This is a genomic window from Parasphingomonas frigoris (genome assembly GCF_036663815.1).
GTDB lineage: Bacteria > Pseudomonadota > Alphaproteobacteria > Sphingomonadales > Sphingomonadaceae > Sphingomonas.
In genome coordinates this window covers 1-57671 of the sequence record NZ_JAXOJQ010000004.1, presented here as the reverse complement: position 1 = coordinate 57671, position 57671 = coordinate 1, and the positions used below count along the sequence as shown (strand labels likewise).

At 67.1% G+C, this 57671-nt stretch carries 49 protein-coding genes and 1 tRNA gene (1 of these 50 running past the window's edge); 28 read left to right on the top strand and 22 right to left on the bottom strand.

Annotated features, from left to right (window positions below; translation table 11 throughout):
- Together U1872_RS14840 and U1872_RS14835 are read left to right on the top strand one after the other, a co-directional pair.
- Positions 1-1502, top strand: the 3' portion of a protein-coding gene (locus U1872_RS14840; protein WP_332793693.1) for a M2 family metallopeptidase. It extends 337 nt beyond the left edge of the window; only the last 1502 of its 1839 coding nucleotides appear in the window; its start codon lies beyond the left edge, outside the window; the stop codon is at positions 1500-1502.
- Positions 1496-2245, top strand: a complete 750-nt coding sequence (locus U1872_RS14835) for an SIMPL domain-containing protein (protein ID WP_332793692.1) — start codon at positions 1496-1498, stop codon at positions 2243-2245. Before U1872_RS14840 ends, U1872_RS14835 begins: the two co-directional genes overlap by 7 nt.
- Before the next feature lie 43 nt (positions 2246-2288).
- On the opposite strand, the gene U1872_RS14830 is transcribed toward U1872_RS14835, so the two are convergent.
- The 4 genes from U1872_RS14830 to U1872_RS14815 all read right to left on the bottom strand — a co-directional run bounded on the left by U1872_RS14830 (position 2289) and on the right by U1872_RS14815 (position 5273).
- Positions 2289-2795, bottom strand: a complete 507-nt coding sequence (locus U1872_RS14830) for a hypothetical protein (RefSeq protein ID WP_332793691.1) — start codon at positions 2793-2795, stop codon at positions 2289-2291.
- Positions 2796-2867: 72 nt separating this feature from the next.
- Positions 2868-4322 (bottom strand): AMP nucleosidase, encoded by a 1455-nt coding sequence (locus U1872_RS14825; protein ID WP_332793690.1) that lies wholly within the window; start codon positions 4320-4322, stop codon positions 2868-2870.
- Between the two features lie 95 nt (positions 4323-4417).
- The gene (locus U1872_RS14820; RefSeq protein ID WP_332793689.1) at positions 4418-4678 is read right to left on the bottom strand and encodes a hypothetical protein; all 261 of its coding nucleotides are present in this window, start codon (positions 4676-4678) and stop codon (positions 4418-4420) included.
- A gap of 115 nt (positions 4679-4793) precedes the next feature.
- Positions 4794-5273 carry a peroxiredoxin gene (locus U1872_RS14815; protein WP_332793688.1) on the bottom strand — a complete coding sequence of 160 codons (480 nt, stop codon included), beginning with the start codon at positions 5271-5273 and terminating at the stop codon, positions 4794-4796.
- A 115-nt stretch (positions 5274-5388) separates the two neighbouring features.
- Between U1872_RS14815 and U1872_RS14810 the strand changes: the two genes are divergently transcribed.
- Together U1872_RS14810 and ahcY are read left to right on the top strand one after the other, a co-directional pair.
- The gene (locus U1872_RS14810) at positions 5389-5961 is read left to right on the top strand and encodes a YqgE/AlgH family protein (protein ID WP_332793879.1); all 573 of its coding nucleotides are present in this window, start codon (positions 5389-5391) and stop codon (positions 5959-5961) included.
- 109 nt (positions 5962-6070) lie between these two features.
- On the top strand, positions 6071-7504 hold the full coding sequence (gene ahcY / locus U1872_RS14805; RefSeq protein ID WP_332793687.1) for an adenosylhomocysteinase: 1434 nt from the start codon (positions 6071-6073) through the stop codon (positions 7502-7504).
- A 21-nt stretch (positions 7505-7525) separates the two neighbouring features.
- Here the strand turns inward: ahcY and U1872_RS14800 are convergent, their stop codons facing one another.
- Complete coding sequence (locus U1872_RS14800) at positions 7526-9076, bottom strand: tetratricopeptide repeat-containing sulfotransferase family protein (RefSeq protein WP_332793686.1); 1551 nt, start codon at positions 9074-9076, stop codon at positions 7526-7528.
- A 140-nt stretch (positions 9077-9216) separates the two neighbouring features.
- Entirely contained in the window at positions 9217-12477 is a 3261-nt protein-coding gene (locus U1872_RS14795) for a TonB-dependent receptor domain-containing protein (protein WP_332793685.1), read from the bottom strand.
- A 79-nt stretch (positions 12478-12556) separates the two neighbouring features.
- Here U1872_RS14795 and U1872_RS14790 point away from each other — a divergent pair, with 79 nt between their 5' ends.
- From U1872_RS14790 to U1872_RS14755, 8 genes are all read left to right on the top strand, one after another.
- Positions 12557-14869, top strand: coding sequence for a sensor histidine kinase (locus tag U1872_RS14790; RefSeq protein ID WP_332793684.1), 2313 nt, complete (start codon positions 12557-12559; stop codon positions 14867-14869).
- Between the two features lie 52 nt (positions 14870-14921).
- A complete protein-coding gene (gene tsaE, locus U1872_RS14785; protein ID WP_332793683.1) occupies positions 14922-15362 on the top strand; it encodes a tRNA (adenosine(37)-N6)-threonylcarbamoyltransferase complex ATPase subunit type 1 TsaE in 441 nt (146 codons plus the stop codon).
- Entirely contained in the window at positions 15359-16333 is a 975-nt protein-coding gene (locus U1872_RS14780) for an aminoglycoside phosphotransferase family protein (RefSeq protein WP_332793878.1), read from the top strand. The genes tsaE and U1872_RS14780 overlap by 4 nt, the downstream gene beginning before the upstream one ends.
- Positions 16330-17094, top strand: a complete 765-nt coding sequence (locus U1872_RS14775; RefSeq protein WP_332793682.1) for a nucleotidyltransferase family protein — start codon at positions 16330-16332, stop codon at positions 17092-17094. The genes U1872_RS14780 and U1872_RS14775 overlap by 4 nt, the downstream gene beginning before the upstream one ends.
- A complete protein-coding gene (gene addB / locus U1872_RS14770; RefSeq protein WP_332793681.1) occupies positions 17087-20029 on the top strand; it encodes a double-strand break repair protein AddB in 2943 nt (980 codons plus the stop codon). The genes U1872_RS14775 and addB overlap by 8 nt, the downstream gene beginning before the upstream one ends.
- Positions 20030-20176: 147 nt before the next feature.
- Positions 20177-23623 carry a double-strand break repair helicase AddA gene (gene addA, locus U1872_RS14765; RefSeq protein ID WP_332793680.1) on the top strand — a complete coding sequence of 1149 codons (3447 nt, stop codon included), beginning with the start codon at positions 20177-20179 and terminating at the stop codon, positions 23621-23623.
- A gap of 67 nt (positions 23624-23690) precedes the next feature.
- The gene (trxA, locus tag U1872_RS14760) at positions 23691-24014 is read left to right on the top strand and encodes a thioredoxin TrxA (RefSeq protein WP_332793679.1); all 324 of its coding nucleotides are present in this window, start codon (positions 23691-23693) and stop codon (positions 24012-24014) included.
- A 96-nt stretch (positions 24015-24110) separates the two neighbouring features.
- Complete coding sequence (locus U1872_RS14755; protein ID WP_332793678.1) at positions 24111-24560, top strand: hypothetical protein; 450 nt, start codon at positions 24111-24113, stop codon at positions 24558-24560.
- A gap of 38 nt (positions 24561-24598) precedes the next feature.
- Here the strand turns inward: U1872_RS14755 and U1872_RS14750 are convergent, their stop codons facing one another.
- On the bottom strand, positions 24599-25504 hold the full coding sequence (locus tag U1872_RS14750) for a glutathione S-transferase family protein (protein ID WP_332793677.1): 906 nt from the start codon (positions 25502-25504) through the stop codon (positions 24599-24601).
- 65 nt (positions 25505-25569) lie between these two features.
- Positions 25570-26796 carry a bifunctional glutamate N-acetyltransferase/amino-acid acetyltransferase ArgJ gene (gene argJ, locus U1872_RS14745; protein WP_332793676.1) on the bottom strand — a complete coding sequence of 409 codons (1227 nt, stop codon included), beginning with the start codon at positions 26794-26796 and terminating at the stop codon, positions 25570-25572.
- A 144-nt stretch (positions 26797-26940) separates the two neighbouring features.
- On the opposite strand from argJ, the gene U1872_RS14740 reads away from it, so the two are divergent.
- Positions 26941-27204 (top strand): hypothetical protein, encoded by a 264-nt coding sequence (locus U1872_RS14740; protein WP_332793675.1) that lies wholly within the window; start codon positions 26941-26943, stop codon positions 27202-27204.
- 85 nt (positions 27205-27289) lie between these two features.
- Positions 27290-30022, top strand: a complete 2733-nt coding sequence (secA, locus tag U1872_RS14735; RefSeq protein ID WP_332793674.1) for a preprotein translocase subunit SecA — start codon at positions 27290-27292, stop codon at positions 30020-30022.
- Positions 30023-30129: 107 nt separating this feature from the next.
- On the opposite strand, the gene U1872_RS14730 is transcribed toward secA, so the two are convergent.
- Positions 30130-30729, bottom strand: a complete 600-nt coding sequence (locus U1872_RS14730) for a CC0125/CC1285 family lipoprotein (protein ID WP_332793673.1) — start codon at positions 30727-30729, stop codon at positions 30130-30132.
- Between the two features lie 294 nt (positions 30730-31023).
- On the opposite strand from U1872_RS14730, the gene U1872_RS14725 reads away from it, so the two are divergent.
- From U1872_RS14725 to U1872_RS14715, 3 genes are all read left to right on the top strand, one after another.
- Positions 31024-31608, top strand: coding sequence for a hypothetical protein (locus U1872_RS14725; protein WP_332793672.1), 585 nt, complete (start codon positions 31024-31026; stop codon positions 31606-31608).
- Between the two features lie 30 nt (positions 31609-31638).
- Positions 31639-32175: a DUF2141 domain-containing protein gene (locus tag U1872_RS14720; RefSeq protein WP_332793671.1), complete on the top strand. Its 537-nt coding sequence runs from the start codon at positions 31639-31641 to the stop codon at positions 32173-32175.
- A gap of 62 nt (positions 32176-32237) precedes the next feature.
- A tRNA-Asn gene (locus tag U1872_RS14715) sits at positions 32238-32312 on the top strand.
- Positions 32313-32401: 89 nt separating this feature from the next.
- On the opposite strand, the gene U1872_RS14710 is transcribed toward U1872_RS14715, so the two are convergent.
- Both U1872_RS14710 and moaA read right to left on the bottom strand, forming a co-directional pair.
- Complete coding sequence (locus tag U1872_RS14710; RefSeq protein ID WP_332793670.1) at positions 32402-33196, bottom strand: NAD kinase; 795 nt, start codon at positions 33194-33196, stop codon at positions 32402-32404.
- Positions 33193-34203, bottom strand: coding sequence for a GTP 3',8-cyclase MoaA (gene moaA / locus U1872_RS14705; RefSeq protein ID WP_332793669.1), 1011 nt, complete (start codon positions 34201-34203; stop codon positions 33193-33195). Before moaA ends, U1872_RS14710 begins: the two co-directional genes overlap by 4 nt.
- A gap of 98 nt (positions 34204-34301) precedes the next feature.
- Between moaA and U1872_RS14700 the strand changes: the two genes are divergently transcribed.
- The gene (locus U1872_RS14700; RefSeq protein ID WP_332793668.1) at positions 34302-36290 is read left to right on the top strand and encodes an EAL domain-containing protein; all 1989 of its coding nucleotides are present in this window, start codon (positions 34302-34304) and stop codon (positions 36288-36290) included.
- Between the two features lie 15 nt (positions 36291-36305).
- On the top strand, positions 36306-36761 hold the full coding sequence (locus tag U1872_RS14695; protein ID WP_332793667.1) for an SgcJ/EcaC family oxidoreductase: 456 nt from the start codon (positions 36306-36308) through the stop codon (positions 36759-36761).
- A 40-nt stretch (positions 36762-36801) separates the two neighbouring features.
- Here U1872_RS14695 and mfd read toward each other — a convergent pair whose 3' ends face one another.
- Both mfd and U1872_RS14685 read right to left on the bottom strand, forming a co-directional pair.
- On the bottom strand, positions 36802-40365 hold the full coding sequence (mfd, locus tag U1872_RS14690; RefSeq protein WP_332793666.1) for a transcription-repair coupling factor: 3564 nt from the start codon (positions 40363-40365) through the stop codon (positions 36802-36804).
- Between the two features lie 147 nt (positions 40366-40512).
- Positions 40513-40779 carry an FAD assembly factor SdhE gene (locus U1872_RS14685; protein WP_332793665.1) on the bottom strand — a complete coding sequence of 89 codons (267 nt, stop codon included), beginning with the start codon at positions 40777-40779 and terminating at the stop codon, positions 40513-40515.
- An 85-nt stretch (positions 40780-40864) separates the two neighbouring features.
- On the opposite strand from U1872_RS14685, the gene recG reads away from it, so the two are divergent.
- Positions 40865-42925: an ATP-dependent DNA helicase RecG gene (gene recG, locus U1872_RS14680; RefSeq protein ID WP_332793664.1), complete on the top strand. Its 2061-nt coding sequence runs from the start codon at positions 40865-40867 to the stop codon at positions 42923-42925.
- Between the two features lie 5 nt (positions 42926-42930).
- Here recG and U1872_RS14675 read toward each other — a convergent pair whose 3' ends face one another.
- The 5 genes from U1872_RS14675 to serS form a co-directional block, all read right to left on the bottom strand.
- The gene (locus tag U1872_RS14675; protein WP_332793663.1) at positions 42931-43224 is read right to left on the bottom strand and encodes a PilZ domain-containing protein; all 294 of its coding nucleotides are present in this window, start codon (positions 43222-43224) and stop codon (positions 42931-42933) included.
- A 134-nt stretch (positions 43225-43358) separates the two neighbouring features.
- Positions 43359-44585 carry a tyrosine--tRNA ligase gene (tyrS, locus tag U1872_RS14670; protein ID WP_332793662.1) on the bottom strand — a complete coding sequence of 409 codons (1227 nt, stop codon included), beginning with the start codon at positions 44583-44585 and terminating at the stop codon, positions 43359-43361.
- Between the two features lie 69 nt (positions 44586-44654).
- Positions 44655-45773 carry a peptidoglycan DD-metalloendopeptidase family protein gene (locus U1872_RS14665; RefSeq protein WP_332793661.1) on the bottom strand — a complete coding sequence of 373 codons (1119 nt, stop codon included), beginning with the start codon at positions 45771-45773 and terminating at the stop codon, positions 44655-44657.
- A 25-nt stretch (positions 45774-45798) separates the two neighbouring features.
- Positions 45799-46563, bottom strand: coding sequence for a 5'/3'-nucleotidase SurE (gene surE, locus U1872_RS14660; protein ID WP_332793660.1), 765 nt, complete (start codon positions 46561-46563; stop codon positions 45799-45801).
- Between the two features lie 134 nt (positions 46564-46697).
- A complete protein-coding gene (gene serS / locus U1872_RS14655) occupies positions 46698-48134 on the bottom strand; it encodes a serine--tRNA ligase (RefSeq protein ID WP_332793659.1) in 1437 nt (478 codons plus the stop codon).
- A gap of 93 nt (positions 48135-48227) precedes the next feature.
- Between serS and U1872_RS14650 the strand changes: the two genes are divergently transcribed.
- Positions 48228-48668: a host attachment family protein gene (locus U1872_RS14650; protein ID WP_332793658.1), complete on the top strand. Its 441-nt coding sequence runs from the start codon at positions 48228-48230 to the stop codon at positions 48666-48668.
- Positions 48669-48731: 63 nt separating this feature from the next.
- On the opposite strand, the gene U1872_RS14645 is transcribed toward U1872_RS14650, so the two are convergent.
- On the bottom strand, positions 48732-49061 hold the full coding sequence (locus U1872_RS14645; RefSeq protein WP_332793657.1) for a hypothetical protein: 330 nt from the start codon (positions 49059-49061) through the stop codon (positions 48732-48734).
- Here U1872_RS14645 and U1872_RS14640 point away from each other — a divergent pair.
- From U1872_RS14640 to U1872_RS14630, 3 genes are all read left to right on the top strand, one after another.
- On the top strand, positions 49039-49881 hold the full coding sequence (locus tag U1872_RS14640) for a hypothetical protein (RefSeq protein ID WP_332793656.1): 843 nt from the start codon (positions 49039-49041) through the stop codon (positions 49879-49881). The two genes, U1872_RS14645 and U1872_RS14640, sit on opposite strands and share 23 nt — an antisense overlap.
- Positions 49882-50195: 314 nt before the next feature.
- The gene (gene dksA / locus U1872_RS14635) at positions 50196-50660 is read left to right on the top strand and encodes an RNA polymerase-binding protein DksA (RefSeq protein WP_332793655.1); all 465 of its coding nucleotides are present in this window, start codon (positions 50196-50198) and stop codon (positions 50658-50660) included.
- A gap of 82 nt (positions 50661-50742) precedes the next feature.
- On the top strand, positions 50743-51123 hold the full coding sequence (locus U1872_RS14630) for a PilZ domain-containing protein (protein ID WP_332793654.1): 381 nt from the start codon (positions 50743-50745) through the stop codon (positions 51121-51123).
- 96 nt (positions 51124-51219) lie between these two features.
- Here the strand turns inward: U1872_RS14630 and U1872_RS14625 are convergent, their stop codons facing one another.
- Positions 51220-51375 (bottom strand): YdcH family protein, encoded by a 156-nt coding sequence (locus U1872_RS14625; protein ID WP_332793653.1) that lies wholly within the window; start codon positions 51373-51375, stop codon positions 51220-51222.
- A 175-nt stretch (positions 51376-51550) separates the two neighbouring features.
- Between U1872_RS14625 and U1872_RS14620 the strand changes: the two genes are divergently transcribed.
- Positions 51551-51748, top strand: a complete 198-nt coding sequence (locus U1872_RS14620) for a YdcH family protein (RefSeq protein ID WP_332793652.1) — start codon at positions 51551-51553, stop codon at positions 51746-51748.
- Positions 51749-51863: 115 nt separating this feature from the next.
- The gene (locus U1872_RS14615) at positions 51864-52301 is read left to right on the top strand and encodes a DUF1465 family protein (RefSeq protein ID WP_332793651.1); all 438 of its coding nucleotides are present in this window, start codon (positions 51864-51866) and stop codon (positions 52299-52301) included.
- Position 52302: 1 nt separating this feature from the next.
- On the opposite strand, the gene U1872_RS14610 is transcribed toward U1872_RS14615, so the two are convergent.
- Complete coding sequence (locus tag U1872_RS14610) at positions 52303-53262, bottom strand: NAD(P)H-dependent flavin oxidoreductase (RefSeq protein ID WP_332793650.1); 960 nt, start codon at positions 53260-53262, stop codon at positions 52303-52305.
- Between the two features lie 105 nt (positions 53263-53367).
- Here U1872_RS14610 and U1872_RS14605 point away from each other — a divergent pair, with 105 nt between their 5' ends.
- Positions 53368-55959 carry a M1 family metallopeptidase gene (locus U1872_RS14605; RefSeq protein ID WP_332793649.1) on the top strand — a complete coding sequence of 864 codons (2592 nt, stop codon included), beginning with the start codon at positions 53368-53370 and terminating at the stop codon, positions 55957-55959.
- A gap of 39 nt (positions 55960-55998) precedes the next feature.
- Here the strand turns inward: U1872_RS14605 and U1872_RS14600 are convergent, their stop codons facing one another.
- Positions 55999-56523: a gamma carbonic anhydrase family protein gene (locus U1872_RS14600; protein ID WP_332793648.1), complete on the bottom strand. Its 525-nt coding sequence runs from the start codon at positions 56521-56523 to the stop codon at positions 55999-56001.
- A gap of 186 nt (positions 56524-56709) precedes the next feature.
- Between U1872_RS14600 and U1872_RS14595 the strand changes: the two genes are divergently transcribed.
- Complete coding sequence (locus tag U1872_RS14595; RefSeq protein ID WP_332793647.1) at positions 56710-57090, top strand: hypothetical protein; 381 nt, start codon at positions 56710-56712, stop codon at positions 57088-57090.
- Positions 57091-57671: the final 581 nt, after the last annotated feature.

Sequence of the window (57671 nt, the reverse complement as noted above, 5' to 3'; positions counted from 1 at the left end):
ACCTGCTCCGCAACGGCCTGACGCTGCCCGCGCCGACCACGCCGGGTGCCGCTTCCGAGCTGTCGACGATCGTGACCAAGCTCGGCTCGGACTATGGCAAGGGCAAGGGCACGCTCGACGGCAAGCCGATCAACGGCAGCGACATCGAGGCGGCGATGGGCGATGTGCGCGATCCCGCCAAGTCGAAGGAGATGTGGGTCAGCTGGCACGACAACGTCGGTGCCCCGATGCGCAAGGATTTCGCGCGCGAGGTCGTTATCGCCAACCAGGGCGCGAAGGGGCTCGGCTATGCCGATGTCGGCGCGCTGTGGCGCTCGGGCTACGACATGACGCCGGCGCAGTTCGAGGCGACCACCGACACGCTGTGGAAGCAGGTCGAGCCGCTCTACAAGGCGCTCCACACCTATGTCCGCTGGAAGCTCAACGCGAAATATGGCGACGCGGTGCAGCCCAAGACCGGCGCGATCCGTGCCGATCTGCTCGGCAACATGTGGGCGCAGGAATGGGGCAACATCTATGACGTCGTCGCCCCGGCGGGCGCGGGCGATGTCGGCTATGACGTCGGCGATCTGCTCAAGGCGAAGGGATATGACCCGATCAAGATGTTCAAAGCCGGCGAGGGCTTCTATTCCTCGCTCGGCTTCAAGCCGCTGCCCGACACCTTCTGGGCGCGCTCGCAGATCGTCAAGCCGGCCGACCGCGAGGTCGTCTGCCACGCCTCGGCGTGGGACGTCGACAGCAAGAACGACGTGCGCATCAAGATGTGCACCAAGGTCAATGGCGACGACTTCGTCACGATCCATCACGAGATGGGCCACAATTATTATCAGCGCGCCTACAACATGCAGCCCTTCCTCTACGAGAATGGCGCGAATGACGGCTTCCACGAGGCGATCGGCGATTTCGTCGCGTTGTCGATCACGCCCGATTATCTCGTCAAGATCGGCCTGCTCGATCCTGCCAAGGTGCCGAGCCCCGACAAGGATATCGGCCTGCTGCTCAAGCAGGCGATGGACAAGGTCGCCTTCCTGCCGTTCGGCCTGCTGATCGACAAATGGCGCTGGGGCGTGTTCTCGGGCGCGACGCCGGAGGGCCAGTATGAGAAGAGCTGGAACGACCTGCGGCTGAAGTATCAGGGGGTCGTCCCGCCGGTCGCGCGCGACGAGACGCGCTTCGATCCGGGCGCGAAATACCATGTCGCGGCGAGCGTGCCCTACGCGCGCTACTTCCTCGCGCGGCTCTACCAGTTCCAATTCTACCAGGCGGCGTGCAAGCAATCGGGCTGGACCGGGCCGCTGCATCGCTGCTCCTTCTACGGCAACAAGGAAGTCGGCGCGAAGCTCAACGCGATGCTGGAGATGGGGCAGTCGAAGCCGTGGCCCGAGGCGCTGCAGGCGTTCACCGGCAGCCGTGAGCTGTCGGGGCAGGCGATGGTCGACTATTTCGCGCCGCTCAAGGCGTGGCTGGACAAGCAGAACCAAGGGAAGCCCAGCGGATGGTAACGCCGCTTCTGATCGCCGCCTTGCTTACGGGCGAAGCCGTCGCAGCGGGCGTCACGCCAGTGACGGTCGAGATCGTCGCGTCTGGCCATGTCGAGACACCGGCGGATCGCTTCCGCGTTTCCGGCAATGTGCTCGCCTGTGCGACGACGCAGCCCGACGCGGACGCGCTGCTCGCGCGGAAGGTCGCCGCGATCGAGGCGAGCATGCGCGGGCTCGGCGTGACCAAGGCGCAGCCGCTGGAACGTCCGTCGCTCTCCGGGATGATGGGGGCCATGATGGCGACGCGCGGCACACGCGACTGCAACAGCGTCGATCTGTCCAATCTCCTCGCCAAGCCAGACGCGGCGACGACGAAGGAGAAAACGGCCGAGCGAAGTGCCAGCGCACCGGTTTCGTTTGACGCGCCGAGCCGGTCCGTCGCGGTGCGCGTAATTGCGGCGTTGACTGCGGCCGATGCGAAACCGTCGGACAAGCCGATCGCAATGCTGGTCGACGACACCGCCGCGCGTCGCGCCGCCAAACAGCAGGCGTTGACCAAGGCGCGAGCCGAGGCCGCTGCCTATGCCGCGTCCCTCGGAACGGGTCCCGCAACGCTGAGCAAAATCAGCGAGAAGCAGGACTGGAACTCGACCGATTTCGCGGGCCAGATGGTTCGGCTGATCGGTTTGGCCGGATCCACCCCAGGCGACACCGTCGCCACCGACATCACGCTGACGGTCGAGTTCCGGCTCGGCGATCGGTGACGAGGGGCGATCGGTCGCGCAGGCGACCGATCGCTGTCCGGCGTTATTCCGGAACCGTGCCTTCGTCGGCAATGCCGGCTTCGAACGATGCGCTCGAATCGGTGCCGTCGGCCTGATGGGCGTGTCCGGCGGAATTGAGCTTTGCGCCCGCAGGCGTGCTGCCGCGGAGCGCGAAGAGCGCGGCAGCGGCGGTTGCGCCGATCGCTGCGATGCCGCCGACGACGGTCGCGGTGCCCCAGCGTCCGGCGGATTTTGCGCTGTCGGTTTTCGACGCGGTCTTGGTCGCGGCTGGTTTGCGGGCGGCGGGTTTATTCGTGGTCGCAGCGCGGGTCTGTGTCGTCGCGCGCGGCTTGGCGGGTTTGCGGGGCGCTGGCGCCTTGGCCGCAGGCTTGACTGGCGCCTCGACGGGCTTCGCCGCCGCAGTGGCAGGCTTGCGCGCGGTGGTCGTCTTGGGCTTGGACGGAGTCGCAGCCTTGGATGTAGCCGCTGGCGATTTTGCCGCCGGACGCTTGGTTTCGGTATCGGTCGGCTTTTTCGGCGGCGTGGCCATCGGATGCTCCCATTTCGTTGAGCACCCGTAACGCACCAAGTCGCCGGTGTTTCCCGACCCCGTTTCGTGCCCTTAGCGGAAGGGCGGCTCGTTGAACGCGCGCAGCTTGCGGCTGTGCAATTTCTTCCCCTCGCGGCGCAGTTCCTCGCACGCCTCGATCCCGATCCGCATGTGCTCGCTGATGGCGCGCTCGTAGAAGCGATTGGCCTGGCCCGGCAGCTTCAACTCGCCGTGGAGCGGCTTGTCCGATACGCACAACAGGGTCCCATAGGGCACGCGGAAGCGATAGCCCTGCGCCGCGATCGTCGCCGATTCCATGTCGATGCCGACCGCGCGGCTGAGCGAGAAGCGCAGCGCCGAGCGCGAATATTGCAGCTCCCAGTTGCGATCGTCGGTGGTGACGATCGTTCCGGTGCGCAGCCGCCGCTTGAGTTCGTCGCCGCTCTGCCCCGAGATCGTCTCTGCGGCGCGGGCAAGCGCTAGCTGCACCTCGGCGATTGCGGGCACCGGAATGGCCGGCGGCAGCACGTCGTCGAGGACGTGATCGTCGCGCAGATAGGCGTGCGCGAGGACATAGTCGCCGATCCGCTGGCTGGGACGCAGGCCGCCGCAATGGCCGATCATCAGCCACGCCTCGGGCCGCAGCACCGCCAGATGGTCGCAGATCGTCTTCGCGTTTGCAGGGCCGACGCCGATGTTGACGAGCGTGATGCCGGTGCCGTCCGCCGCCATCAGATGATAGGCCGGCATCTGGTGGCGCCGCCATGCGCTGGTATCGGCGAGCGCCGCCTCGACATCGTCGCCCGCGCGCAGCAGCACGCCGCCGGCACCCGACACGCCGGTGTAGCGTGAGGGGGTGCCATCGGATCCCGGCGCGAGCTGGCTGAACGCCCAGCGGACGAACTCGTCGACATAGCGGTGATAGTTGGTGAACAGCACGTAGCGCTGGACATGCTCGGGCGGCGTCCCGGTGTAATGGCGCAACCGCGCGAGCGAGAAATCGGTGCGCAGCCCGTCGAACAGAGCGAGCGGTCGCGCGCCGTCGCTGACCTCGTAGAGCCCGTCGGCAATCTCGTCGCCGATATGCGCGAGCTCGGTCGCCGGGAAATGTCGCGCCAGTTCGAGCGCGGAGACCTGGTCGAGGCTCAGCGCGTGGCCGGGATCGATGACGTAGGGGAAGGGGATTTCCTGCCGGCCCTGCACTGCTTCGACGGTGACGTCGTAATCTTCGATCAGCAGGGTCAGCTGTTCGATCAGATAATCGGCAAAGATAGCGGGCTTGGTTACGCTAATCGCATAGTCGCCCTCGGTGACGAGCCGACCGAACGAGCGCATCGGCGTCGGGCGGGCGCTACCGCCGCGATAGTGCAAATGAATCTCGGGATAGGCGAAGCTGCCGTCGTGGCGACGTTCCGCGGCGGGCGGCGTGCCGGTGGCAAGATAGTCGGTGAGGGCTTGCTGTAGCCGCGCCACCGAGGCGCGATAGAGGCGGTCGAGTTCGGCGACGATGTCGGATGCTTGCGTCATCCGAGAGGGCTAATGCGGGAACGTTACGCTGGCAAGACTCGCCGTGGTTGGAGAGATCGCCGCCGCCCCGGCCGGAGCCGAGGCGGCGCGCGGGCTCAGGATTTCTTGGAGTCCGTGGCGGGCGTCTCGTCCTTGGCGAGCAGCTTGCTCGCGCCGAACGCTGCGCCGGCAATAGCAGCCGCCGCACCCGCGGCGATCCCGGCTGCCGCGACCGGATTGGCCTTCACTGCGTCGACGGTCGCGGTAAACGCCTCGGACACGGCGTCCTTGGCCTGCTCGAACAGCCCTTCGGCCTGCTCGATGATCGTCTCGGTCGTGGTATTGGTCTGGGTCGAGTCCGTTTTCGTGTCGGTCATGGCGGTGCCCTTTCCTATGAAGATACTCTTGCAACCCGCGCTACCCGACCGAGTTCCCGCGATGGCGTCGGTGCGCCGTCGAAATCGCTCGGTCGTGCTGAAAACGCGCCTACTGTCAAATTTCGCTCAACAAATGCTCAGCCGAGGACACTTCGAATGCGCCCGGCGCCTCGATGTTGAGCTGCTCGACGACGCCGTCATTTACGAGCATCGAATAGCGCTGGCTGCGCTCGCCCATGCCGAACTTCGAGCCGTCGAAGCTCAAGCCGACCGCCTTGGCGAATTCGGCATTGCCATCGGCGAGCATCACGATGTCGCCGGCGTCGCTCGCCTTGCCCCATGCGCCCATCACGAACGCGTCGTTGACCGAGGTGAAGGCGATCTCGTCGACGCCCTTCGCCTTGAGTTCGGCGGCCTTGTCGACGAAGCCCGGCAGGTGGCGCGCCGAGCAAGTCGGGGTGAAGGCGCCGGGCACGGCGACCAGCGCGACCTTGCGGCCCTTGAAGAACTCATCCGAGCTGATCTGATCGGGACCATTGGCGGTTGCCTTGGTGAGGGTGACGCTGGGAATACGGTCGCCGACGTTGATCGTCATGGGAATCTCTCCTGATGGCCGCCCGCAGGGGAAAGGGCGTCGCGCCGTAGGTCGTGCAAATGCGCGCGAATTTCAAGCGTGGCGAGCGAGCGGCGCGGTCGCTATGTTCGCTCCTATGGAATTTCCCCGCTACCTCACCGGCCAGTTCCTGCTCGCGATGCCGGGGATCGGCGATCCGCGCTTCGATCACGCGGTGATCGCGATGTGCGCGCATGATGCCGACGGTGCGCTCGGCATCGGCATTGGCACGACGATCGAAGGGCTGGGGCTGCATGCGGTGCTCGAGCAGCTCGGGATCGATCCGGGCAGCGCGCCCGATGCTCCGGTCCATCTCGGCGGGCCCGTCGAGCCGCGGCGGGGCTTCGTCCTTCATTCGCTCGACTGGGCCGGGCAGGACACGATCGATGTCGCCGGTGAGGGCGAGGTGTTGTGGGGGCTGTCGGGCACGATCGACGTGCTCAAGGCGATCGCCGAGGGGCGCGGACCGGCGCAGTGGATCGTCGCGCTCGGCTATGCCGGGTGGGGCGCCGGGCAGCTCGACAGCGAGATGACGCGCCACGGCTGGTTCAACGTCCCGGCGGACGCGCGACTGCTCTATGACGTGGCGGCAGGCATGCGCTGGGAGGCCGGCTTTGGCGAGGCGGGGATCGACCCACGATTGTTGGTGAGCGAGGCTGGCCGGGCCTGATCGCCGATGGTGCTGCCATTCCGGGTAAACATATAAAGACATCTTTATATTTGATCTGGGGGACGGTTCGCGCTACGGCGCGCAGCATCACACAATCGGAGAATCTCCAGTGGCCACCGTTCTCGACCGCCCAGCGAACGACTATGTCGTCGCCGACATCACGCTTGCCGATTTCGGTCGCAAGGAAATCAACATCGCCGAGACCGAGATGCCCGGCCTGATGGCACTGCGCGAGGAATTCGCCGCATCGCAGCCCTTGAAGGGCGCGCGCATCACCGGTTCGCTCCACATGACGATCCAGACCGCGGTGCTGATCGAGACGCTGACCGCGCTCGGCGCCGACGTCCGCTGGGCGACGTGCAACATCTTCTCGACGCAGGACCATGCCGCTGCCGCGATCGCTGCGACGGGCGTTCCCGTGTTCGCGATCAAGGGCGAGAGCCTGGCCGACTATTGGAACTATGTCGGCGACATCTTCAACTGGGGCGCAGACGCCGACAAGGGTGGCAACGGCCAGACCGCCAACATCATCCTCGACGATGGCGGCGACGCGACGATGTTCGCGCTGTGGGGCGCCAAGCTCGAAGCCGGCCACACGATGGGCGAGCCCGAGAATGACGAGGAAGTCGAATTCCAGCGCGCGCTGAAGGCGTTCGTGGCGAAGTATCCGGGCTATCTGACCGAGACCGTCAAGAACCTGAAGGGCGTCTCGGAAGAGACCACCACCGGCGTCCACCGCCTTTACGAGATCGCCAAGAAGGGCGAGCTGCCGTTCCCGGCGATCAACGTCAACGACTCCGTCACCAAGTCGAAGTTCGACAACCTCTACGGCTGCAAGGAATCGCTGGTCGACGCGATCCGTCGCGCGACCGACGTGATGCTCGCCGGCAAGGTCGCCTGCGTCGCCGGCTTCGGTGACGTCGGCAAGGGGTCGGCCCAGTCGCTCCGCAACGGCGGCGCGCGCGTGATGGTTACCGAAGTCGATCCGATCTGCGCGCTGCAGGCGGCGATGGAGGGCTTCGAAGTCGTGACGATGGAAGAGGCCGTGACCCGCGCCGACATCTTCTGCACCGCGACCGGCAATGCCGACGTGATCACCGCCGATCACATGAAGGCGATGAAGCCGATGTCGATCGTCTGCAACATCGGCCACTTTGACTCGGAGATCCAGATCGCCGCTTTGTCCAACTATGAGTGGGACGAAGTGAAGCCGGGCACCGACCTGGTGAAGTTCCCAGATGGCAAGCAGATCATCATCCTCGCCAAGGGCCGCCTGGTGAACCTCGGCTGCGCAACGGGGCATCCCTCGTTCGTGATGTCGGCGTCGTTCACCAACCAGACGCTCGCGCAGATCGAGCTGTGGACCAAGGGCGAGAACTACAAGAACGAAGTGTACGTGCTGCCGAAGCATCTCGACGAGAAGGTCGCAGCGCTCCACCTCGAAAAGCTCGGCGTGAAGCTCTCGCAGCTGACCCCGAAGCAGGCTGGCTACATCGGCGTTCCGGTCGAGGGGCCGTTCAAGCCGGATCATTACCGCTACTAAGCAGGCGATCGGGCGGCGCTGCTACGCAGCGTCGCCCAATGCCAGGCGAAGTTCGTTCAGCCATGGCTCAAAATGGCGCCACCGATCGACCGCATCGCGGTTGATCGGTCTCCGAACCTGTTCCGAGCTGGCGGTGCGCACCGGTCGCGTGTTCTCGTGCGGACGCAGGCACGCCGGCTCGAATGGCAACCCCAGATAGTTCAGAAGTGCTCGGATCTCGGTCTCCGGATCCTCGAGCAGGTGTTCGTGTTCGACGCGATGGATGGCCCCGGGCAGCACGTCGTCGAAATGCGCCATCGCACGCCGATAGTCGCGGTAATAGCTGCCGATATCGCCGAGCGCATAGCTGAAATCTTGTCCGCGCGCGAACCATTGCCGGAAATTCGACCAGCCGCACGCCATAGGCTCGCGTCGCGCATCGATGATCTTTGCGTTCGGCAGGATGAGGCGGATGAAACCGACATAGCTCCAATTGTTCGGAAGCTTGTCGATGAAGAACGGGCGATCGTCGTGGCGATATACGGCAGCAGCGTCGATATAGGCGCGGCCTAACTCGCGTAGCCGCTCGCCAGGAAGGGCGTCGAGTACTTCCGGATAGGTCAGGTCCCGCTCCAACCAGCGCTCCGCCAGAAGCCGATGCACCAGCATCGGGACATAGGGCAGTTCTGCCGTTCCCTGGATTTGGGAATGGCTAGCCAGGATTTGCTCGATCAACGTGGAGCCCGACCGCGGCAGACCCACGATGAAGATGGGATCCCGGGCGCCGTGACCATGGTTGGCAGAAGCGGCGAACCGCTGTTTGCCGAAGAAGGCGATCGCGCGATCGACCTCTTTCGCTATGGCCGATGAATCGTAGTGCGCCAGCCCGCGTCGCGCATGATTGCCAGCAACATAATGCTCGAACGAGGCTGCATACTCTTCAACGTCTTCCAGACCTTTAGCGAGCGCAAAATGCAGTTGCGCGCGTGCCGGGGGCGTCGCGTCGGGACTCGAAATCAACGCCGTCAGCTGCGCAATTTCAGCAGAACTGAAGTGATAGGTCTTGAGATTGGCGAGGCCCCACCAGGCCTCGCTCTGACCCGGATCGATCGCAAGGGCACGCCGATAACATTCGATGCTCGATCCCGCGTCTCCGAGTGTCTTTTGAAGATGGCCGTAAGCAAGCCAAGCCGCCGCGCTGCCGGGATGGCGCAAGACCAGCCCTTCGCATCCTTCGCGCGCTGAGGCGTAAGCGCCGATCTGGCCTAGAAATGTTATCCGGGTGAGGGCAACATCGGCCCGATCGGGCGCGATTTCGATGACCCGCTCTAGGATTGCGATAGCTTCGGGAATGGCATCGCGAAGCGCCAGGATCCTGGCCAAGTTGAGTTGGGCTTCGTCAAACAGCGGCGCATGTGACAGTGCCAGTCGAAAGAGGCGCTCCGCCTCGCCGTGAATTCCGCTGCGTGCCGCTAGATCGCCGAGGAGACAGAGCGCTGAGACATCGCTCGGGCTGGTCGCCAAGTGTCGGCGGACCACGGCCTCGGCGTGCCCATAGTCACCGCGGATCAGATGGTTGATCGCTTGGCGCATCGGCGCACTTTGCGACAAGGTTAGCACTGAAGCACTCGTCGCGCGGCAGGCCGCGCGACGGCGCTGGAGGTCAGGCGTATCCATAGGTCAGCTGTCCGTCCTCATCAGCAACGCGCCGATGAGAACGGAGCGCTATAGCCTCAGAACTTCGCTACGACGCCGGCGTAGAAGAAGCGACCGACGTTGGGATAAATCCCGCTGCCAGCGCCCGCGCCGGTTAGCCCGAACGGCGGAAGCTGGTCGGTTACGTTGTCCACCCCGATGTAGAGGTTGGATTTGTCGTTGACCGAGAGCTGCGCCCGCAGGTTGTGATAGGTGATTACCGGGTAAGACCGATATTCGACTGCGTAAGCATTTGGATTCTGCGGAGCACGTCCCTGCAGGCTGTTATAGTTTTCGTATGCGCCGTTGGTCATCTTGTCGAGATACCGCAACGTGTATCCCAACGTCAGCCGCCCGCGCTTCAGCGCCAGGTCGAGATTGAAGGCGTTCTGCGGATCGCCCAGTTCCGAAAGCGTCCGATCCTCGAAGCTCGGATTCGTCGGATCGAGATAATTGCTCGCCTGAAGCGCCAGCGTATAGACGCCGCGGATCGAGAACTCGCCGATACCCGCGAACTTGTGCTGATAGGATACGTCGAAGTCGATCCCGCTTACCTTGAGCTTCGCATAGTTGAGCGGTGTCACAGCAAGGCTGTTGTCGACATATTCGGAGGCGTTAAGGCCGACCGTCGTGTCGCGCTTGAAGAGACCGCAGAACTGGTTGCTCAGCGTCGGCAGGTCGTAGCAGGCGTCGATAATCCCCTGCGCAGACGGTGAGCTGATCACATTGTTGACGGTGATGTTGTAATAATCGGCGGTGAACGAGAAGCCGGGCAGGATGGTCGGCGCGAACACGCCACCGATCGTATAGGAATCGGAGACTTCCGCCTTCAGATCGGCGTTGCCGCCCGAGAGATACCCTGGGGTCGCGCGCGCGATGAAGTCATATCCTGCCGGCACACCAGCTGCTGCGCAGTTCGTCGCGCGATATTGCGACCCCGACGTGAGGTTCCGGGCCGCGCAGGGATCGCTGAAGGTGAAGTAGTTCTGACCGAGCGGTGTATAGAGATCGGCCAAATTCGGTGCGCGGACGGCACGCGAATAATTCCCGCGGAACATCAGGCCCTTGACCGGCGCGTATTGGAAGCCGGCATTGTAAGAATATACCGTGCCGGTCGATCCCTTATAGTCCGACACGCGTCCGGCGCCGGTGACGGTAAGCTCGTAGGCAAACGGAATCTGCTTGAGAACCGGAAGGCGCAACTCGCCAAACGCCTCCTTGACCTCGAATGAGGTGGGATTGAATTCCGGAATCGAATTGTAGAAGGTGATGCCCGATGCGGTGGCATCATCCTGCTTGTAGAAATTCGTTTCCCGCCGATACTCGCCGCCCACCACAAAACCGATCGGACCGCCGGGCAGGTTGAAGAAGCCGCTCGTATCGCCGTTCACGAAGCCCGTAATGTCGAGCTGCGTGATCTTGCCGGATGCCGTCGAGTTCTGCGTCAGATAATTGCGCGCAGCGTCGGTGGCGTTGCCGCTGCCGAACAGGTTGACCGGAACGCACTGGGCAATGTCGTTGGCGAGCTGTGCCTGTGCATAGGCTGCGTTCGCGCCGCTATAGACCGAAGCGGAAGCGGGGTCGAGCTTAGCCCGGCAGACTACGTTGCCATTTGCCCTGCCGGTCGTGAACTGGCCTTGGTCTACAGCGTCGATCGACAGCAGATAGCGCTGCAAATTAACGTTTCCGGTGATGCGTGTGTTTTCCTTGAACTCACCGTAGTTGGCTGAGACTTCGTAATTCCAGTCGGTGTTGAATTTGCCGCGCACGCCAACAACCGCACGATAGGTCTCGCGCCGCGCCGCCTCGGTCCGGTTGCCGAGATCGACGGCGTTCTTATACATCGTGAAGTTGAAATCGTCTCCGGGAGCCGCCCCGTAATAGTCGCGAATAATCCCGCGCGCTTGCTCCGCCAAGTACGGATTGTTGATGTTGAAGGTGTCGCCGACTGCGCCCGTGAAGAACGGCCCCGAGGCGCTGCCGAAGGTATCGGTGCGGGAATAGCTAGCCTCGACAAAAGGCACGAACGCCGGGCTCACTTCGAAATGGCCGACCAAGTTTGCGCTGTACCGATCGAGCCGCGGCTGGAAAGCGAACTGGGTGCCGTCGCGGAAATTGTCGCCATTGCCACCGGTATAAGAAGGGACAGGCGCCAGACCAACCGGCGTCCCGGTTTGCTGGATCAGCGACCCCGACGGCGTAAAGATATAGGGCGTGTAGCTATCGCCGCCGAGATACGAGAGGAAGGTGCCGGCATTGGAGTAGTTGCCGCTCCGAATATCATTAACAAAGATGTTTTGCGGGTTGGTTGCCGTTCCGACAGGATTGACCTGAACGAAGCCGTTTTGCTGCCGATATTCCTTCCGGTCGCTTGCGTAATAATCTTCCTGATGTGCATATTCGAGGTTGATCGCAACATTGCCGCGCCCGTCGGCAAAGTTCTTGCCGCCAAGAATACTCACGAAGTCGTTTCCGGCGTCACCGTGCTGGCTGATGCCGCCTTGCCCACGCACCTGTAAGCCGTCGAAGTGGTCCTTGAGCACGAAGTTCACCACGCCGGCAATGGCGTCCGACCCATAAACGGCAGACTCGCCGCCGGTGATGATATCGGTCCGTTCAATCATGTCCGTCGGAATGGTATTGACGTCGACCGAGGAGCCGGAACTCAAGATGTCGCCTGCGACATGGCGGCGACCATTGACGAGCACGAGCGTGCGCTGCGTTCCGAGGCCACGCAAATCGAGCAGATTGAGGCCGGAGGTGCCAAGGAAGCGTGTCGAGTTGGACTGGCTGAAAGTGCTGCGCAGCGCCGGCAACTGGTTGAGGACGTCGCCGATCGAGGTTTGGCCGGTCTTGAAGAAATCCTCGCCATTGATGCTCGTTACCGGGATGGCCGACGTCAGATTAGGAGTACGAATGCGTGAGCCGGTGACAACAATCTCTTTGTCTGCGCCGCTCTCGTCGGTCTGCGCTGCATTAGCGCTGAGGCCCGACGCGGCGGCAGGGTCGGCGGCAGCCGGGGCTGACTGAGCAATCGCCTGACCTCCCGACATGATAAGCGCCACGAAGGCGACCGACGTAAGTGCGCTCGATTGGCGCAGGCGGCTAACACGCATAATTGACCCCTTTTTTGTAATTGTGACAAATGTGGCTAAAAGAAATTGGTTCAGCAAGCGTTCAAACGACGGCTTAAAAAAGAGGAGCAGGCTGTAACCTGCACGCAACAGAGCGTCCGAAACGGGCCCAAGTGCCGCTGACGGGCTGGCTTTGAATTTGCTGCCGCATTCGCTAACCGTCACTCTGTGATCGGTTAGCGATCCATCCATAAGGGGCGTCGGCACGGTGGTTTTCCAGACCGGCGATATTATTGCAGGTGTAATGCTAGCCGTCGGGCTGATCGCCGCGGTGGTGACGCTGGCGGCTGGCCTGCGCGCGCGGCGCGAGGCGGCCGATGCGTTCGTGCGCAATGCGCGGCTCGAGGCGATGCTCGCCTCGGCGCCGGCGCTGGCGTTGATCGTGCGCGCAGACGGGCGGGTCGATTGCCCCGCCCGCCTCGCCGACTGGCTCGGGCTGACCCAGCCGCCGCGCTATCTCGACGATCTCGTGCGACCGAACACCGGCCTGAGCGCCGAGGATGTCGCCGCGCTCGCCGCCGATGTCGCCGCGGTGCAGAAATCGGGGCGCAGCTTCACGCGCGCGGTGCAGGCGGTCGGATCGGCGCGCGCGCTGATGATCAACGGCAATCGCGCGGCGCGGGCGGTGCAGGCGCCGGGCGGGGTGATCCTGTGGGTGTTCGACGCGACCGAGAGCGAGGCCGAGATCGACCGGCTCGGCGAAGCGGTCGACCATGCCACGACGCTGTACGAGGAATTGAGCGGCGTCATCCAGGCCGCGCCGATGCCGATGTGGTATCGCGGCGCCGACCTGCGGCTCGCGATGGTCAATTCGCATTATGTCGACGCGGTCGACGGCGCCTCCGCGGCCGACGTGATCGCCCGCGGGGTCGAACTGGTCGAGGGTTCGGGCGTCGGCGGGCCGCTCGCCAGCGCGGTGCTCGCGCGCGATGCCAAGACCGTGCAGAGCCAGGCGATGCCCGCGACGATCCGCGGCGAGCGGCGGATGCTGCGCGTGTTCGACGCGCCGCTGTCGACCGGCGGCGTCGCGGGCTTCGCGATCGACATCGAGGACCTCGAACAGGCGCGCGCACGCCTCAAGCGCTTCGACGATGCGCAGCGCGCGATGCTCGACCGGCTGTCGGCAGGCGTGGTGCAGTTCGCGCCGGACCGCTCGCTGTCCTTCTGCAACCAGCCGTTCCGGCGGCTGTTCGCGATGAAGGCCGAATGGCTCGCCGACCGGCCCGAATTCGACCGCGTGCTCGAGCGGATGCGCGAAACCAAGCGCCTGCCCGAGGTGCGCGACTTTCCCGGCTGGAAGGCCGAGCGACGCGACTGGTTCCTGGCAGCGGCCGGCGGGCAGGAGGAGGAATGGCATCTCCCCGGCGGCGTGCACCTGCGCGTCGTGGCGCAGCCGCTCCCCGATGGCGGGCTGCTGCTGATCTTCGAGGATCGCACCGAGCAGGTGCAGCTGGCGAGCGCGCGCGACACGCTGCTGCGCGTCCGCACCGCGACGTTCGAAAATCTGCACGAGGCGCTCGGCGTGTTCGCGGCCGACGGGCGGCTGCAATTGTGGAACAACAAGTTCCGGATGGTGTGGGCGGTCGACGAAGCCTTCCTGGCGACGCACCCGCGAGTCGACGCCCTGGCCGAGCGGGCGGCGCGGCAATTGTCCAATCCCGAGCGCGCGTCGCTGATCAGCGACCTGGTGCGCGCCGCGACGGTCGAGCGGCAACAGCGCGGCGGGCGCGTCGCGTTTGCCGACGGACGGCACTTCGAATTCGCCGCAGTGCCGTTGCCCGATGGCAACGGGCTGTTCACGATGCTCGACATCTCCGACAGCCGCCGGATCGAGCGCGCGCTGCGCGATCGCAACGAGGCGCTCGAGGCGGCCGACCGGATCAAGACCTCGTTCGTCGCGACGATGAGCTACGAATTGCGCACGCCGCTCACCTCGATCAGCGGGTTCGCCGAGATGCTGGCGGAGGGCTATGCCGGGACGCTCAGCAAGGCGGCGGTCGGCTATGTCGACGCGATCCTCGAATCGGTCGAACGGCTCGGCATGCTGGTCGACGAAGTGCTCGATCTCACCCAGGCCGAAGGCCGCACCCCGAAACTGGAAATGCTCGAGGTCGAACTCGACGCCGTCGCCAGTGCGGCCGCCGCCGTCGTCGCGCCACTGGCAACGAAGCGCAAGATCGATTTCGCCGTCGAGATCCTGCCGTCGGGTGGCGCGATCAAGGGCGATGCGCGACGCCTGAAACAGGTGATCGAGCATTTGCTGCGCCACGCCTTCGGCGGCACCGCCGCGGGCGGGCGGGTGCTGCTGCACCTCGACGGGACCGCGGCCGGCGCGCGCATCGTGGTGTCGGACGACGGCGCGGGCATGAGCGCGCAGGCGGTGGCGCGCGCGTTCGACCGGTTCGGCCAGGCCGGTATTCCGCACGACGGCGAACGCGCGCTCGGGCTGGGACTGCCGCTCGCCAAGCAGTTCGTCGAAGCGCATGGCGGGACGATCGACCTGGTGTCCGAGCCGGGGCAGGGGACCCTGATCACCGTGACGTTGCCGCGACGGTAGCGGTGCGGGTGATGAAGGATGGGCTTAGCACCGACGTGAACGGGGTTTCGAGATGATCCTTGCCGACCCGCAGGCGAGTGAAGCGCTGGGCGCGCGGCTGGCGGCGTGCATCGCGCCGGGGGATGTCGTGACTCTGTCGGGGCCGCTCGGCGCCGGCAAGACGAGCATCGCGCGCGGGCTGCTGGCGGCGCTCGGGCTGGCGGGGGAGGCGCCGTCGCCGAGCTTCGCGATCGTCCAGCCTTACGCCCCGCCCGAAGTGGCGATGCCGGTGCTGCATGTCGATCTCTACCGGATCGACGATCCCGACGAGATTGCCGAGCTCGGCCTCGACGAGGCGGCCGCCGACTCGGTGCTGCTGGTCGAATGGCCCGAGCGCGCGCCCGGCTGGTGGCCCGATGCGCTCGCGCTGGCGCTCGAGATGCTCCCCGACGGCAGCCGCCGCTTGACAGCCCGCGTGCCCGCTGGCTGGAAGGCGCGATGGCAGCAGATATGATTCCCCCCGCCGGCGCGGCCGCTTTCCTGGCTGCGCACGGGTGGGGCGGTGCAGAGATTCTCCCGGTGGCGGGCGATGCGTCGTTCCGGCGCTATTTCCGCGCCGTCGCGGGCGATCGCAGCGCGATTCTGATGGACGCCCCCCCGCCGCAGGAAGATCCCCGCCCGTTTATCGCGATCGCGCGCTGGCTCAGCGAGCGGGGGTTTGCGGCACCTGCAATCCATGGGGTCGACCTCGCGCAGGGGCTCGTGCTGCTCGAGGATTTCGGCGACGTGCGGATGCGCGAGACGGTCGATGCCGATCGCGCGCGCGAGCCCGGACTCTACGGCGCGGCGATCGATGCGCTGGTCCGGCTCCATGCCGAGCCGGCGGCCCCGTTCGCGCCGTATGACCGCGCGGTGCTCCACCGCGAGGCCGATTTGTTGACGCAGTGGTATTGCCCGGCGATCGGCGTCGTCCCCGACCAGGTCGCCTACACTGCGGCGTGGGACGCGGTGTTCGACCATGCGCTGGCGGGCCCGGTGGTCACCGTGCTGCGCGATTATCATGCCGAGAATCTGATGCTGATCGGCGCGGCGGGCGAGGATGCGCTCGGGCTGCTCGACTTCCAGGACGCGCTTGCCGGCCACCCGGCCTACGATCTCGTCTCGCTACTGCAGGATGCGCGGCGCGACGTCGACGCGTCGGTCGAGGCGACGATGCTCGCGCGCTACAAGGCGGCGACCGGGGCGGGGGATGCGTTCGACATCGCCTATCATGTGCTCGGCGCACAGCGGAACGCCAAGATCGTCGGCATCTTCACGCGGCTGTGGCAGCGCGATGGCAAGACGCGCTACGCCGCCTTGTGCCCGCGCGTCTGGCGTTATCTCGATCGCGACCTCGCGCATCCCGCGCTCGCGCCCGTCAAGGCGTGGTTCGACGCAACCCTGCCGCCCGCGCTGCGCGGCGATCCGATGGGAATCCACGCATGAGCCTTCCCAAGCGCACGCTGCATATCCGTCCCGACCCGGGCGGGACGGTGCCCAAAACCGCGATGGTGATGGCCGCCGGGCTCGGCAAGCGGATGCGCCCGCTCACCGCGACGCGCCCCAAGCCGCTGGTCGAAGTGGCTGGCGAGGCGCTGATCGACCATGTCTTCGACCGGCTGCGCGCAAGCGGAGTCGAGCGCGCGGTGGTCAACGTCCATTATCTCGCCGACGCGCTGCAGGCGCATCTCGACCACCGCGTCTCGGGGATCGACGTGGTCGTCTCGGACGAGCGCGCGCGGTTGATGGAGACCGGCGGCGGGATCGTGCAGGCGCGTGAGTTGATCGGCGATGCGCCGTTCCTCGTCGTCAACAGCGACAATCTGTGGGTCGACGGTCCGTCGGACGCGATCAAGCTGCTCGCCGCGCGGTGGGACGATGCGACGATGGACGCGCTGCTGCTGCTCGTGCCGCTCGCGCGCGCCAACCAGCATAACGGGCAGGGCGATTTCCGGCTGGCCCCCGACGGCAAGATCGTCGGTCGCCGCCAGCCGGGCAAGCTCGCGCCGTTCGTCTATACCGGCGTCCAGATCCTCTCGCCGCGCGTGATCAAGGATTGGCCCGAGGGGCCGTTCTCGACGATGCTGTTCTGGGAACGCGCGATCGCGGCGGGGCGGGCATACGGCATCGTGCATCAGGGCTTGTGGTTTGACGTCGGTACGCCGGCGGCGATCCCCAAGACCGAAGCGATGCTGGCGGATGGCTGACGGGCCCAAGCTCTACACGATCCCCGCGCACCGCGCGTTCGCCGATGCGCTGGCGGCGGGGCTGATCCGACGCTTTGCCGGCGACGATCTCGGGCTCGCCAAGGGGCTGGTGCTGCTCCCCAACAACCGCGCCAAGCGCGCGCTGACCGACGCGTTCGTGCGCGCGAGCGACGGCGGGTTGCTGCTGCCGCGGCTGGTCGCGATCGGCGATCCCGCGATCGACGAGGCGGTCGGCGCCGCACTCGATCCGGCCGACGATCTCGCGCCGCTGCCGCCCGCGGTGGCGCCGTTGCAGCGGCGGATGGTGCTGGCGCGGCTCGTCTCCGAGGAACGCCGGCGCGCCGGGCAGCCGGTCGACGCGGCCGAGGCGGTGCGACTGACCGGTGATCTGGCACGCACGCTCGACCAGTTGCTGGTCGAGGAAATCGCGCCGCGGCGCCTGCGCGAGATCGATCTCAGCGAGGCGATGTCGGCGCATTGGCAACGCGCGCTGGCGCTGTTCGATATCGTGCTCGATCGCTGGCCCGAGGAATTGCGGCGGCTCGGGCGGATCGACGCGGCCGAGCGGCGCGGGCTGTTGCTGCGGCGGCTGGCGGACCGGTGGGACGCGGCGCCGCCGCCGGGCTTCGTCTGTGCGGCGGGGATCACCGACAGCGCCCCCGCGGTGGCGCGGCTGCTGCGCTGCGTCGCCGATTCGCCGCGCGGGATGGTCGTGCTCGCTGATCTCGCGACGGGGATGGACGAGGAAGAGTGGCAGGCGCTCGGGCCACACCCGGCCGATCCGGTGACGGGCTTCGCGCGCCGCTCGATCGAGACGCACCCGCAATTTCATTTGAAGCTGCTGCTCGAGCGGATGAGCGTCAATCGCGGCGAATTCCGCACCTGGCGCGACGGCAGCGACCATGACGCGACGGTGGCGCGCGGCAAGGCGGTCGCCAACGCGCTCGCCTCGGCCGACTATACCGCGAAATGGACGACGCTCGGCGCGGAGCAACGGCGCCTGGGCGGGATCACCGCGGCCGAACTGGCGACACCGGGCGAAGAGGCGCAGGCGATCGCGCTCGCGCTGCGCGAGGTTGCCGAGACGCCGGGGCGCACCGGCGCGCTGGTGACGCCCGATCGCGGGCTGGCGCGGCGGGTCGCGGCGCATTGCGCGCGGTGGGGCATCGATATCGACGATTCGGCGGGGCGGCCGCTGTCGATCCTGCCGTCGGGGACGCTGCTGACCGCGCTGGCCGAGGCGGCGACGCAGCGTTTCGCGCCGCTGGCGTTGCTGACCTTGCTCAAGCATCCGCTGGTACGCTTCGGGCCCGAGCGCACCGTGTGGCTCGACGGCGTTCGCGCGCTCGATCGCGTGCTGCGCGGGCCACGGCCGGCGGCGGGACTGAGCGGGATCGGCGCGCATCTGCGCGAGGCGCGGCGCGGGCGCGATGCGATCGCCTGGTGGCTCGAGGCGCGCGCCTTGCTCGAGCCGATCGAACGCGTGTTCGACGCGCGCGAGCGGCCGCTGGTCGTGCTGCTCGAAGCTGTGCGCGAAGCGGCGCAGGCGCTGTGCGGCGACGCGCTGTGGTCGGGGCCGGCCGGTCGCGCCGCGGCGGAATTGTTGCGCGAGGCCGAGGAGCATGCCGCGCTCGGTCCGCCCTTGGTCGATCCGGCGAGCCTTGCCCCGTTGCTCAAAACGCTGATGGACGAGGTCGCGGTCCGCCCGCCGCAGGGTGGGCACCCGCGGCTTGCGATCTACGGCCTGATCGAGGCGCGCTTGCAGACCGCCGACGTGATGATCCTCGGCGGGCTCAACGAGGGTACCTGGCCCGGCGTGCCCGCGCCTGATCCGTGGCTTGCGCCGCGCATTCGCGTCGAGCTTGGTTTGCCGGGATTGGATCGCGGCGTCGGCATGGCGGCGCATGATCTCGCGCAGGCGCTCGGCGCGCCGACCGCGCTGCTGACGCGCGCGCGGCGGGGCGGCACGCAACCCGCGATCGCCTCGCGCTTCTGGCTGCGCTTGCAGGCGTTGGCGGGCGAGCGCTTCGATCGCGCGACTGAACTGGAGGGCTGGGCGCGCGGTCTCGACGATCCCGGCGTCCACCAGCCCGAGCCGCAGCCCGCGCCGGTGCCGCCGCCAGAGAGGCGCCCGACCAAGATCGCGGTGACCGATGTCGACCGGCTCAAGGCCGACCCCTATGCCTTCTACGCCAAGCGCATTCTTGGCCTAGCGCAGCTCGATCCGGTCGATGCCGATCCGAGTGCGGCGTGGCGCGGCACCGCGGTGCACGAGATCCTCGAGCGCTGGGCGCGCGAGGATGCGTGCGCGCTCGACACGCTGCACGACCGCGCGCGCGCGATGTTCGACCAGGCGCATCCGATGCAGCGCGCGTTGTGGAAGCCGCGGCTGATGGAGGCGATCGACTGGATCGTCGCGCAGATGGGGCGCAACCAGGATGAAGGCCGCACGGTGCTCGCGGTCGAGCAGTCGGGCGAGGCGGCGCTGGCGGGCGTGACGCTGACCGGCAAGTTCGACCGGATCGACCGGCTCGCCGACGGCACCCTGGCGGTGATCGATTACAAGACCGGCAAGCCGCCGTCGCCCGCGGCTGTGCGCGAGGGGTTCAGCCTGCAGCTTGGGCTGCTCGGGCTGATTGCCGAGCGCGGCGGGTTCGACGGGATTGCGGGCAAGGCGCGCGGCTTCGAATATTGGTCGCTGTCGAAGAAGGGCGATGCGTTCGGCTATGTGACCTCGCCGGTCGATGCTGCGGGGAAGGGCGACAAGGTGGTGCCTGAGGATTTCACCACGCTCGCGGCGCGGCACTTCACCGACGCGGCCGCCGACTGGTTGACGGGGACGCGCGCGTTCGAGGCGAAGCTGCATCCGGACTATGCGCCGTATGCGGAGTATGACCAGCTGATGCGGCGGGACGAATGGTATGGCCGTGAGTGATTCCCTTCTTCCTCGCCTGCCACTGTTTCTTCCTCCCCTCCCTGGAAGGGAGGGGATCGAGGGGTGGGTTGCTCTCAACGGGACCGTCACGCCAGCCACGGGCCGACCCACCCCCAGCCCCTCCCTTTCAGGGAGGGGAGGAAGCGCATGACCGACACGCACACCCGTCGCCCGCTCCCGATCCTCAAGGACGCGCAGGCGCGTGCCAGCGATCCCGGCGGCCACGTCTGGCTGTCGGCGTCGGCCGGGACCGGCAAGACGCAAGTGCTCACCGCGCGCGTCTTCCGGCTGCTGCTGACCGGGGTCGATCCCGGCGCGATCCTGTGCCTGACCTTCACCAAAGCGGGCGCGGCCGAGATGGCGGGGCGGATCGGCGACCGGCTGGCGGCGTGGGTGCGGATGGCGGAGCCCGATCTCGTCTCCGACCTGCAGGCGCTCGGCGAGGATCCCACGCCGGCATTGCGCGCGCGGGCGCGGACGCTGTTTGCGCGGGTGCTCGATGCGCCGGGCGGCGGGATCCGTATCCAGACGATCCACGGCTTCTGCCAGAGCCTGCTCGCCGCCTTCCCGGTCGAGGCCGGGCTCGTCCCCGGCTTCCGCCCGATCGAGGCGCGCGAGGAAGCGGTGATGGCGCGCGAGGCGCTCGCCGAGATGCTGCTCGCCGCCGAGGCCGAGGGGCGCGAGCAGCCGATCACGACGGTCGGCACGCTCAGCCTGCGGCTGGGCGAGGGCGAGGCGGAGAAATTCCTGCTCGCCTGCGCCCGCGCGCCCGCGGCGATGGCCGAATTGCCGATGGGCGAGGGCGTCCGCCCGTTCGTCCGCCGCGCGCTCGATCTGCCGGCGGGCGACATCGAGAGCGAGATCGCCGAGGCGTGCGGCGACGGTACGCTCGATGTCGACGCGGTCGCGCGGCTGGCGGCGGCGAACCGCGCTTGGGGCACCGCGACCGGCGGGAACATGGCCGACATCGCCGAATGCTGGGTCGAGGCAGCGCCGGAGATGCGCGCGAAGATGTTGCGCGATCTTATCGGCGTACCCTTCACTGCGAAACGCGAGCCAAAGAAGTATCAAGCGAAGCTGCTCGCTGCCGACCCGGACTATGCCGAGCTCGCGATCGAGGTCGGCGAGACCTGCGCCCATCTGCTCGGCCTGCGCGAGCGCGCCGCCTATGCCGACCTGCTCGCCGATGCGCTGTCGGTCGGCCGCGATTATGCGGCGGCTTATGATCGCGCGAAGCGGCGGCTCGGTGCGGTCGATTTCGACGATCTGATCCGCGCGACGATCGGGCTGCTCGGGCAGCCCGGCATGGGCGAATGGGTCCGCTTCAAGCTCGACCAGACGACCGAGCACGTGCTGATCGACGAAGCGCAGGACACCAACCCCGAGCAATGGGCGATCATCCTCGCGATCGTCGAGGAGTTCTTCGCCGGCGAAGGCACGCAGGGCGAGCGCGTGCGGACGCTGTTCACCGTCGGCGATTTCAAGCAGGCGATCTTCGGCTTCCAGGGCACCGACCCCAAATTCTTCGCCGCCGCCGAACAGCGCATCGGCACGCTCGCGCGCGATGCCTGGGCGGCCGACGACGAGCAGCGGGCTGCCACCGGCACGATGCGCGCGCGGCCGTGGCACCGGCTGTCGCTGACCCAGTCGTTCCGCTCGACCCGGCCGGTGCTCGAATTCGTCGATGCCGCGATCGAGGCGCTGCCCGATCCCGGCCTCGGCGCGATCGCCGACCGCGAGGTCCATGCCAGCGAAGTGCCGGGCCCCGGCACCGTTACGCTGTGGCCGCTCGTCGTCGCCGGCGGCAGCGAGGAGGATGAGGAGGGCTGGATCTCGGATCCGACGCGTGAACTCGCGCGCCAGATCGCGCGGACGATCAAGGGGTGGATCGGCACGCTGATGCTCGAGAGCAAGGGCCGTACGCTGCGGCCCGAGGACATCATGATACTCGTCAAGCGGCGCGGCGAGCTCGCCTCGCTGATCGTCGCGCGGCTCTATGCCGAGGGCGTGCCCGTCGCCGGAGTCGACCGGCTGCGGCTCAACGCGCCGCTGTCGGTGCAGGATCTGCTCGCCGCGATCCGCTTCGTGCTCCAGCCGGAGGACGATCTGTCGCTCGCGTCGCTGCTGGTCTCGCCGCTGATCGGGTGGAGCCAGGAGCGGCTGATGCACGCCGCGCCGAAACGCTCGGTCAGCCTGTGGCGGCATCTGTCGACGACGCAGGATCGCAGCGCGATCGCGCCGTTGTTCACGATGCTGGCGCGCGCCGACATCGCGACGCCCTACCAGTTCCTCGAGGAACTGCTGTCGGGCCCACTCGGCGGGCGGCGCAATCTCGTGCGGCGGTTGGGCCAGGAGGCGCGCGATCCGATCGAGGAACTGCTCAGCGCCGCGCTCGATTTCGAGTCGCTCGGCACGCCGTCGCTGCAGCGCTTCCTCGACTGGTTCGATCGCGGCGAGGTCGAGATCAAGCGCGACCCGTCGGCGCCGCTCGACGCGGTGCGCGTGATGACCGCGCATGGCGCCAAGGGGCTGCAGGCGCCGCTGGTGATCCTCGCCGATGCCGCGGTCGACCCGACGCGCTCGCCGCGCTCGACGCTGAAGTGGCGCGCGGGCGAGATGGCGGCCGAGCTCCCCGTAATTCGTCCGCGCAAGGGCGAGGCGACCGGGCCGCTGGCAGACCTGGTCGAGGAAACCGCGGCGCGCGATCTCGAAGAGCATTGGCGGCTGTTCTACGTGGCGGCGACCCGCGCCGAGGAGCGGCTGGTGATCGCGGGGTCGCTTGGTCCCCTCGCCAAGGGTGAGCCGCCCGAGCAGAGCTGGTACGCCGCGTCGCGCCGCGCGATGGCCGCGCTCGGCATCGAGACCGAGGGCGCGCGCGAGTTCGTCGGGCGCACGCCGCAACGCCCGGTCGCGCCCGACCGGCGCGGCGCGCGTGCGGTCGTGCCGCATGATCCCGTCCCGGACTGGGCTTCGCGCCCGGCGCCGCAGGAAGCGCGTCCGCCGCGTCCGCTCGCACCGTCGTCGCTCGGCGAGGATGCCGTTGCCGATGCGCCGCCGACGCCGGCGATGCGCGCGGCGGCGGAGCGTGGTCGGTTGATTCATGCGCTGTTCGAGCGCTTGCCGTCGGTCGCGCCCGAGGCGCGAGCCGCGGCGGCGGACCGCTGGCTTGCGCGGACCGGCGCGATCGAGGATCCGGCTGAGCGCGCCGCGATCGTCGCGCCGGTGCTCGCGGTTCTCGACGATCCCGCGCTCGCCGACCTGTTCGGTGCGCAGGCGCTGGCCGAGGCGCCGATCGCGGCGGTGCTGCCCGACGGGTTCGTCGTGTCGGGCACGGTCGATCGCCTGCTGGTCGAGCCGAACCGCGTTCGGCTGGTCGACTTCAAGACCGGGCGCAGCGTGCCCGACAGTCTCGCCGCGATCCCGTCTTATCATGTCCGCCAGATGGCGGCCTATGTCGCGGCGCTCGGGGTGATCTTCCCCGGTCGCACGATCGAGGCGGCGTTGCTCTACACCAGCGGGCCTTTGCTCCACACACTTCCGCCCGCGTTGATCGCGGCGCACAAGCCCGGCTTTGGGCCGGCGGAGCAAAGCTAGGCTTCAAGCGCTTGAGTGTGGCGCCAACGCGTCTTACCTTTGCGGTAACATCAAGGAGTTTTTCATCATGGCCACCAAGACGATCACCGACGCAAGCTGGGATGCCGACGTCACCAACGCGACCGGCCCGGTGCTGGTCGATTTCTGGGCGGAATGGTGCGGCCCGTGCAAGATGATCGGGCCGAGCCTCGAGGAAATCTCCGAGGAACTCGGCGAGCAGGTGACGATCGCCAAGCTCAACATCGACGACAATCCCGATGCGCCGGGCAAGTTCGGCGTGCGCGGCATTCCGACGATGATCCTGTTCAAGAACGGCGCGCCTGCCGCGACCAAGGTCGGCGCCGAGCCCAAGGGGCGGTTGAAGGCGTGGCTCGAGGGCGAGCTCGCCTAAGCCGCTCTAACGCAAGTTATTTGAACTAAAGCCAAAATAGCGAATACTCCTCCCGGTGCGGGCGCACCTACGCGTCCGTCCGGGGGGGATTTCATCATGATCTACAGGCGTGTTGGCGCAGCGTTCGTCGCTGTGTCGCTGATGACGGGGTGCGCGACGGTTACCCGAGGCACCAAGCAGAAATTCGAGATCGTGTCGCAGCCGCCGGGCGCGGACGTCAGCATGACCACCGGTCAGAGTTGCGTTACGCCGTGCAAGCTGAAGCTGAAGCGCAAGGCCGGCTTCACCGCGACGATCAGCAAGGCCGGCTTCACCCCGGCGCAGGTCGTCGTCGAGAGCAAGATGCATGGCGGGGGAACCGCAGGGCTTGCCGGCAACATGCTGGCGGGCGGGGTTATCGGCATCGTCGTCGATGCCGGCAACGGCTCGCTCAACGACCTGTCGCCCAATCCGATCATCGTGACGCTTGTTGCGGATGGTGGTGCAGCCCCGATCGCCGCTGCCGCGCCGTCGGAGCCACCAGCTACTGTCGCGCCAAAACCGTAAGCGTATCGCCGGGGCCGTTTGCGCGGCCCCGGTTTCGATCAGGCCGGCAGCAGGATCTGCCCGATCCGCGGGAAATGCACCGCGACGCGCCCGACCTGCGGATCGTCGCGCAGCAGCACGACGTCGTGCGCGGTGAGCCGCGCGAGCGTGCCGGCGACGGGGTTCGCACCCGGGTCCTCGGTGCGGATCGTGACGCTTTGCCCCGCGGTGAAGCCCGAGGCGGGATCAACCGATTCGGCGATGTCGGGCTCGGCCTCGCGCGCGATCGTCAGCGCGTCGGCGGCGCTTAGCTCCTGCGGCGTACCGTGGCCGATCTCGCCGACTCGCGCGAACCAGGCCGCGAGGTGCGGAAAGGGAGCGGTCCGCGCCGCTAGCAGTCCGAAACCGCCCTGGAACCACACGTTCATCCCCGCCGCGCAATCGGCATAGCCCGGCGCGTCGCCGCCCAGGAACGCCCGTCCGTCCGCCAGTGCATCGTCGATCCGCGCCAGCCAGCCGGTGAATTGCGCGAGCAGATGCGGCGCGCCCTTGGCGACGCGGTCGCGATCGAAGCCGAACAGTGCCTTGCGATCCTCGAAGAAGGAATCGGGAATGCGATCGAGAAACGGCGCCATCGCCGATCCGACTGCCTGGCTGAAGGTCGTGCCGCCGGCCTGGAGCGCGAGCAGCGCATGCAGGCGGCCGAGCGGGGCGGGGAACAGCGTCGGGTCGGGAAGCGCGGCCTCGATCGCCTCGATCGCCACGGCCGTGTCGCAATAGATGTCGGCGCCGATCTGGAGCACCGGCGTCTTGCGATAGCCGCCCGTCAGCGGGGTCAGCTCGGGCTTCGGCGCGACGTCGGGGATGATGACCGAGCGCCACGCCGCGCCCTTGATGCCGAGCGCGATGCGCAGCAGCTCGCTATAGGGCGAGCGTGGATAGTGGTGGAGGATGATCTCGGGCATCGTGGCTCTCCTGTTTTTTTGTTTTTTTGTTTTTATCCTCCCCGGCGAGGGGGGGACACAACGCCTCAGCTGCGATAATCCGCGTTGATCGAGATGTAGCCGTGCGTCAGGTCGCACGTCCACACCGTCGCCTTGCCGTCGCCGAGGCCGATGGCGACGCCGATCTCGATATCCTGGCCCTTCAGGTGCGCGGCGACCGGTGCCTCGTCATAGCCGACGACGGCGAGCCCGCCCTGCGCCACCTGCGTGTCGCCGAAGCGGATCGCGAGGCTGTCGCGCTCGGCGGGCTCGCCTGCCTTGCCGACCGCCATCACGACGCGGCCCCAATTGGCGTCCTCGCCGGCGATCGCGGTCTTGACCAGTGGCGAGTTGGCGATGCTCAGCGCGATCGTGCGTGCGCTCGCGTCGCTGTCGGCGCCGGTGACGGCGATCTCGATGAACTTGGTCGCGCCTTCGCCGTCGCGCACGACGAGATGCGCGAGTTGCAGGCACAGGTCGGACAGCGCCGCGCGGAAGGCGTCGGCACCGGCATCGGCGGCGTCGGCGAGCGGCGTGTTGCCCGCCTTGCCGGTGGCGAAGGCGAGCACGCTGTCGCTGGTCGAGGTGTCGCTGTCGACGGTGATGCACGAGAAGCTCGCACAGTTCGCCTCGCTCAGCGCGGCCTGGAGGAAGGCGGGCTCGACCGCGGCGTCGGTGAAGATGAAGCCGAGCATCGTCGCCATGTCGGGCGCGATCATCCCCGAGCCCTTGATGATCCCGACCAGCGTGACGGTGCGCCCGTCGACCACTGCGGTCGTCATCGCCGCCTTGGCGAAGGTGTCGGTCGTGCCGATCGTGTTGGTCGCCTCTTCCCACGAGCAGGGCGCGGCGGCGAAGGCGGCGTCGAGCCCGGCCTCGGCCTTGTCGATCGGCAGCGGCACGCCGATCACGCCGGTAGAGGCCACGAAGATATCGGACGGCCGGCAACCGAGTTGCCCCGCCGCGCGTGCCGCGATCGCTTCGACCGCAGCGCGGCCGCGCGCGCCGGTGAAGGCGTTGGCGTTGCCGGCGTTGACGACCATCGCGCGCGCCTGGCCGAGCACCAGCGCGGCACGGCACCATTCGACCTCGGGCGAGGGGCATTTGCTCTGCGTCAGGACGCCTGCGACGCTGGTGCCGGGATCGAGCGTGATGAAGGTCAGGTCGGTGCGCTCCCACGCCTTGTAGCCGGCACGCGCGACATGCGGCGTGACCCCGGCGATCTGCGGCAGGGCGGGGAAGGGGCGGGCGAGCGGGGAGCGCGGGCTGGTCATGCCTGCCGTCATAGAAGCCGCGCGGCGAGAGACAATATCGCAGTTACGGGGCAGGCCGTGCGGGCGTCTCGTTCTATCCCGCAGGCGCATCTGCGCGCGAGATGCTGGACGTGCGCGCGGATAGTCCCTAGATCGCGCGTAGCCATGCCATTTCTGCTGCTTCTCTCTGCTCTCCTGACTGCGCTCACCGGCGCGGTGACGGGCGTGCGGTCGGTCGAGATCAGCACGCAATGCCCGGCCGCTGCGGTCGATGCGCACCGCATCGTCGCCGCCGCCGGGCCGATCCTGGCGGGGCATCTGCATCTGCTCGGCACGTTCGGCGTGACGGCGTCGTTCGCGCTCGATGCGGCCGCGCCGATCGTCCGCATCGCGGCGCCGCGTTTCTATCTGGATCGCCCGCGGGCTTGATCCGGCGGCGCTGATCGCGCCCGCCAACCGTTCTTCACATCTGCGCCGCCTTTGCGCGCGTCCCTTCATCGTACAGGAATTCTGCATGTTCGGCGGCATTGCCAAAACGCTTTTCGGTTCGTCCAACGACCGCTACGTCAAATCGCTCGGTGCGATCGTCACCAAGATCAACGACTTCGAGCCCGTCATCTCGGCAATGTCCGACGAGGATCTGTCGGCGCAGACGATGCGCTTCCGCGAGCGGCTCGCCGCCGAAGAGAAGCTCGACGACCTCCTGCCCGAAGCCTTCGCCACGGTGCGCGAAGCCGCCAAGCGGGCGCTCGGCCAGCGGCATTATGACGTGCAGATGATCGGCGGCATCGTGCTCCATCGCGGCGAGATCGCCGAGATGCGCACCGGCGAGGGCAAGACGCTCGTCGCCACGCTCGCCACCTATCTTAACGCGCTGCCGGGCAAGGGCGTCCACGTCATCACCGTCAACGACTATCTGGCGGCGCGCGATGCCGGCTGGATGGCACAGGTCTACAATTTCCTCGGCATGACGGTCGGCGTGATCGTGCCGAACCTGTCGGACCAGCAGCGGCTCGACGCCTATGCCGCCGACATCACTTACGGCACGAACAACGAGTTCGGCTTCGATTATCTGCGCGACAACATGAAGTATGACCGCGAATCGATGGTCCAGCGGCCGTTCGCGATGGCGATCGTCGACGAAGTCGATTCGGTGCTGATCGACGAGGCGCGCACGCCGCTGATCATTTCGGGCCCGACCGACGACAAGTCCGACCTGTATCGCTCGGTCGATCTCGTCGTGAAGCAGCTCGCCGCCGAGGATTACGAGAAGGACGAGAAGCAGAAGTCGATCATCCTGACCGAGGACGGCACCGAGAAGGTCGAGCGGATGCTCGAGGCGGCCGGGCTGCTCGAGGGCGCGAACCTCTACGATTTCGAGAACACGCAGGTGGTCCACCACCTCAACCAGGCGCTGCGCGCCAACATGATGTTCAAGGCCGACACCGATTACATCGTCAAGGACGGCAAGGTCATCATCATCGACGAGTTCACTGGCCGCATGATGGACGGGCGCCGCTGGTCGGACGGTCTGCACCAGGCGGTCGAGGCCAAGGAAGGCGTCGACATCGAGCCCGAGAACCAGACGATGGCCTCGATCACCTTTCAGAACTATTTCCGCATGTACCCCAAGCTCGCCGGCATGACCGGCACCGCAGCGACCGAGGCGGCCGAATTCTACGACATCTACAAGATGAACGTGGTGACGATCCCGACCAATGTCGGCGTCAAGCGCGTCGACGAGGAAGACGAATTCTACAAGGACACCGCCGACAAGTTCGCGGCGATCGCCAAGAAGATCAAGCATCACGCCGATCTCGGTCAGCCGGTGCTGGTCGGCACCGTCTCGATCGAGAAGTCCGAGCTGCTCAGCGACTTCCTCGTCAAGGAAGGCGTCGAGCACGCAGTCCTCAACGCGCGCCAGCATGAGCGCGAGGCGCACATCGTCGCACAGGCTGGCCGCGCCGGTGCGGTGACGATCGCCACCAACATGGCGGGCCGCGGCACCGACATTCAGCTCGGCGGCAATCTCGAATTCCTCGTCAATGACGAGCTCGCTGACATGCCCGAGGGGCCGGAGCGCGAGGCGGCGATTGCCAAGATCAAGGAACAGATCGCAGCCGAGAAGGCGGCGGTGCTCGCCGCCGGCGGGCTGTTCGTGCTCGGCACCGAGCGCCATGAAAGCCGCCGCATCGACAACCAGCTGCGTGGCCGTTCGGGGCGCCAGGGCGATCCCGGCCTCAGCCGCTTCTATCTCAGCCTCGACGACGATCTGCTGCGCATCTTCGGGCCGGACACGCTGTTCGCCAAGATGATGCGCAACAATATCGGCGATGGCGAGGCGATCGGCAGCAAGTGGCTGTCGAAGGCGATCGAGACCGCGCAGAAGAAGGTCGAGGCACGCAACTACGACATCCGCAAACAGGTCGTCGAATATGACGACGTGATGAACGACCAGCGCAAGGTGATCTACGAGCAGCGCGCCGACATCATGGATGCCGACACCGTCGGCGACGTGGTCGAGGACATGCGCGCCGAGACGGTCAACACGATCGTCGGTGGCGCCTGCCCTCCGGGTACGTATCCCGAGCAGTGGAACATCGAGGGGATGAAGGCGCAGCTCGCCGAGACGCTCAACCTCGAGCCGCAGATCGAGGCGTGGCTCGAGGAAGAGGCGATCGACCCCGAGATCATCGAGCAACGCGTCCAGACGATGGCCGACGAGCTGATCGCCGAGAAGGCCGCCTCGCTCGACCCGGAGACCTGGGTGCGCGTCGAGAAGTCGATCCTGCTGCAGAATCTCGACCATCACTGGAAGGAGCATCTGGCCACGCTCGATGCGCTCCGCCAGGTCGTCCACCTGCGCGCCTATGCGCAGAAGACGCCGATCAACGAGTATAAGCAGGAAGCCTTCTCGCTGTTCGAGCGGATGCTCGCCAACATCCGCGAGGATGTGACGCGGACGATCGCCTTCGCGCAGTTCCAGCTCGAGGAAGCGCCGGCGCTGCCGACGCTGCCCGACTTCATCACGACGCATTTCGACCCGTTCATGGGCGAGGATGATTCGATGGACAATGATGGCGGGGCGGGGCTGATCACGACGCGGATCGCGCCGATGTCGATCCCGCAGCCCGACGGCAGCGAGATCGGGCAGGATCCGGCGCAGTGGGACGGCAACGTCAGCCGCAACGCGCCGTGCCCGTGCGGGTCGGGGCGCAAGTACAAGCATTGCCACGGCGCTGTCTGAGGGGCGGTGTAAGCCGCCTGCTACGGCGCGCCTACCGCGCCGCACGCGCATGAAAAAGGCCCCGTGCTCGCGCACGGGGCCTTTTCTCGTTTCTTGGCCGGTCGCGCTTACTTCGGCGTGACGATGCTCGGCCCGAGGTTGGCGACCACCTCATGCGCATCGAACGCGCGGATGTTGTCCTTCGGCTTGGGGCCCTTGCCGATCACGATCTCGGCATTCGCCTCATATTTGTCGATCGTGTCGATATCGATCCCGCGATCGAAGAAGGGATCGCCGAAATAGGGATCCCACGAGCGCCAGCCGAAACCGCGGCCACGGTAGCGCCAGCTCGGGCCCCAGTAACCGCCACCGAAGCCACCACCAAAGCCGAAGCCGCCACCCAGGCTCGGCGTCGAATAGGTGCGCGAGCGGCGATCGACGTCACGGTCGGCGAAGACGAAATAATCGCCGCCATTCTGCAGGGTCAATTCGGCCGCGCGGAACAGGAGGTACTTCTCGACGGTGTCGCGCGACGTGTAGCTGTTGCCCGAGAAGCTGACCATGAAGCGGTTCGCCTCGATCTGGCGGTCGCTGTAGCCCGAACGTTCGAACCCGCGGCCAACCGCCGGGCGATAGGTCGATTCGGTCGCACAGGCCGACGTGAGCAAGGTAACGGCACCGAGCGCGCCGATGATGGAAGTTCGCAAAAGGGAGGAAGGTATCGGCATGTCGATCTCCAGAGGCGGTCCTGTGCGGCGAACCGTGCCGTTCGGGCCATGAAGCGCAGAACGATCAACGCGGCGCAAGGCTCCGAGCAATCGACTGGTCGCGATTTCCGTAGGCGCTTGAAGATGAACACAGACTGACATCCGTCACGCTGCGCCAGCAAACGTTTCGTCGCTATCCAAGGCCGCTTCGCCGCAGCGCAGATCGGGCGATGGCGGTTCGGCGGATGCAGCGCCGTCTGTGAGGCAGGACGGCAATGCGGCGGGGGCCAAATTGACGATCCGGGGGGTACGCAGATGCGGATGGCGCTCGGGGTTTCGGTGGTGATGGCGGTGCTGGTGCCGGCCGTGGCGTTCGCCGGCCCGGTCGACCTTGTCGCCCCGAGCATCGTCCAGACCGTCGGAAGCATCATCCCGGTCGAGACAAAGCTTTCGCCCGATTTTCGCGTCCGTGCCGATCTGCTCACCGCCTCGGCAACGATCAACCCGTTGAGCGACCCGGCCGGGGCGATGCAGCACCGCTTCGCCAGTTCGATGATCGATTATTATCCGCTGGGGGGCGGTTTGCGGCTCTCTGCGGGGGTGCGCTTCTTCGCGGTGACCAATTTCCTCAAGGACGCCGAGAAGGCCACGGGCGGGCTGCTCTACAACCCACGGCTGCCCGGCAGCGGTTCCGCGGTGCGCACCGGGTTCAGCCGCCATACGCCGGCCGCGACGATCGGCTATACCGGGACCGTCCGCAACGTGCTGGTCGGAGTGGAGGCGGGAAGCCTGTTCGGCAATGCCAATGCCAATCTGCCACGCTCTATGGAGCGACTGAGCAATCGCGCGCGCGGCGGGGTCAATCCGATCGCCAATCTGGTGTTCGGATGGCGCTTCTAGATCCGGCCGAGCGCCACACAGGGAACTGACATGACGACGATCGCTTCTTTGGCCCTCTCTCTGGCGCTGGGTGCAGCGCTCACGACCCTATCGCCCGGCTCGGCGAGCGCCGGCGGCGTGATGGGCGTCGATGCGGCGCATTGCACCTCGGGCCACGGCCCGGCGATCCAGGTCAACGTGCTCGATCTCAAGGACCGGCGCGGACAGCTCAAGCTCGAACTCTATCCCGCCAATCCCACCGATTTCATGCGGTCGGACACCGAATTGCTGTCCGAGGGCAAGGTGTTCCGCCGTGTCACGGTCGAGGCGCCGGTTACCGGGGAAGTGGCGATGTGCATCCGCGTGCCGCATCCGGGGCGCTACGCCTTGCTGTTTCTTCATTCGCGCCGCGCGCAGGACAAGTTCGACTTCTGGCAGGACGGCGTCGGGCTGCGCGCCAACACGCGGATCGGGCGCGCGCGGCCGTCGGTGGCGAATGCGGCGGTCGAGGTGGGGGGCGGCGTCGCGGTGCTCGATATCAAGACGCAATATCTGCGCGGATTGGGCGGATTCAGCCCCTCGCGATAAAAGCGCAATACGGGCCTTGCGCGTTTGCGAAAGCCGCTGCTATAGGCACGCCACTGCAGTGTTCCCCGATAGCTCAGCGGTAGAGTAGGTGACTGTTAATCACTTGGTCGTTGGTTCGAATCCAACTCGGGGAGCCATTTTTCGCAGGGTCGAAGTCGAGCAGCGCCAGCGCCGACCAGCCGCCACGCAGAGCAACTAGCCTTCAAGCAAGTCGGCTAGCCGCCCGTCAGACCGCAAACTGTTCCATCGTGATGCGATCGTCGAGCGCATGTTCGGGATCAAACAACAGCGTCAGCTCGCGCGCCCGGTCGATCACCACCTCCACACAGGCAACGTCGCGAATCTCGCGCTGGTCGGCGACCGCGCTGACCGGGCGCTTGCCCGGATCGAGCACGCGCAGCGTGATCCGCGCCTTGTCGGGCAGGATCGCGCCACGCCAGCGTCGCGGCCGGAACGGGCTGATCGGCGTCAGCGCGAGCATGTTCGAGCCGAGCGGCAGGATCGGCCCCTGCGCCGACAGATTATAGGCGGTCGAGCCCGCCGGGGTCGCGACGAGGATGCCGTCGCAGGCGAGTTCCGGCAGCACGACGCGGTCGTTGACGGTGACCTCGAGCTTGGCGGTCTGGCGCGTCTCGCGCAGCAACGAGACTTCGTTGATCGCGGGCAGCGCGATGCTCTCGCCGCTGACGGTGGTCGCGGTCATCGCCAGCGGCACGACCTTGAACGGCTTGACCCGCTCGAGCCGCGTATCGAGCCCGTGCGGCCGCCATTCGTTCATCAGGAAGCCGACGGTGCCAAGGTTCATGCCGAACACCGGCACGACCGGCTTGCGGCGCTCGAGCATGGCATGGAGCGTCTGGAGCATGAAGCCGTCGCCGCCGAGCGCGACGATCAGCTCGGCCTCCTCGACCGGCACCCATTCGTGGCTGTCGGCCAGCAGCGCCGCCGCTGCCTGCGCCTGGGCGGTCGGCGAGGCGACCAGCGCGCGGCGCAGCGTGGCGACATTGGGGAGGGCGGTCATCCGCCGGTGACGCTCATGTGCCGGGCGACCGCGGGGGCCGGGGCGTCGATGTCGAAATCGTGTCGGGCAGGCTTGGTCAGCATCGCGGCGTCGAGCGCGGCATCGAGGCCGCCGACGCCCTCGCCGCGCAGGATCGCCTTGAGATCGACCTGATCGTCATGCCCGAGGCAGGTGTAGAGGACGCCCTCGGTGGTCAGCCGCACGCGGTTGCATGTATCGCAGAAATTGGCGGTCAGCGGCGAGATCAGCCCGAGCTTCGTATCGGTGCCCGCCACCCGCCAGTAGCGCGCCGGGCCACCGCTGCGATGCGCGTCGCGCGCCAGCGGGAAGCGCGCCGCCAGCGCGTCGAACACCTCGGGCAGCGGCAGGAAGCGGTTGGTGCGATCCTCCTCGATCTGGCCGAGCGGCATCGTCTCGATCAGCGTCAGGTCGAGCCGTTCGTCGATGCACCATTGCAGCATCGGCGCGATCTCATGCTCGTTGAGGCCTTTCAGCGCGACCATGTTGATCTTGACCGCAATCCCGGCATCGCGCGCGGCGAGGATGCCGGCGATCACCCGGTCGACGTCGCCGTGGCGGGTGATGTAGCGGAAGGTCTCGGCATCGAGGCTGTCGAGGCTGACGTTGATCCGCCGCATCCCCGCCGCGACCATCGCCTCGGCATGTTGCGCCAGCGCGTTGCCGTTGGTCGTCATCGTCAGTTCTTCGAGCCCGCCACGCGGCCCGGTGACCCCGACGTGGCGCCCGAGCCGCTCGACCAGCTGGATCACGTCGCGCCGCACCAGCGGCTCGCCGCCGCTCAGCCGGATCTTGGTGATGCCGCGCGCGATGAAGCGCTCGGCGATGACCGCGATTTCCTCGAGGCTGAGCAGAGCCGCCTTGGGCAGGAAGGTCATCTGCTCGGCCATGCAGTAGCGGCAGCGCAGGTCGCAGCGATCCGTGACGGAAATCCGCAGATAGCTGATCGTGCGGCCGTGGCGATCGACGAGTTGGGGTGCGCTGGACATTGTTTTCCGAGCTAAGGGTTCGTGTCCATACGAACAAGGGCGATTGCGGTTGCGATCACCCTCTTCTTTAACCCGGATTGGCGCACTAGGGTCGGCCTATGATCGCCGCGCAACCCGCACCCCTCTTCATCCTGTCCTTTCGCCAGCGCGACGAACTCGCCTCCTTGGCCGCAGGGGCCGGCTGGCAGGTCGTCGCGGCGCGGCGCGAAGGCGGGGCGGAGCGACGCTTCCTGTCGAGCGGTGCGTCGGTCGCGGTGATCGACGCCCGCGGTGCGCCGGGCGACGGGGTGCGCGCGGCGCGGACGATGAGCGGCGCAATCGAGGCCAATGGCGGGGCGATGCTCGCCTTGGTGTCGCGCGGCGAGATCGCGACCATCGCGGCGTTGTTCGATGCCGGCGCGACGCATTTCCTGGCGAGCCCGTTCAGCGAGGCCGAGTTCCTGCAGGCGCTGCGCTTTGCCGCGCGGCATGCCGAACGAATGGCGCGCGAATGGGCGGCGGGGCCGGTCGTCGCGCCGCTCGGCTGGCGCTACGATCTGGCGAGCGCGACGCTGATCCTGACGCCGGGTCTCGCGACGCTGCTCGGGATCGACGATGCGCCGGGGGTTCGCGAGATGCTGCGCCGGCTCGACGCGGGCGACCGCTCGGCGGCGCTGGCGGCGTTGCGGCGGATGTCGTCGGCGCGGCGCGCGACGGCGTTCGCGCATGATTGCGACATGGCGGGGGTGGGGCGGATCGTCCAGCACCTCCAGCTCGACCTCGCCGCCGGGCGGATCGATGCCGTGCTCGAACCGCTCGGCAGCGCGCCCGAACCCGCCGCCGAATTGCGCGAGACGCTGGCCGGCGCGCGGGACGCCGGCAGCGCGCGGCGCTGGCTGGCGCGCATGCTCGAGACGCCAGCGGACGTGCCGCTGCATGCCATGCTGATCGCGCTCAACCGCTTCGACATGGTCAACACCGCTTATGGCCGCGCGACCGGCGACGCCTTGCTGCGCAGCGCGCAGAAGCGGATCGACGACGTCGTGCGCGAAGTGCTCGGGCGCGAGGCGCTGGTCGCGCGGATGAGCGGATCGACCTTCGTCGTCGCCGCGCGCGCGCCGCGCGTGCGGATCGACCTCGCGGTCGAGCGGATCGCGGGCGAACTGGCGCGCCCGTTCGTGACGGGCGATTCGATCGCGGTGCTCGGTTGCCGGATCGGGCTGGCCGAGGCGTTGCCGGTCGACAGCGCCGCCAGCCTGCTGCGCCGCGCGAGCGAGGCGCTGGCCGAAGCGCGCGAGTCCGACACCGCGACGATGCGTGTCGCCGATGCGATCGACGGCGAGGCGCCGATCGACCGGCTCGCGATCGACCTCAACCATGCGCTCGAGCGCGGCGAGATCGGCGTGCTGCTCCAGCCGCAGGTGTCGGTCTCGACCGGCGCGATCGTCGGGGTCGAGGCGCTGGCGCGGTGGGAGCATGCCGTGCTCGGCACGATCGGCGCCGAGACTTTGTTCGCCGCGGCGGCGCGCGCCGATCTCGAGATCGGGCTGTCGGACCATATCCAGCAGGTCGTGCTGGCGCAGGCGGCGGCGTGGCCGGCCGCGCTGTCGGGGTTGCGGCTGTCGCTCAACCTCACCGCGGGCGACATCGCCCGGCCGGGATTTGCCGACCTGTTCCTCGACCGCGTCGATTCGAGCGGCTTCCCGCGCACGCGGCTCACGCTCGAGATTACCGAGAGCGGGCTGATCGAGGATCTCGGCATCGCCTCGGCCCTGCTGTCGATGCTGCGCGGTGCGGGGTGCCGGGTCGCGATCGACGATTTCGGGACGGGCTATTCGAGCCTCGCGTATCTGAAGGCGCTGCCACTCGATTATCTCAAGATCGACAAGAAGCTCGCGCAGGATATCACGGGGAGCCCGCGCGACCGCATCGTCGTGCGCGGCGTGATCGACATGGCGCGTTCGCTCGGGCTGACAGTGATCGCGGAGGGTGTCGAGACCGAGGATCAGCTCGAGGCGCTGGCGAAGGAGGGGTGCCAGATCTATCAAGGCTTCCTGTGCGCCGAGCCGATCTCGGTGGCTGCGCTGGTCGAATTGGTGGGACGCTAAGGGGGAGTTTTGGACATGACGGGTCTTGCCGCGATTTTGCTCTCCATCGCCGCGCCGCTCGCGGCCGCTCCCGGCCCCGCGCCGAGCGCCGCGGTGGCTGCACCGCAAGCGGGCGTCGAGGCGGCGATGGCCGACAGCGCGGCCGGGTGGAATGCCGGCGACCTGGCGCGCTTCATGGCGGTCTATTCGGACGCGCCCGACACCAGTTTCGTCACGAAGACCGGCGTGCTGCGCGGCAAGGCGGTGATGGCCGAGCGCTATCGCACCAAATATGATTTCGCGAATGCCGGGAAGCGCGGGGTGCTGACCTTCGTCACGCTCGACTTCCGGCTGCTCGATCGCGCGCATGCGCTCTACATCGGGCGCTATACGCTGCGCGCCGGCGATGGCAGCGAGCAGTCGGGGATGACGTCGCTCGTGTTCCGCAAGGAGCCGGGCGGCTGGCGGATCATCGCCGACCATAGCTCCTGATCAGCGCACGCCCGATCGAATGGGGAGGGCGCGCGGCGCCTTACCCCGCCGCCTTCGCCAACCCCTTCGACAGCTGCAGCGCGCCGTGCAGCCGCGCCTTGGGATCGCCCCAGGTGCGCGTCACCACCAGCTTGCTGTCGGGCCGCAGTCGCGCGACGCCGTCGAGCTTGGCGACCCATGCCAGCAGCCCTTCCACATTCGGCGGCTTGTCGTCGAAGAAGCTGACCAGCGCACCCTTCGGGCCGACGTCCATCTTGGACACGCACGCCTTCTTGGCATTCATCTTGATCTCGATGATGCGGATGAGGTTCTCGGTCGGCGCGGGGAGCTTGCCGAAGCGGTCGATCATTTCCGCGGCGAACGCCTCGACCTGGTTCTGGTCTTCGAGATCGTTGAGGCGGCGATACAGCCCCATGCGCAGGTCGAGATCGGGAACATATTCCTCGGGGATGAGGATCGGCGCGTCGACGGTGATCTGCGGCGAGAAGTCCTTCGGGCGCAGGCGCTGGCCGCCAGCCTTGGCGTCCATGATCGCCTCTTCGAGCATCGACTGGTAGAGCTCGAAGCCGACCTCCTTGATATGCCCCGATTGCTCGTCGCCGAGCAGATTGCCCGCACCACGCTGGTCGAGATCGTGGCTGGCGAGCTGGAAGCCCGCGCCGAGCGTATCGAGATCGCTCAGCACCTTGAGCCGCTTCTCGGCGGTCTGGCTCAGCGTGCGGTTCTCGGGCGTGGTGAGATAGGCGTACGCCCGCGTCTTGGCGCGCCCGACGCGGCCGCGCAGCTGGTAGAGCTGGGCGAGGCCGAAGCGGTCGGCGCGGTGGATGATCATCGTATTGGCGCTCGGAATGTCGAGCCCGCTCTCGACGATCGTGGTCGATATCAGCACTTCGAACTTCTTGTCGTAGAAGGCCGACATCCGTTCCTCGACCTCGCTCGGCGCCATCTGGCCGTGCGCGACGACGTAGCGCACCTCGGGAACGTGATCGCGCATGAACGCCTCGATCTCGGGCAGATCGGCGATACGGGGCGTCACGAAGAAGCTCTGCCCGCCGCGATAATGTTCGCGCAGCAGCGCTTCGCGCAGCACGACCGGGTCCCACGGCATGATATAGGTGCGCACCGCAAGGCGATCGACCGGCGGGGTCTGGATCACCGAGAGCTCGCGGATGCCCGACATCGCCATCTGCAGCGTGCGCGGGATCGGCGTGGCGGTGAGCGTGAGGACGTGGACGTCGGTCTTGAGGCCCTTGAGCCGCTCCTTGTGGGTGACGCCGAAGCGCTGCTCCTCGTCGACCACGACAAGGCCGAGCCGCTTGAACTCGATCCCCTTGGCGAGGATCGCGTGCGTGCCGATCACGACGTCGATCGTGCCGTCGGCGAGGCCGGCCTTGGTCGCCTTGGCCTCGGCGCCGGGAACGAGCCGCGACAGCCGGCCGACGTTGAGCGGGAAGCCTTCGAAGCGCGCGGTGAAATTGTTGAAATGCTGGCGGGCGAGGAGGGTGGTCGGGCAGACCACCGCGACCTGCAGCCCGGCCATCGCCGCGGCGAACGCGCCACGCAGCGCGACCTCGGTCTTGCCGAAGCCGACGTCGCCGACGACGAGCCGGTCCATCGGCGTGCCCTTGAGCAGATCGCCCATCACGTCCTCGATCGCGCGATCCTGGTCGTCGGTTTCCTCATACGGGAAGCGGTCGACGAAGGCGGCATAGCCGCTGTCGCGGTCGATCGTCTCGGCGGGGCGGAGCGCGCGCTCGGCGGCGGTGGCGATGAGCTCGCCCGCGATTTCGCGGATCCGCTCCTTCATCTTCGACTTGCGGCGCTGCCACGCTTCTCCGCCGAGGCGATCGAGGCTCGCGCCTTCGCTGTCCGAGCCGTAGCGGCTGAGGACTTCGAGATTCTCGACGGGGACGAAGAGCTTGTCGCCGCCGGCATAGGTGAGGGCGACGCAGTCGTGCGGGGCCTGGCCGACGGGGATCGAGGTCAGGCCTTCATAGCGGCCGATGCCGTGGTCGGCATGGACGACGAGATCGCCGGGGGTGAGCATCGCCAGTTCGGCGAGAAAGGCGTCGGCGGATTTCTTGCGCTTCGCGCGGCGGACGAGACGGTCGCCGAGCATGTCCTGCTCGGTGAGGAGCGCGACCTGCGGGCTGGAGAAGCCGTGGTCGAGCGGGAGGATGATGAGTGCGACCGTCGCACCGTGTCCTCCCCTCCCTGAAAGGGAGGGGCTGGGGGTGGGTCGGCCCGTAGGAGAGGCGGTGCCCTTTTCAGAGCGACCCACCCCCGACCCCTCCCTTCCAGGGAGGGGAGAGGATGCGCCGAGCGCCTCCTGCCAGGTATCAACGAGCTTGAGGTTGTCCGCCCCATGATCCTTGAGCAACCCCGCCAACCGCTCGCGCGCGCCCGCCGAATAGCTCGCCAGCACCGCCTTGCGCCCATCGCGCTCGAGCGTGCGCAGATGATGCACCACCGCCTCGTAGACGTTCGCGCCGTTCGCGCGCTCGGCGCCGAAATCACGCGGGCCGTCGACGCCGAAGTCGAGCACGGTGGCGCTCTCGGGCTCGTGGAATGCGGTGATGCGGTGCGCCGGGGCCTCGTCGAGCCGCGCCGCAAAATCCTTGGCCGTCAGATACAGCGAATCGACCGGTAGCGGGCGATAGCTGCCGGGGTCGCTGACCTGCGCCTTTACCCGGTTGGCGTGATAATCGGTGATGGCCTCGAACCGCTGCTCGGCCGCCGCGACCGAGCCCGCGTCGCGCAGGATGACGGCATCATCGCCGAGATGGTCGAACAAGGTCGTGAGCTTGTCCTCGAACAGCGGGAGCCAATGCTCCATCCCGGCGAGCCGACGCCCTTCCGAAATCGCCTGGTAGAGCGGATCGCCCGTCGCGGTCGCGCCGAAGCGTTCGCGGTAGCGCGCGCGGAAGCGCTTGATGCTGTCTTCGTCGATCAGCGTTTCCGACGCCGGCAGCAGGACGAAGCCATCGACGCGGCCCGTCGTGCGCTGGTCGGCGGGGTCGAAGGTGCGCACGCTCTCGATCTCGTCGCCGAAGAAATCGAGTCGCAGCGCGTGCTCTTCACCGCTTGGGAACAGATCGACCAAGCCGCCACGCACCGCGAACTCGCCGGAGTCTGCCACCGTCTCGACGCGGACATAGCCGTTCGCCTGGAGCTGCGCGGCGAGCTTGTCGCGGCCGATCCGCTCCTTTGGCGCAAGCTTGGCGACGAGCTGGCGGATGCGGAATGGCGTCAGCGTGCGCTGCGCGACCGCGTTGACGGTGGTGAGCAGGAGCTGCGGGCCCTTGATCGGCTGCTGCAGCCGGCGGAGCGTCGCCATGCGCTCGGCCATCACCCGCAGCGTGGGCGAGGCGCGATCGTACGGGAGGCAGTCCCACGCGGGGAAGGTGAGGATCTCGAGCTCGGGCGCGAAGGTCTGCGCGGTCGCGGCGATGGCGCGCATCGCGGCTTCGTCGGGCGCGACGAACACCGCGCGCGATTTCGCGGCGCGCGCGAGGTCGGCGAGCAGCCATGGCTCGAACCCGGTGGGGACACCGGCGAGGGTCAGCGGGGTCTTGGCGGTGAGGATCGTGTTGAGGTTTGGCATTCTTCTGACTTTCTCCCTCTCCCCGCTTGTGGGGAGAGGGTCGGGAAGAGGGGCAGTATCAAGAGCTGCCGTCCGAGTGACCGCCCCTCTCCCGCGCTTCGGCTTCGCCTCGCTTGCCCTCTCCCCGCAAGCGGGGAGAGGGAGAACTTACTCCGCGATCGGCACGTAGTTGAGCGTCTGGAGCGCCTCGAGGATCGACCCGCGATACCGCTCGGGGCACGTATCGGTCCCGATCGCCCACGCCATGATATCGACGTCCTGCTCCTCGAGCAGATCCTCGACCAGCGTGATCTCGGCATCGTCCCAGCCGCCCGAGCGCGCATCGAAGAAGCCGCCGATCAGCAGGTCGGCTTCCTTGGTGCCGCGGTGCCAGGCACGGAAGCGCAGGCGTTTCAGGCGGGTTTCGCGGTCCATGCTTCGTCCAAACACAAATGCCCGGCACCGACCGACAGCGACGCTGGCGGCGGAAGCCGGGTGGGGGTAGAGGACCCAGATAGTCATGCGACCCGATATCCTCAATCCATTGTTCGCCGAAGTCACGGCGCTGAAGGGCATCGGCCCGACGCTCGCCAAGCCGCTCGAGCGGCTCGGCCTTGCGCGCGTGGTCGACGTCGCCTTCCATCTGCCGACCGGCTGGGTCGATCGCCTGGCGCGCGAGGAGCTCGACATGGCCGATGCCGGGCGGGTGATCGCAATCACGCTGACCGCGCAATCGTACCGCTCGAGCGCCGGGCGCGGGCCGACGCGCGTCCATGCGACCGATGCGCTCGGCAACGTGGTGAGCCTCGTCTATTTCGGCGGCAATTCGGGCTGGGCGAAGAAATTGCTGCCGGTCGGCGAGCCGCGCCGCGTGTCGGGCCGGCTCGAAATGTACGGGCAGGATCTGCAGATGGTCCATCCCGACTATGTCCTGCCGCTCGAAGAAGCCGGCGACACGCCCGAGCGCGAGGCGATCTATCCGCTGTCGGAGGGGATGACCTCGAAGCGGCTCGGCCAGCTCGCCGCACAGGCGGTCGAGCGCGCGCCCGACCTGACCGAATGGATCGAGCCTGGCTTGCTCGCCAAGCAGCAATGGCCCGCCTGGCGCGAGGCGCTCGCGCGCATCCATGCCGATCCGTCCGACGCGATGGCGCGCGAGCGGCTGGCGTATGACGAAATCTTCGCCAACCAGCTCGCCTTGATGCTGGTGCGGCAATCGTCGCGCGCGCGGCGGGGGCGGGCGCTCGCGGGGACGGGCAAGCTGCGTGATGCGTTGCGGCTGCCGTACGACCTGACCGGCGCGCAGGCGCGCACCGTGCGTGAGATCGAGGGTGACCTTGCCCAGCCGCAACCGATGCTGCGCTTGCTCCAGGGCGATGTCGGCTCGGGCAAGACGCTCGTCGCGACGCTGGCGATGCTCGTCGCGGTCGAGGCCGGCGCGCAGGCGGCGTTGCTCGCGCCGACCGAGATCCTCGCGCGCCAGCATTACGAATCGCTCCGCCGTACGCTCGCCGGGCTGCCGGTCGAGGTCGCGGTGCTGACCGGGCGCGACAAGGGCAAGGTGCGCGAGGCGACGCTGATGGGGCTCGCGGCGGGGACGATCGACATATTGATCGGCACGCACGCGATCTTCCAGGAGGCGGTCGCCTACAAAGATCTCGGCCTCGTCGTGGTCGACGAGCAGCACCGCTTTGGCGTCGCGCAGCGGATGATGCTTCAGGCCAAGGCCAAGGCCGCGCCGCATTTGCTCGCGATGACCGCCACGCCGATTCCGCGCACGCTGACGCTCGCCAATTATGGCGGGATGGATGTCAGCCAGTTGGACGAGATGCCGCCCGGCCGCCAGCCGATCGAGACACGCGTCATTTCCGAAGACCGCCTCGCCGATGTCGTCGATGCGCTCGGCCGGCATCTGTCGGATGAGGGGCAGGCCTATTGGGTCTGCCCGTTGGTCGAGGAAAGCGAGAAGAGCGACATGGCCGCCGCCGAGGCGCGCGCCGAGACGCTGCGCGCGCGCTTCGGCGACCGCGTCGGGCTGGTCCACGGCAAGATGAAGCCCGCCGAGAAGGACGCCGTGATGAGCGCGTTCTCGGCCGGGCAGCTCGGCGTGTTGGTCGCGACGACGGTGATCGAGGTCGGGGTCGACGTGCCCAATGCGACGCTGATCGTGATCGAACATGCCGATCGCTTCGGGCTCGCGCAGCTCCACCAGCTGCGCGGGCGCGTCGGGCGCGGGTCGGGGAAATCGAACTGTCTGCTGATCCGCGGCGGGTCGCTTAGCGAAACCTCGCGGGCGCGGCTGGCGCTGATGCGCGAGACGACCGACGGGTTCCGCATCGCCGAGGAGGATCTGCGCTTACGCGGGGCAGGGGAGTTGCTCGGCACCCGGCAATCGGGCGAGGCGGGCTTTCGGCTGGCGACGCCCGACATGCTGATGACGCTGCTCCCCGTCGCGACCGACGATGCGCGGCTGCTGATCGACCGCGACGGCGGGCTCGAGGGTGCGCGCGGGCAGGCGGCGCGCACCGCGCTGTATCTCTTCGAGCGCGACGCCGGGGTGGCGTTGTTGCGGTCGGGCTGAGCTGCTTACAGCGGCTTAAGCAGCGTCGCGAGCAACTCGTAATAGTCGGCGAGGGGGATCGGACCATCGAACTCGCAGCCGATTCTTCCGCCGAGCGACCAGCGAATCTCGGCGACGAGGACGCCGACGATCGGTAGCGTCACGCGCATCCGGTCTCCTACCGCATAGGGCAGGTCGGCACGCGCCATCAGTCCCGCCGCCGACAGGTTGACGATCAACAGTGTTACCTGTCGTGCGTCTGGCCCGAACGCCCGCGCACGATAGTGGACTTCGTCTCGAACCAGCGAACGACTGTCCACCGGCGTTAATCCCAATGCCTTACCCATCACTTACCCTTTTGCCGGGACAGGATGACGCTACGGCCATGGGTGTGAAGTAGGACGCAACGAACCCGCTTAATGCGGAGTTACTTCGTAAAATCCGTATACTTTCTTCAGCTCCGGACGAGCAGGCCGTGATTTTTCTTGCCAGCGGCGATCCGTACCGGCTCGTCGCCGACCGTCACGATCATCGCCTCGTCGCTGACCTTGTCGGCACCGACGCGCGCGCCGCCGCCCTTGATCAGCCGCTTCGCCTCGCCCTTCGAGGCCGCGAAGCCCAGGCCGATCAGCGCATCGACGATGCCGATGTCGCCGGCCACGGTGAAGGTCGGCAGCGAGCCGCCGGCAGCGCCCTCCTCGAAGGTCCGCCGCGCAGTCTCGGCCGACTCGATCGCCGCGGCTTCACCCCGGCACATCGTCGTTGCGGCATTGGCGAGCACGATCTTGGCGGCGTTGATCTCAGCGCCCTCGAGCGCTTCGAGCCGGGCGATCTCGTCGAGCGGCAGGTCGGTGAACAGCCGCAGGAAGCGCCCGACGTCGCGATCGTCGGTATTCCGCCAGAATTGCCAGTAATCGTAATGCGGCAGCTGGTCCTCGTGGAGCCACACCGCGCCCGACATGGTCTTGCCCATCTTCCCGCCGTCGGCGGTGGTGATCAGCGGGGTGGTGATGCCGAACACCTCGGTCGAGTCCATCCGCCGCGCGAGCTCGATGCCGTTGACGATATTGCCCCACTGGTCCGATCCGCCCATCTGCAGCCGGCACCCGGCGCGGCGCGACAGTTCGAGGAAGTCGTACGCCTGCAGGATCATGTAGTTGAATTCGAGGAACGACAGCGACTGCTCGCGGTCGAGCCGCAGCTTGACCGAATCGAAGCCGAGCATCCGGTTGACCGAGAAATGCTGGCCGACGTCGCGCAGGAAGGGGATGTATTCGAGCTTGTCGAGCCATTCGGCATTGTCGAGCATGACCGCGTCCGACGGCCCGTCCCCAAAGGTCAGGAAGCGTTCGAAGATCCGGCGGATCGAGGAGACGTTGTGCGCGATCCCGTCATGGTCGAGCAGCTTGCGCGCTTCGTCCTTGAAGCTCGGGTCGCCGATCTTGCCGGTGCCGCCGCCCATCAGCACGATCGGCTTGTGCCCCGCCTGCTGGAGCCGGCGCAGCAGCATGATCTGCACCAGGCTGCCGACGTGGAGCGACGGCGCGGTCGGATCGAAGCCGATATAGCCGGGCACGACCTGCTTCGCCGCAAGCGCATCGAGCGCCGCCGCGTCGGTCGTCTGGTGGATGTAGCCGCGTTCCGACAGGAGGCGGAGGAGATCGGATCTGTGCTCGGTCATGATGGCGGACACCTAACGGAGAACAGGCCGGCTTGTCATCCCCGCGCGGGGCATGCGCGGCGCCGGGCTTCACATCGCGGGCAATTGCCGTTGCGGATCGACCGGGCTGCGGCCCTTGCGCATCTCGAAATGCACCTCGGGCCGGCTCGCCGATCCGGAATCGCCCGACAGCGCGATCGTCTGGCCGCGCTTGACCGCCTGGCCGCGGCGGACGAGCAGTTGGCTGGCATTGCCGTAGACCGTCGCCCAACTCGCGCCATGCTTGACGATCACCAGCCCACCGAGCGTCGGTACGCCGCTGCCGGCATACGCGACCACCCCGTCGGCCGAGGCGAGGATCGGCGTGCCGAGCGGCACCGCGATGTTGACGCCGTTGAACTTCTCGCCCGACGCGCCGGGGCCGAAGCGGGTGATGATCCGCCCGCGCACCGGCCAGTCGAAGCCGCTGGTCAGCCGCGTCGGCTCGGCGAGCGCCTGGGTCGAGGCCAGCACGCGGCGCGGCGAGGCGGCGGCGCGGACCGGGCGCTCGTCCGCGGCGAGCGCCGGCTCGCTGCCGGTCACGAGATCGTCGATGTCGAGGCGGAAGGCCGCCGCGCGCTCGGCAGCGGTGCTGCTGCCGGTGGTGCCGGGGATCAGCACGCGCATGCCGACCCGCAGCGTGTAGGGCTCGCGCAAATCGTTGGCGGAAATGATCCGCGACCAGTCGACGGCGTAAGCGCGGGCGATCGCGATCCCGGTCTGCCCGGCGCGGACGAGATGGTAGCGCCCACCGGGGATCGTCAGCCGCTGGCCGCTGCGCACGACGAACGGCGGCGCGAGTTCATTGGCCCGCGCAATCGCTTCGGAGCCGGAACCGGTGCGATCGGCGATGGCACGAAGCGTGTCGCCCGGGCGGACGACGTAGCTGGTCGCCGGGACCGTTGGGGCGTCGGGGCTGACCGGGCGGGCCTGCCAGGCGGGTGGGGGCGCGGGCAAGGCGGAGACGCCTTCGTCAATCCGGCGGGGTTCGTAGCGCTCGACGGGCGCAGTATAACGGTCGTCGCGGCGCGGGGCATCGCGCGGCGGATCGTCATAGCGGTCGCGCGGCGGGCGATAGCCGCCATCGGGACGATCGGGGTTGGGGATGCAGGCGGTCAGCATCGTCAGCAACAGCGTCGCCGCCAAGCTGATGTCTCTGCGATGCCCCATCCTCAGCCCCTCCTGCTGCCCACCCCTAGGCGTATAGAGCGTTAAGCATAGCAACTGACGGCTGATGTGTCAGGTCGAGATGCAGCGGCGTCACTGCGACGAAGCCGTCGGCAACCGCCTCGAGATCGGTCGCATGCGCCGGCGTCTCGACCGTGCCGGCGAGCGCGAACCAGTGATATTCGTAGCCGCGCGGATCGCGATTGGTGACGATCTGCAGCCGGCCATAGTCGCGCAGGCCCTGCTGCGCGACCCGAACGCCCTTCACCGCATCGGCGGCGACCGCGGGAAAGTTGACGTTGATCAGCGTGCGCGGCGCGAGCGGCGCGTCGATCAGCGGCCGCAGCACGCGCTCGCCCCAGGCGGCGGCGGTGTCGAACGGCACGGCGTCGCCCATCCCCTGCTTGTCATAGACCTGGCTCAGCGCGATCGAGCGCACGCCCGCCAGCGCACCCTCCATCGCCGCCGAGACGGTACCCGAATAGGTCACGTCCTCGGCGAGGTTGGCACCGCGATTGACCCCCGACAGGATCAGGTCGGGCTTGTGCTCGTGCAGGATCCTGGCGAGCGCCATCATCACCGCGTCGGTCGGCGTGCCGGCGACCGCAAAGCGCTTCTCGCCATGCTGGCGGACGCGGATCGGGCGGGTGAGCGTCAGCGAATGGCCCGCCCCCGATTGCTCCTCGGCCGGCGCGACGATCCACACGTCGTCGGACAGCGTTGCGGCGATCGTTTCGAGCACCTTGAGGCCGGGCGCGTGATAGCCGTCGTCGTTGGTGAGCAGGATGCGCATCGGATGTCTTTCAAATTCTAACCAACCCCCGTTCGCCCTGAGCCTGTCGAAGGGCTGCGTGCCACACGGTACGGTGTGTGGGCGGCGAGCAGTGCTTCGACAGGCTCAGCACGAACGGAAAGGAGGGCAGGGTGTCAGGCCTTTGGCTCCAGCCGCGTCACACTGCCCATGTACGGTAGCAGCGCCTCCGGCACCGTGACGCTGCCGTCCGGATTCTGGTAGTTTTCCAGCACCGCGACGAGCGTCCGCCCGACCGCGAGCCCCGAGCCGTTGAGCGTGTGGACGAACTCGGTCTTCTTTTCACCCGCTACGCGGTAGCGCGTGTTCATCCGCCGCGCCTGGAACGCGCCGGTGTTCGAGCAGGAGCTGATCTCGCGATACGCGTTCTGGCCCGGCAGCCAGACCTCGAGGTCGTAGGTCTTGCGCGCGCCGAAGCCCATGTCGCCGGTGCACAGCAACAGCTTGCGATAGGGCAGGTTCAGGCGTTCGAGGATCGTCTCGGCGGAGCGGACCATGCGCTGGTGCTCGGTCTCGCTGTCCTCGGGGCGCACGACGCTGACGAGCTCGCATTTCTCGAACTGATGCTGGCGGATGAAGCCGCGGGTGTCGCGCCCGGCTGCGCCCGCTTCGGAGCGGAAGCACAGCGTCAGCGCGGTGAGGCGCAGCGGGAGCACGCTTTCGTCGAGCAGTTCGCCCATGACACTGGCAGTGAGCGAGACTTCGCTGGTTGGAATGAGCCAACGACGCGAGTAAGATGTTCCTTCCGAATTCGTCTTGAGAACTCTGGCGACAGTTTTCCGCTTCACTTTTTCCAGATCTGCAGCAGAAAGCTCAGGGTATTCGCGATATAAGTTAGCCATCGCGTGCTCGACCTGCTCGTCAACCCAGTCACGGTTGATGTTAAGAGTAGTCTTAAAGCTGTCCTCGGCAAACTTCGGCAGCTTGTCGGTGCCGTACATCGCCTCGTCCTTGACGAGCACGGGCGGGTTGCATTCCTCATAGCCATGCTCGCGCGTCTGGACGTCGAGCATGAACTGGCCGAGCGCGCGGTGCAGACGCGCCATATCTCCGCGCAGGAAGGTGAAACGCGCACCCGAGAGCCGCGCGCCGGTTTCGAAATCCATCCCGAGCTCAGGCGCGAGATCGGCATGTTCGCGCGGCGTGAAGTCGAAGGTGCGGGGCGTTCCCCAGCGGGCGACCTCGACATTGTCTTCTTCGCCTGCGCCGTGCGGCACGTCGTCGGCGGGCAGGTTGGGGATGATGTCCAGTGCGGCCTTCAACTGTGCCGCGACATCCTTTTCCTCGGCCTCGACCGCGGGCATCCGCTCCTTGATCGCCGCGACCTCGGCCATCAGGCTCGCGGCGGTGGCGTCGTCCTTCTTGGCCTTCGCCGCGCCGATCGCCTTCGACGCCTCGTTGCGGCGCGCCTGGCCGGTCTGCGCCTCGGTGATCAGCGCGCGAAGCCGCTCGTCCAGCGCGACGAGTCCGGCGGCGAGGGGCGACAGGCCGCGCCGGGCCAGCGCGGCGTCGAAGGCGGCAGGGTTTTCGCGGATCGAACGGATGTCATGCATGGTCGCAGGCTATGCCCAGCCTGCCGCATGCGCGCAACCCAAGCCGCGCGCGGGCGTTCGCAAAGGATCGACAACCATAAGAGGTGCTCGCTCATGCAGATTTCCCACAACGCCGTCGTGCTCGTCGCGGATGGCCGCAAGTCGTTGTTCTTGCGCAACGAGGGCGATGCGACGCACCCCAATCTCGTCGTCGAGCGCGCGGTCGAGCAGAACAATCCGAGCGACGGCGAGCAGAAGACCGATCATGCCGGTCGCTCGTCGTCGAGCGTCGGCGGCGGCCACAATTCGATGGCCGAGGTCGACTTCCACCAGCAGGAGGAAGATCGCTTCGCGGCGGACACCGCGGCCGTGCTCAAGAAGCGCGCATTGGCGAACGATTATGAGTCGCTGATCATCGTCGCGCCGCCGCGTACGCTCGGCGAATTGCGCAAGCATTATCACAGCGAGGTGAGTGCGCGGCTGACCGGCGAGCTCGACAAGGACCTGACCGGTCATCCGATCGACCAGATCGAAAAGGCGCTCCAGGCGGCCTGAATCGAAACGGGCTCCCGCCAAGATTGGAGGGAGCCCGTCTTGTCGTCGTGCGTCGACCGAGGATCAGACCGGAACGGCGGCGCCCTTGGTGAAGCGCTTGCGTGCCACCAGCGCTGCTGCGGCGGCGCCGAACAGCAAGATCATGGGCGGTGCCGGGACCGGCGTGGGCGGACCGTCCGGGTCGCCCGGGACGCAGCCGGCGCCGCAGCTCGAGCTGCCATAGCTGCTGCTGCCGTGGTTCCAGCCGCTCGATCCCCAGCCGTGGCTGCTCGATCCGTAGCTGCTCGAGCTGGCTGACGATGCGCTGCTGCTGCTGGCCGAACTGGTCGAACTTGCCGACGAGACGTTGCCGCTCGACGCCGAAGAGACGTTGCCGCTGGACGAGGACGACACGTTGCCGCTCGATGCCGACGAGGATGACACGTCGCCGCTGCTGCCGCCCGACGCCGACGAAACGTTGCCGCTCGACGAGGAGCCGCCGGTCGAGGATGTGCTCGAGACCGTCGCACCGCCGGTGCTGGTCGAGGAGCCGCCACTGCCGCCCGACGACGAGGTGCTGCTGACGGCACCGCTCGACGAAGTGCTCGACACGGCGCCGCTCGAGGTCGAGGAACCGCCGGTCGAGGTCGATCCGCCGCTGGTCGAGGAACTGGTCGACGATCCGCCCGACGAGACGTTGACGATCGTTCCGCTGCTCGTGCCGCCGGTCGAGGTCGACGAGATGCTGATGTTGCCGCCGCCACCGCCGCCGCCGCCACCAAAGAAGCCGCCCGAGAAGAAACCGCCACCGCCGCCGAAGCCGCCGCCGATGACTGCGAGGCCGCCACTGCCGCCGCCCGACGAGCCGCTGAATGCGGGCGGGGGAAGCGGGATCGGCGCGCCTTGTGAGGTCACCACCACGACCTGCGGCGCAGCTGCGGTGCGCGTCGTCGTCACCACGCGACGAACGCGGGCGCCGGTACGGCTGCGCGGTACGACGGTCGCGACCGTGGTGCGCCGGACGATGCGCTTGGTCGTCTTGTGGACATACGCCGCGCGAGCCCGCGCCGTGTCGGCAACGTGGACCGCGCCACCGCCGACGATCGCGCCGCCACATGCACAGGCACAAAGTTTCGCCAAGGCCATCCGCACCGACATGATGTCACTTTCCTATTGCCGCCGCCGGACTAGTCACCGGTTTCCGGGTTGTAGCCGACGTGTTGCTTTGCACTAAATGCCGAACAAGGCGTTAAGGGCAAGCTTGTTAACCCTGCTTTGCCGCCACTTCCAGCGTTTCGATACGAGCATCCCGCGCTCAGCGTGGATAATGTTTCGCTTCGGGACAGAATGACCGAGTTCCTTGCTCCACCGCGCGTGACTGGTCGGTCCGAAAGATCGGCTATCGTATACGCTTCACGATCTTTGCAGGGATTGCATCGGATTGCTTGTGGAGCATCAAGGGCATGGCTATAGGCGCGCTCGACGCAAGTTAACCCGGGGGCGGACCCGCGGTGCGCAAGGCACCGCGCGGCCGTGGGAGAAAATGGGATGGCGACAGTCTTGAACCGAGTGGATGACTCCGAAAAGTTCGTAGTGCCGCAGGTCGGCGGTGACGACGGCTATCGACCCAGCGCAGACGAGGAGTTCATGAACCCCCGTCAGCAAAACTATTTCCGGACGAAGTTGCAGGGCTGGAAGGATTCGATCCTGCGCGAGGCGGCCGGTACGCTGTCGCAATTGCAGGTCGACACGCTGCGCGAGGCCGACCTGACCGATCGCGCGTCGAGCGAGACCGACTGGTCGATCGAGCTGCGCACCCGTGACCGGCAGCGCAAGCTGATCTCGAAGATCGAGGCGGCGATGCGGCGGATCGACGAGGGCGAATATGGCTATTGCGAAGTGACCGGCGAGCCGATTTCGCTCGCCCGGCTCGAGGCGCGCCCGATCGCGACGATGACGGTCGAGGCGCAGGAGCGCCACGAGCGGCACGAAAAGATCTCACGCGAAGATTGATCGGGCCTCTGTCTTAAGACCTCCTGCACCATTTTCGGCTATCGAGGAGGTCCTAAAACGGAGGTTGATCTAGACTCGCGCGATGGAACAGTTTTCGCAGGACCCTTTCGACTCGGAGAGCGAGGACGGGCAGCATAACCGTCAGGACTCTCGCGACAGCCTGTTTCTGACGGCCGATTTTCGGCTGGAGGGACAGCGGGCGGTCCGGCCGCTGCGCGTTCGCAACCTTTCCTCGGGCGGCCTGATGGCGGAGTGTCCCGAGGACCTGCCGCAGGGTGTCCGGGTGGAATTCGACGTTCGCGGCGTCGGATGGGTACCGGGCCAGGTGGCGTGGTGCACAGCCGGGCGAATCGGCGTTGCGTTCGACCGACAGATCGACCCGATGCTCGCGCGCAAGCCGGTCGGCCAGGGCAAGCAAACGCCGGTGTTCGTAAAACCCATTTTCCCGCGCGAGCAGCGCTGATCACAGCGCCAAATGCGGTGCCGGCGTGGTGCTCGACCATCGTCGGCCTGCCCGCCGCGATGGGCCCGGGCACCTTTGCCCGAGCCCTTGGCGCGATCAGATTTGCGCCAATTCCTGCTTGATCCGGAGTTTCTGCTTCTTGAGCGCGGCGAGGGTCACGGCGTCGGGCAGCGGACGCTGCGTTTCGGTCGCGATCTGCTGATCGAGGACTGCATGCTTGGCCGCCAGGGCCGAGTGATGCGCGGTCTGCATGGGATGCGTACCTCCTTCATATGCTGCTTGGGGGAGGGCTATAAAACCACGCTCGCGGTGAATTGTCTCCTGCCGAAATCACACGTTCGCGACGCGCGCACCGATTCGCGCGACCGGGCGATTTTATCCGTGTTTGGTGGCGCCGATTTGCTATGGCGGCCCAAAGGGGAAGCGAGTGGACGACAGCCTTATCGCCAAGCGGCTCGAGGTCTTGCGCGTCGAGCACCGCGATCTTGATTCCGCCATCGCCGCGCTACTGTCCGGAGCGTCGGCCGACCAGCTCCAGCTCGCGCGCTTCAAGAAGCGCAAGCTGCGGTTACGCGATGAGATCGTGATGCTCGAGGACCAGATGATTCCCGACATCATCGCGTGACGCCGAAACCGTTCCAAAGTGGGACGATCTGAGGAAATTCAGCCGCGCGGCTCTGTCGCGTGCGGCGTGTTTATGACAGGGATGCGGGATGTGGCGACCCTATTCCGATTCACGTATGACACGACGCGTCATCGACACGCTCTACATCGATGCCATGCTGCTCGCCGACGAGACCCGCAGTTATTTTGACGAGGGCGGACGTGTCGAACGCGAGGCGCTCGACCCGATCGCACGGGTCGCGTTCAGCTGCGAGTCGCTCAAGGTTACGACGCGGCTGATGCACATCATTGCATGGCTGCTGACCCAGCGCGCGGTCGATGCCGGCGAGATGGGCCCGGGCGATGCGCTGGATCCGTCGCGGCGGCTCGGCGCGGCGCCCGTCAGCGACCATAGCGCACTCGCGCAAATGCCCGAGACGGCGCGCACGCTGATCACGGCGAGCATCGACCTGCATCGCCGGGTCGCCATGCTCGATCAGGCGCAGGCCGAGCGGATTTCGACGTTCGACAGCCCGGTCCGCTCGTTGCACCAGCGCCTGGCGCTCGCCTTCTAGGCTAAAGCTTCAACCGCGCCCGCGCCGCGCGATATTGCGCTTCGAGCCGGTCGACCATCGCCGCGACGGGCTCGACCCGGTCGATCACGCCGATGCCCTGGCCCGATCCCCAGATTTCCTTCCATGCCTTTGGCTTGGCGCCATTGCCGGTGCCGAAGTCCATCGTCTTGAGATCGCCCTCGGGCAGCGCATCGGGGTCCATCCCGGCAGCGACGATCGAGGCGCGCAGATAGTTGCCGTGCACGCCGGTGAACAGGTTCGAATAGACGATGTCGGCAGCCTTGCCCTCGACGATGCCCTGCTTGTACGCCGACTCGGCATTGGCCTCGACCGATGCGATGAAGGGCGACCCGATATAGCCGAAGTCGGCGCCCATCGCCTGCGCCGCGAGCACCGCGTCGCCGGTCGCGATCGAGCCCGACAGCGCGAGTGGCCCGTCGAACCACTGGCGGATTTCCTGGATGATCGCGAAGGGCGACAGCCGTCCGGCATGCCCGCCCGCACCGGCGGCGACCGCGATCAGCCCGTCGGCACCCTTTTCGATCGCCTTGCGCGCAAAGCGGTCGTCGATCACGTCGTGCAGCGTGATCCCGCCCCAGCTGTGCACCGCGGTGTTGAGATCCTCGCGCGCGCCGAGCGAGGTGATCACGATCGGCACCTGCCATTTGGCGCAGGTCGCGAGATCGGCTTCGAGTCGTTCGTTCGAGCGGTGGACGATCTGGTTGACCGCGAACGGCGCAGCCGGCCGCTCGGGATGGTCGCGGTTATGTGCCGCCAGTTCCTCGGTGATGCGGTGGAGCCATTCGTCGAGCATCGCCTGCGGTCGCGCGTTGAGCGCGGGGAAGGATCCGACGATCCCCGCCTTGCACTGCGCGATCACCAGTTCGGGACCGGAGATGATGAACAGCGGCGAGCCGATGACGGGAAGCCGCAGCGACGAGAGGAGGGGCGGAGTGCTCATGTCCGTTTCATAGCGCAACCGAAAGGACTGTCCAGCATGCTGGATTTGCCACGCACGACGAAAGGGTTATGGCGGCCTGTATCTGTTTGTTTCCGGAGTAACCAAGTGAAGCTTAGCCTTGCCGCCGCCCTGTTGCTCGGAACCGCGACTCCGGCCTTCGCCGCGGGACAGTTGCCGGAGGGCATCGCCCCGGTCTCCTACGACATCACCGTCCGGCCCGATGCCAAGGCGATGACCTTCTCGGGCGAAGAGACCGTCACGATCGCCGTCGCCCGCGCGACCAGGACGATCGTCCTCGACGCTGCCGATCTCAAGATTTCCCGCGCGATGGTCGATGGCGCCGCCGTCCCGTTCGCGATCGATGCGACCAAGCAGCAATTGACGCTGACGCTGCCGAGCGCGCTCGCGGCGGGGCAGCACCGCGTCCAGTTCGCCTGGACGGGGACGATCAACACGTCGGCGGCCGGCCTGTTCGCGATCGATTACGGCAATCCCGACGGCTCGTCGTCGCGGATGCTGGTCACGCAGTTCGAAGCGCCCGACGCGCGCCGCTTCGCGCCGATGTGGGACGAACCCGGCCTGAAGGCGACCTTCCGCCTCAGCGCGGTCGCGCCCGGCGACCAGAGCGCTTTCTCCAACATGCCCGTCGCCAGCATGACCAAGCAGGGCGACGGCACCAAGCTGTATCATTTCGCCGAGACGCCCAAGATGTCGAGCTACCTGCTCTTCCTCGGCATGGGCGATGTCGAGCGCAAGACGGTGATGGCGGGCAAGACCGAGATCGGCGTCATCACGCGCCGCGGCGTCGTCGACCAGGGCGATTACGCGCTCGAATCGGCCAAGCGCCTGCTGACCTATTACAACGACTATTTCGGCCAGCCCTACCCGCTGCCCAAGCTCGACATGATCGCCGGCCCGGGCTCGAGCCAGTTCTTCGGCGCGATGGAGAATTGGGGGGCGATCTTCTATTTCGAGCCCGAATTGCTCTACGACCAGAAGCGCGCGACGCAGAGCGGCAAGCAGCGCATCTACACCGTCGTCGCGCATGAGATGGCGCATCAGTGGTTCGGCGATCTCGTCACGATGAAGTGGTGGGACGATCTCTGGCTCAACGAAGGCTTCGCCTCGTGGATGGAGAACAAGTCGAGCGTCGATCTCAACCCCGACTGGTTCGCCGGCGCGACCGCGGTGGCGCAGGATCGCGAGGGCGCGCTGCAGGTCGACGCGACCGCCGCGACGCATCCGATCATCCGCCATGTCGAGACGGTCGACCAGATTGGCGAAGCGTTCGACGGGATCACCTATTCGAAGGGGCAGGCGGTCATCGGCATGATGGAGTCGACGCTCGGCCCCGACGTGTTCCGCGACGGCATCCGCCGCTACATGGCGAAGTACAAGTACGGGAACACCACGACCGACCAGCTGTGGGCCGAACTGTCGGCCGCCGCGGGCAAGCCCGTCGCCGACGTCGCGCACGACTTCACGCTGCAGGCCGGCGTCCCGCTGGTGACGATGACCGGCGCACGCTGCGTCGGCGGCGCGACGCAGGTGACGCTGACGCAGGGGCGCTTCGGTTACGACGCGACCGCCAAGCAGGCGCAGACCTGGCGCGTGCCGCTGACGCTCGGCATGGTCGGCCAGCCGGTCACACGCGCGACGATCCGCGGCGCCAAGCCGACGACGGTCAGCGTGCCCGGGTGCGGCACGCTCGTGCTCAATCGCGACAAGGGCAGCTATGCGCGGGTGCTGTACAGCCAGCCGGCGCATGACGCGATCGTGCGCGACTTCGCCTCGCTCGCGCTGACCGACCAGCTCGGCACGCTCGGCGACGATTTCGCGCTGGCAAAGGGCGGCAACCAGAAGCTCGACCGCTATTTTGCCGACATCGCCGCGGTCGGCCCCGATGCAAATCCGCTGCTGTGGCAGACGATCGCCGGGCAATTGTCCGATCTCGAAGGACGCCTCCCCAAGGGCGCGGCCAAGCAGGCGATGCGCGCGCGGATCATCGCGACGCTGGCGCCGGCGATGCAGCGCGTCGGGTTGAAGGCCGAGAAGGCCGAGTCACCGCTCGTCGCGACGCTGCGCGAGACGCTGATCGCGGTACTGGGCGACGCGGGCGATCCGGCAACCGTCGCCAAGGCGCGTGCCTATGGCGCGGCGCTGGCAACCAACTCCGAGGCGATCCCGGCGGCGATCCGCCAGCCGATCCTTGGCACCTATGCGACCAATGCCACGCCGGCCGAATGGGATGCCTTGCTGCGTCTGACGCTCGCCGAGAAGAACCCGGTGGTGAAGAACGGCTATGTCCGGCTGCTCGGTGCCGCCGACGACGATGCGCTGGCGCAGCGCGCGCTCGACCTGCTGACCACCGACCGCTTCACCGCGCCGCAAAAGGCGAGCCTGTTGAAGTCGATTGCCCGCGGCCATCCCGACATGGCGTTCGGCTTCGCGGTGGCGCATCTGCCGCTGGTCAACACGCTGGTCGAGACGAGCACGCGTGCGGGCTTCGTCGCGAGCCTCGGCGCCGGGTCGGACGATCCCGCGATGCCGGCGAAGATCACCGCCTTTGCCACCGACAATCTGCCGCCCGCGGCGCGCGGCGGCGCCAAGGCGACGGTCGCGTCGATGGCGGCACGGCGGATGGTCAACGCGCGGATCCGCGGCGACATCGCCGCCTGGGCGACGCGCGCCCGCTGAGCCTGCGCTGCCTCCCCCGCATGGCGCGGGGGAGGGGGCTCAGTCGATCCGCTTGAGCCCGGCGGCATATTTGCGGCCGTTGGCGACATAATGCTCGGCCGATACACGCAACATCGCCTGCGCCGCGTCGTCGAGCGTCCGCACCGCGCGTGCAGGCGAGCCGACGATCAGGCTGCCGGGGGGGAATATCTTGCCCTCGGTGACCAGCGCGCCCGCGCCGACGATCGATCCCTCGCCGATCTCGGCACGGTTGAGCACGATCGCTCCCATCCCGATCAGCACCCGGTCACCGATCGTGCAGCCGTGCAGGATCGCGTGATGCCCGATCGTGCAGTCCGCGCCGATCGTGAGCGGGGCTCCCGGGTCCGAATGGCACATCGCCCCTTCCTGGACGTTGCTGCGCGCGCCGACGACGATCGGCGTGTTGTCGCCGCGCAGTACCGCGCCGAACCAGATGCTGACGTCGTCGTGTAGCTGGACGTCGCCGATCAGCTCGGCGCTCGGCGCGATCCAGGTGGCGTCGCCCAGCGTGGGGCGAAGTCCGTCGATTTCATACAGCGGCATGGCGGTCCTTTTCTGTCGTCCCCCCATCGTGCGCACCAATGCGCCGGGTCGGCAAGATGCACGCGGATTTGCACGGTCGGTTCCACACCTTGATCGGTGTCAAGTAGAGATAAAGAAGTGCCTTTTGGCGGATCTGAGCTCGCATCCGTGTCGTTGGAGAGCCATTGCAACAGTGAGGAAGTGAGCATGGCTATCAAGTTCGCCGGGACGACCAACGCGCTCAATCGCGGCATCGCGTCGACCAAGCCCGACAAGGGCGCCGACCTGATCGAGGATTGGGAAGCTGCCCTGGCAGAGATCGACACGCCCGGCGCCAAGGGCATCCTCCGTGACCTCGGATCGCTGCGCAAGCAGCTCGAGCGCGCCGAGCCCGACGCCGACCGCATCCATGCGCTGCTCCACCGTCTCGGTGTCGCGACGACGCGGATCGCCGACAAGGCCGAGACCAACCAGGAAAAGCTCAAGACACTGGGCGAGGCGCTGACCGAAGCGGGCGAGGATCAGCCCGACGAGGAAGAGGATGTCGCCGCAGCGGCCGCCCCCAAGCGCGCGCGCGCCAAGGCATGATGGGACGGGGCAGGGGGAGCCTGCCCCGACTCGGTCAAGCCGGCGGGACGCGCTGAGCGACTCACGCCTGGCGCGGCCCACCCAACCGTAGGTTCGATCAGATCCGTGGAGATCCGAGGATTTGTGCGGGTTTGACGCGCAATTGAAAGAAAAGTGCAAAAAAGGGTTTGACCGAATCAAGGGTGGGACCTAGAGGGGTGCCACCGCAGCGACGGACCACACGGTTCGCTTCTGCAGTCACCAAATTGTCGGCGCCGAGGGGCTCTTTGAAAGAAGGGCATTTCCTTAGCGTCGGTATTTTGCGCTCTTTGACATTGTCGGTTTAGATGAAGGGACATGTGGGCGGCGGCTCCGGGTCCAACGTTTTCAAGGCGTTGGTAATTCGGTTAAAGCTAAGTCGTTCTCATATGTCCTTCACGTATCCATACGTAATGGACGTTTCATTCGGCTTTGGCTGGGTGAGGCGTCTGAAAGATATTGTGCAGAGCGGCTCCTTGAGATGAGCGAGATTATCGTGGAATTCCACTGCGATGATTTTGTGACATAAACTTGAGAGTTTGATCATGGCTCAGAATGAACGC

Bases quoted from the DNA above. Each gene is read 5' to 3' on its own strand.
- U1872_RS14835 (WP_332793692.1), top strand. From the start codon at position 1,496: ATGGTAACGCCGCTTCTGATCGCCGCCTTGCTTACGGGCGAAGCCGTC.
- U1872_RS14830 (WP_332793691.1), bottom strand. From the start codon at position 2,795: ATGGCCACGCCGCCGAAAAAGCCGACCGATACCGAAACCAAGCGTCCG.
- U1872_RS14825 (WP_332793690.1), bottom strand. From the start codon at position 4,322: ATGACGCAAGCATCCGACATCGTCGCCGAACTCGACCGCCTCTATCGC.
- U1872_RS14820 (WP_332793689.1), bottom strand. From the start codon at position 4,678: ATGACCGACACGAAAACGGACTCGACCCAGACCAATACCACGACCGAG.
- U1872_RS14815 (WP_332793688.1), bottom strand. From the start codon at position 5,273: ATGACGATCAACGTCGGCGACCGTATTCCCAGCGTCACCCTCACCAAG.
- U1872_RS14810 (WP_332793879.1), top strand. From the start codon at position 5,389: ATGGAATTTCCCCGCTACCTCACCGGCCAGTTCCTGCTCGCGATGCCG.
- U1872_RS14800 (WP_332793686.1), bottom strand. From the start codon at position 9,076: ATGCGCCAAGCGATCAACCATCTGATCCGCGGTGACTATGGGCACGCC.
- U1872_RS14790 (WP_332793684.1), top strand. From the start codon at position 12,557: ATGCTAGCCGTCGGGCTGATCGCCGCGGTGGTGACGCTGGCGGCTGGC.
- tsaE (WP_332793683.1), top strand. From the start codon at position 14,922: ATGATCCTTGCCGACCCGCAGGCGAGTGAAGCGCTGGGCGCGCGGCTG.
- U1872_RS14780 (WP_332793878.1), top strand. From the start codon at position 15,359: ATGATTCCCCCCGCCGGCGCGGCCGCTTTCCTGGCTGCGCACGGGTGG.
- U1872_RS14775 (WP_332793682.1), top strand. From the start codon at position 16,330: ATGAGCCTTCCCAAGCGCACGCTGCATATCCGTCCCGACCCGGGCGGG.
- addB (WP_332793681.1), top strand. From the start codon at position 17,087: ATGGCTGACGGGCCCAAGCTCTACACGATCCCCGCGCACCGCGCGTTC.
- addA (WP_332793680.1), top strand. From the start codon at position 20,177: ATGACCGACACGCACACCCGTCGCCCGCTCCCGATCCTCAAGGACGCG.
- trxA (WP_332793679.1), top strand. From the start codon at position 23,691: ATGGCCACCAAGACGATCACCGACGCAAGCTGGGATGCCGACGTCACC.
- U1872_RS14755 (WP_332793678.1), top strand. From the start codon at position 24,111: ATGATCTACAGGCGTGTTGGCGCAGCGTTCGTCGCTGTGTCGCTGATG.
- U1872_RS14750 (WP_332793677.1), bottom strand. From the start codon at position 25,504: ATGCCCGAGATCATCCTCCACCACTATCCACGCTCGCCCTATAGCGAG.
- argJ (WP_332793676.1), bottom strand. From the start codon at position 26,796: ATGACCAGCCCGCGCTCCCCGCTCGCCCGCCCCTTCCCCGCCCTGCCG.
- U1872_RS14740 (WP_332793675.1), top strand. From the start codon at position 26,941: ATGCCATTTCTGCTGCTTCTCTCTGCTCTCCTGACTGCGCTCACCGGC.
- secA (WP_332793674.1), top strand. From the start codon at position 27,290: ATGTTCGGCGGCATTGCCAAAACGCTTTTCGGTTCGTCCAACGACCGC.
- U1872_RS14730 (WP_332793673.1), bottom strand. From the start codon at position 30,729: ATGCCGATACCTTCCTCCCTTTTGCGAACTTCCATCATCGGCGCGCTC.
- U1872_RS14725 (WP_332793672.1), top strand. From the start codon at position 31,024: ATGCGGATGGCGCTCGGGGTTTCGGTGGTGATGGCGGTGCTGGTGCCG.
- U1872_RS14720 (WP_332793671.1), top strand. From the start codon at position 31,639: ATGACGACGATCGCTTCTTTGGCCCTCTCTCTGGCGCTGGGTGCAGCG.
- U1872_RS14710 (WP_332793670.1), bottom strand. From the start codon at position 33,196: ATGACCGCCCTCCCCAATGTCGCCACGCTGCGCCGCGCGCTGGTCGCC.
- moaA (WP_332793669.1), bottom strand. From the start codon at position 34,203: ATGTCCAGCGCACCCCAACTCGTCGATCGCCACGGCCGCACGATCAGC.
- U1872_RS14700 (WP_332793668.1), top strand. From the start codon at position 34,302: ATGATCGCCGCGCAACCCGCACCCCTCTTCATCCTGTCCTTTCGCCAG.
- U1872_RS14695 (WP_332793667.1), top strand. From the start codon at position 36,306: ATGACGGGTCTTGCCGCGATTTTGCTCTCCATCGCCGCGCCGCTCGCG.
- mfd (WP_332793666.1), bottom strand. From the start codon at position 40,365: ATGCCAAACCTCAACACGATCCTCACCGCCAAGACCCCGCTGACCCTC.
- U1872_RS14685 (WP_332793665.1), bottom strand. From the start codon at position 40,779: ATGGACCGCGAAACCCGCCTGAAACGCCTGCGCTTCCGTGCCTGGCAC.
- recG (WP_332793664.1), top strand. From the start codon at position 40,865: ATGCGACCCGATATCCTCAATCCATTGTTCGCCGAAGTCACGGCGCTG.
- tyrS (WP_332793662.1), bottom strand. From the start codon at position 44,585: ATGACCGAGCACAGATCCGATCTCCTCCGCCTCCTGTCGGAACGCGGC.
- U1872_RS14665 (WP_332793661.1), bottom strand. From the start codon at position 45,773: ATGGGGCATCGCAGAGACATCAGCTTGGCGGCGACGCTGTTGCTGACG.
- surE (WP_332793660.1), bottom strand. From the start codon at position 46,563: ATGCGCATCCTGCTCACCAACGACGACGGCTATCACGCGCCCGGCCTC.
- serS (WP_332793659.1), bottom strand. From the start codon at position 48,134: ATGCATGACATCCGTTCGATCCGCGAAAACCCTGCCGCCTTCGACGCC.
- U1872_RS14650 (WP_332793658.1), top strand. From the start codon at position 48,228: ATGCAGATTTCCCACAACGCCGTCGTGCTCGTCGCGGATGGCCGCAAG.
- dksA (WP_332793655.1), top strand. From the start codon at position 50,196: ATGGCGACAGTCTTGAACCGAGTGGATGACTCCGAAAAGTTCGTAGTG.
- U1872_RS14630 (WP_332793654.1), top strand. From the start codon at position 50,743: ATGGAACAGTTTTCGCAGGACCCTTTCGACTCGGAGAGCGAGGACGGG.
- U1872_RS14625 (WP_332793653.1), bottom strand. From the start codon at position 51,375: ATGCAGACCGCGCATCACTCGGCCCTGGCGGCCAAGCATGCAGTCCTC.
- U1872_RS14615 (WP_332793651.1), top strand. From the start codon at position 51,864: ATGACACGACGCGTCATCGACACGCTCTACATCGATGCCATGCTGCTC.
- U1872_RS14610 (WP_332793650.1), bottom strand. From the start codon at position 53,262: ATGAGCACTCCGCCCCTCCTCTCGTCGCTGCGGCTTCCCGTCATCGGC.
- U1872_RS14600 (WP_332793648.1), bottom strand. From the start codon at position 56,523: ATGCCGCTGTATGAAATCGACGGACTTCGCCCCACGCTGGGCGACGCC.
- U1872_RS14595 (WP_332793647.1), top strand. From the start codon at position 56,710: ATGGCTATCAAGTTCGCCGGGACGACCAACGCGCTCAATCGCGGCATC.